The 57671-nt window shown below is 54.4% G+C and carries 52 protein-coding genes (2 of these 52 cut by a window edge); 24 read left to right on the top strand and 28 right to left on the bottom strand.

What is annotated here, in order from left to right; all coding sequences use genetic code 11:
• Together J7I43_RS06545 and J7I43_RS06540 are read left to right on the top strand one after the other, a co-directional pair.
• Window positions 1-1033: the 3' end of a glycosyltransferase family 4 protein gene (locus J7I43_RS06545; RefSeq protein WP_209144462.1), read on the top strand. The gene continues 1253 nt to the left of window position 1, outside the view; the window shows 1033 of its 2286 coding nt (coding positions 1254-2286); its start codon lies beyond the left edge, outside the window; the stop codon is at window positions 1031-1033.
• A 5-nt stretch (window positions 1034-1038) separates the two neighbouring features.
• Window positions 1039-2064 carry a glycosyltransferase family 4 protein gene (locus J7I43_RS06540; RefSeq protein ID WP_209144460.1) on the top strand — a complete coding sequence of 342 codons (1026 nt, stop codon included), beginning with the start codon at window positions 1039-1041 and terminating at the stop codon, window positions 2062-2064.
• A gap of 80 nt (window positions 2065-2144) precedes the next feature.
• On the opposite strand, the gene J7I43_RS06535 is transcribed toward J7I43_RS06540, so the two are convergent.
• The 3 genes from J7I43_RS06535 to J7I43_RS06525 are packed head-to-tail and all read right to left on the bottom strand — an operon-like array spanning window position 2145 to window position 6345.
• Window positions 2145-3608: a glycoside hydrolase family 130 protein gene (locus tag J7I43_RS06535; protein ID WP_209144458.1), complete on the bottom strand. Its 1464-nt coding sequence runs from the start codon at window positions 3606-3608 to the stop codon at window positions 2145-2147.
• Between the two features lie 28 nt (window positions 3609-3636).
• Window positions 3637-4914 carry a glucose-1-phosphate adenylyltransferase gene (locus J7I43_RS06530; protein WP_209144456.1) on the bottom strand — a complete coding sequence of 426 codons (1278 nt, stop codon included), beginning with the start codon at window positions 4912-4914 and terminating at the stop codon, window positions 3637-3639.
• Window positions 4915-4923: 9 nt separating this feature from the next.
• Window positions 4924-6345: a glycogen synthase gene (locus tag J7I43_RS06525; protein ID WP_209144454.1), complete on the bottom strand. Its 1422-nt coding sequence runs from the start codon at window positions 6343-6345 to the stop codon at window positions 4924-4926.
• 125 nt (window positions 6346-6470) lie between these two features.
• Between J7I43_RS06525 and J7I43_RS06520 the strand changes: the two genes are divergently transcribed.
• The 7 genes from J7I43_RS06520 to J7I43_RS06490 all read left to right on the top strand — a co-directional run bounded on the left by J7I43_RS06520 (window position 6471) and on the right by J7I43_RS06490 (window position 16838).
• Window positions 6471-7376 carry a DUF72 domain-containing protein gene (locus J7I43_RS06520; RefSeq protein WP_209144452.1) on the top strand — a complete coding sequence of 302 codons (906 nt, stop codon included), beginning with the start codon at window positions 6471-6473 and terminating at the stop codon, window positions 7374-7376.
• Between the two features lie 42 nt (window positions 7377-7418).
• Complete coding sequence (locus J7I43_RS06515) at window positions 7419-10340, top strand: FAD-binding and (Fe-S)-binding domain-containing protein (protein ID WP_209144451.1); 2922 nt, start codon at window positions 7419-7421, stop codon at window positions 10338-10340.
• 52 nt (window positions 10341-10392) lie between these two features.
• The gene (locus J7I43_RS06510; protein WP_209144449.1) at window positions 10393-11670 is read left to right on the top strand and encodes a PQQ-dependent sugar dehydrogenase; all 1278 of its coding nucleotides are present in this window, start codon (window positions 10393-10395) and stop codon (window positions 11668-11670) included.
• Window positions 11671-11684: 14 nt separating this feature from the next.
• The gene (locus J7I43_RS06505; protein WP_209144447.1) at window positions 11685-13094 is read left to right on the top strand and encodes a DHA2 family efflux MFS transporter permease subunit; all 1410 of its coding nucleotides are present in this window, start codon (window positions 11685-11687) and stop codon (window positions 13092-13094) included.
• Between the two features lie 25 nt (window positions 13095-13119).
• Complete coding sequence (gene murI / locus J7I43_RS06500; protein ID WP_209144445.1) at window positions 13120-13947, top strand: glutamate racemase; 828 nt, start codon at window positions 13120-13122, stop codon at window positions 13945-13947.
• 55 nt (window positions 13948-14002) lie between these two features.
• Window positions 14003-14536, top strand: coding sequence for a ferritin (locus J7I43_RS06495; protein ID WP_209144443.1), 534 nt, complete (start codon window positions 14003-14005; stop codon window positions 14534-14536).
• Window positions 14537-14729: 193 nt separating this feature from the next.
• Window positions 14730-16838: an ATP-binding protein gene (locus J7I43_RS06490; protein WP_209144441.1), complete on the top strand. Its 2109-nt coding sequence runs from the start codon at window positions 14730-14732 to the stop codon at window positions 16836-16838.
• A gap of 201 nt (window positions 16839-17039) precedes the next feature.
• On the opposite strand, the gene J7I43_RS06485 is transcribed toward J7I43_RS06490, so the two are convergent.
• From J7I43_RS06485 to J7I43_RS06450, 8 genes are all read right to left on the bottom strand, one after another.
• Window positions 17040-18266, bottom strand: coding sequence for an MFS transporter (locus J7I43_RS06485; RefSeq protein ID WP_209144438.1), 1227 nt, complete (start codon window positions 18264-18266; stop codon window positions 17040-17042).
• A gap of 15 nt (window positions 18267-18281) precedes the next feature.
• Window positions 18282-19043, bottom strand: coding sequence for a 3-ketoacyl-ACP reductase (locus tag J7I43_RS06480; protein WP_209144436.1), 762 nt, complete (start codon window positions 19041-19043; stop codon window positions 18282-18284).
• Window positions 19040-20200 carry a Gfo/Idh/MocA family protein gene (locus J7I43_RS06475; RefSeq protein WP_209144434.1) on the bottom strand — a complete coding sequence of 387 codons (1161 nt, stop codon included), beginning with the start codon at window positions 20198-20200 and terminating at the stop codon, window positions 19040-19042. The genes J7I43_RS06480 and J7I43_RS06475 overlap by 4 nt, the downstream gene beginning before the upstream one ends.
• A 14-nt stretch (window positions 20201-20214) precedes the next feature.
• Window positions 20215-21024, bottom strand: coding sequence for a sugar phosphate isomerase/epimerase family protein (locus tag J7I43_RS06470; RefSeq protein WP_209144432.1), 810 nt, complete (start codon window positions 21022-21024; stop codon window positions 20215-20217).
• A complete protein-coding gene (locus J7I43_RS06465; protein ID WP_236023297.1) occupies window positions 21021-22367 on the bottom strand; it encodes a glycoside hydrolase family 88 protein in 1347 nt (448 codons plus the stop codon). Before J7I43_RS06465 ends, J7I43_RS06470 begins: the two co-directional genes overlap by 4 nt.
• 191 nt (window positions 22368-22558) lie before the next feature.
• Window positions 22559-23431, bottom strand: a complete 873-nt coding sequence (locus J7I43_RS06460) for a chromate resistance protein ChrB domain-containing protein (protein WP_209144431.1) — start codon at window positions 23429-23431, stop codon at window positions 22559-22561.
• Between the two features lie 254 nt (window positions 23432-23685).
• Complete coding sequence (locus tag J7I43_RS06455; protein ID WP_209144429.1) at window positions 23686-24123, bottom strand: nuclear transport factor 2 family protein; 438 nt, start codon at window positions 24121-24123, stop codon at window positions 23686-23688.
• A gap of 96 nt (window positions 24124-24219) precedes the next feature.
• Window positions 24220-25740 (bottom strand): M60 family metallopeptidase, encoded by a 1521-nt coding sequence (locus tag J7I43_RS06450; protein ID WP_209144427.1) that lies wholly within the window; start codon window positions 25738-25740, stop codon window positions 24220-24222.
• Between the two features lie 100 nt (window positions 25741-25840).
• Here J7I43_RS06450 and J7I43_RS06445 point away from each other — a divergent pair, with 100 nt between their 5' ends.
• The 3 genes from J7I43_RS06445 to J7I43_RS06435 all read left to right on the top strand — a co-directional run bounded on the left by J7I43_RS06445 (window position 25841) and on the right by J7I43_RS06435 (window position 27546).
• Window positions 25841-26803, top strand: coding sequence for a nitrilase family protein (locus tag J7I43_RS06445; protein WP_209144425.1), 963 nt, complete (start codon window positions 25841-25843; stop codon window positions 26801-26803).
• Window positions 26804-26888: 85 nt separating this feature from the next.
• Window positions 26889-27116 carry a hypothetical protein gene (locus tag J7I43_RS06440; RefSeq protein WP_209144423.1) on the top strand — a complete coding sequence of 76 codons (228 nt, stop codon included), beginning with the start codon at window positions 26889-26891 and terminating at the stop codon, window positions 27114-27116.
• A 10-nt stretch (window positions 27117-27126) separates the two neighbouring features.
• On the top strand, window positions 27127-27546 hold the full coding sequence (locus tag J7I43_RS06435; RefSeq protein ID WP_209144421.1) for a hypothetical protein: 420 nt from the start codon (window positions 27127-27129) through the stop codon (window positions 27544-27546).
• Between the two features lie 99 nt (window positions 27547-27645).
• On the opposite strand, the gene J7I43_RS06430 is transcribed toward J7I43_RS06435, so the two are convergent.
• The 3 genes from J7I43_RS06430 to J7I43_RS06420 form a co-directional block, all read right to left on the bottom strand.
• A complete protein-coding gene (locus J7I43_RS06430) occupies window positions 27646-28947 on the bottom strand; it encodes an O-acetylhomoserine aminocarboxypropyltransferase/cysteine synthase family protein (RefSeq protein WP_209144419.1) in 1302 nt (433 codons plus the stop codon).
• Between the two features lie 160 nt (window positions 28948-29107).
• Window positions 29108-29974: a polysaccharide lyase gene (locus tag J7I43_RS06425; protein ID WP_209144416.1), complete on the bottom strand. Its 867-nt coding sequence runs from the start codon at window positions 29972-29974 to the stop codon at window positions 29108-29110.
• Window positions 29975-30026: 52 nt separating this feature from the next.
• Window positions 30027-31250: a family 16 glycosylhydrolase gene (locus J7I43_RS06420; RefSeq protein ID WP_209144414.1), complete on the bottom strand. Its 1224-nt coding sequence runs from the start codon at window positions 31248-31250 to the stop codon at window positions 30027-30029.
• A gap of 248 nt (window positions 31251-31498) precedes the next feature.
• Here J7I43_RS06420 and J7I43_RS06415 point away from each other — a divergent pair, with 248 nt between their 5' ends.
• From J7I43_RS06415 to J7I43_RS06400, 4 genes are all read left to right on the top strand, one after another.
• Window positions 31499-34519 carry a helix-turn-helix and ligand-binding sensor domain-containing protein gene (locus J7I43_RS06415; RefSeq protein ID WP_209144412.1) on the top strand — a complete coding sequence of 1007 codons (3021 nt, stop codon included), beginning with the start codon at window positions 31499-31501 and terminating at the stop codon, window positions 34517-34519.
• A gap of 105 nt (window positions 34520-34624) precedes the next feature.
• Entirely contained in the window at window positions 34625-35107 is a 483-nt protein-coding gene (locus J7I43_RS06410) for a hypothetical protein (protein ID WP_209144410.1), read from the top strand.
• A 120-nt stretch (window positions 35108-35227) separates the two neighbouring features.
• A complete protein-coding gene (locus J7I43_RS06405; protein ID WP_209144408.1) occupies window positions 35228-35698 on the top strand; it encodes an SRPBCC family protein in 471 nt (156 codons plus the stop codon).
• 91 nt (window positions 35699-35789) lie between these two features.
• Window positions 35790-36878: a sialidase family protein gene (locus tag J7I43_RS06400; protein WP_209144406.1), complete on the top strand. Its 1089-nt coding sequence runs from the start codon at window positions 35790-35792 to the stop codon at window positions 36876-36878.
• On the opposite strand, the gene J7I43_RS06395 is transcribed toward J7I43_RS06400, so the two are convergent.
• The 7 genes from J7I43_RS06395 to J7I43_RS06365 are packed head-to-tail and all read right to left on the bottom strand — an operon-like array spanning window position 36873 to window position 40453.
• Entirely contained in the window at window positions 36873-37379 is a 507-nt protein-coding gene (locus J7I43_RS06395) for a hypothetical protein (protein ID WP_209144405.1), read from the bottom strand. The genes J7I43_RS06400 and J7I43_RS06395 overlap by 6 nt on opposite strands.
• Before the next feature lies 1 nt (window position 37380).
• Complete coding sequence (locus J7I43_RS06390) at window positions 37381-37875, bottom strand: hypothetical protein (protein ID WP_209144403.1); 495 nt, start codon at window positions 37873-37875, stop codon at window positions 37381-37383.
• A 2-nt stretch (window positions 37876-37877) separates the two neighbouring features.
• Window positions 37878-38372 (bottom strand): hypothetical protein, encoded by a 495-nt coding sequence (locus J7I43_RS06385; protein WP_209144401.1) that lies wholly within the window; start codon window positions 38370-38372, stop codon window positions 37878-37880.
• Window positions 38373-38382: 10 nt separating this feature from the next.
• Window positions 38383-38877, bottom strand: coding sequence for a hypothetical protein (locus J7I43_RS06380; RefSeq protein WP_209144399.1), 495 nt, complete (start codon window positions 38875-38877; stop codon window positions 38383-38385).
• 55 nt (window positions 38878-38932) lie between these two features.
• Window positions 38933-39133 (bottom strand): hypothetical protein, encoded by a 201-nt coding sequence (locus J7I43_RS06375; protein ID WP_209144397.1) that lies wholly within the window; start codon window positions 39131-39133, stop codon window positions 38933-38935.
• 22 nt (window positions 39134-39155) lie between these two features.
• Window positions 39156-39626, bottom strand: a complete 471-nt coding sequence (locus J7I43_RS06370; protein ID WP_209144395.1) for a hypothetical protein — start codon at window positions 39624-39626, stop codon at window positions 39156-39158.
• Between the two features lie 56 nt (window positions 39627-39682).
• On the bottom strand, window positions 39683-40453 hold the full coding sequence (locus tag J7I43_RS06365) for a DeoR/GlpR family DNA-binding transcription regulator (RefSeq protein ID WP_209144393.1): 771 nt from the start codon (window positions 40451-40453) through the stop codon (window positions 39683-39685).
• 534 nt (window positions 40454-40987) lie between these two features.
• Between J7I43_RS06365 and J7I43_RS06360 the strand changes: the two genes are divergently transcribed.
• Window positions 40988-44044 (top strand): SusC/RagA family TonB-linked outer membrane protein, encoded by a 3057-nt coding sequence (locus J7I43_RS06360; protein WP_209144391.1) that lies wholly within the window; start codon window positions 40988-40990, stop codon window positions 44042-44044.
• Between the two features lie 19 nt (window positions 44045-44063).
• On the top strand, window positions 44064-45644 hold the full coding sequence (locus tag J7I43_RS06355; protein ID WP_209144389.1) for a RagB/SusD family nutrient uptake outer membrane protein: 1581 nt from the start codon (window positions 44064-44066) through the stop codon (window positions 45642-45644).
• 78 nt (window positions 45645-45722) lie between these two features.
• On the opposite strand, the gene J7I43_RS06350 is transcribed toward J7I43_RS06355, so the two are convergent.
• Complete coding sequence (locus tag J7I43_RS06350; RefSeq protein WP_209144387.1) at window positions 45723-46544, bottom strand: N-acetylmuramoyl-L-alanine amidase; 822 nt, start codon at window positions 46542-46544, stop codon at window positions 45723-45725.
• Between the two features lie 99 nt (window positions 46545-46643).
• Here J7I43_RS06350 and J7I43_RS06345 point away from each other — a divergent pair, with 99 nt between their 5' ends.
• Window positions 46644-47297, top strand: a complete 654-nt coding sequence (locus tag J7I43_RS06345) for a hypothetical protein (RefSeq protein ID WP_209144385.1) — start codon at window positions 46644-46646, stop codon at window positions 47295-47297.
• On the opposite strand, the gene J7I43_RS06340 is transcribed toward J7I43_RS06345, so the two are convergent.
• Entirely contained in the window at window positions 47290-48384 is a 1095-nt protein-coding gene (locus tag J7I43_RS06340) for a Gfo/Idh/MocA family protein (protein ID WP_209144384.1), read from the bottom strand. The two genes, J7I43_RS06345 and J7I43_RS06340, sit on opposite strands and share 8 nt — an antisense overlap.
• Before the next feature lie 117 nt (window positions 48385-48501).
• Here J7I43_RS06340 and J7I43_RS06335 point away from each other — a divergent pair, with 117 nt between their 5' ends.
• A complete protein-coding gene (locus J7I43_RS06335) occupies window positions 48502-50055 on the top strand; it encodes a PAS domain S-box protein (RefSeq protein WP_209144382.1) in 1554 nt (517 codons plus the stop codon).
• A 5-nt stretch (window positions 50056-50060) separates the two neighbouring features.
• On the opposite strand, the gene J7I43_RS06330 is transcribed toward J7I43_RS06335, so the two are convergent.
• From J7I43_RS06330 to J7I43_RS06315, 4 genes are all read right to left on the bottom strand, one after another.
• A complete protein-coding gene (locus J7I43_RS06330) occupies window positions 50061-50360 on the bottom strand; it encodes a hypothetical protein (RefSeq protein WP_209144380.1) in 300 nt (99 codons plus the stop codon).
• Between the two features lie 134 nt (window positions 50361-50494).
• Window positions 50495-51364 carry an AraC family transcriptional regulator gene (locus J7I43_RS06325; RefSeq protein ID WP_209144378.1) on the bottom strand — a complete coding sequence of 290 codons (870 nt, stop codon included), beginning with the start codon at window positions 51362-51364 and terminating at the stop codon, window positions 50495-50497.
• A 185-nt stretch (window positions 51365-51549) separates the two neighbouring features.
• Window positions 51550-51957, bottom strand: a complete 408-nt coding sequence (locus tag J7I43_RS06320; RefSeq protein WP_209144376.1) for a GreA/GreB family elongation factor — start codon at window positions 51955-51957, stop codon at window positions 51550-51552.
• 145 nt (window positions 51958-52102) lie between these two features.
• The gene (locus J7I43_RS06315; protein WP_209144374.1) at window positions 52103-52336 is read right to left on the bottom strand and encodes a hypothetical protein; all 234 of its coding nucleotides are present in this window, start codon (window positions 52334-52336) and stop codon (window positions 52103-52105) included.
• A 448-nt stretch (window positions 52337-52784) separates the two neighbouring features.
• Between J7I43_RS06315 and J7I43_RS06310 the strand changes: the two genes are divergently transcribed.
• From J7I43_RS06310 to J7I43_RS06295, 4 genes are read left to right on the top strand one after another with little or no spacing between them, the layout of a single operon-like run.
• On the top strand, window positions 52785-53525 hold the full coding sequence (locus J7I43_RS06310) for a hypothetical protein (RefSeq protein WP_209144373.1): 741 nt from the start codon (window positions 52785-52787) through the stop codon (window positions 53523-53525).
• Complete coding sequence (locus J7I43_RS06305; RefSeq protein WP_209144371.1) at window positions 53522-54154, top strand: DUF1361 domain-containing protein; 633 nt, start codon at window positions 53522-53524, stop codon at window positions 54152-54154. Before J7I43_RS06310 ends, J7I43_RS06305 begins: the two co-directional genes overlap by 4 nt.
• Window positions 54155-54200: 46 nt before the next feature.
• Window positions 54201-54758: a LemA family protein gene (locus tag J7I43_RS06300; RefSeq protein WP_209144368.1), complete on the top strand. Its 558-nt coding sequence runs from the start codon at window positions 54201-54203 to the stop codon at window positions 54756-54758.
• On the top strand, window positions 54755-56707 hold the full coding sequence (locus tag J7I43_RS06295) for a DUF2207 domain-containing protein (RefSeq protein WP_209144366.1): 1953 nt from the start codon (window positions 54755-54757) through the stop codon (window positions 56705-56707). The genes J7I43_RS06300 and J7I43_RS06295 overlap by 4 nt, the downstream gene beginning before the upstream one ends.
• Before the next feature lie 38 nt (window positions 56708-56745).
• Here the strand turns inward: J7I43_RS06295 and J7I43_RS06290 are convergent, their stop codons facing one another.
• A protein-coding gene (locus tag J7I43_RS06290; protein ID WP_209144365.1) for an outer membrane beta-barrel protein crosses the window boundary here: on the bottom strand, window positions 56746-57671 show its 3' portion. Its footprint extends 70 nt past the window's final position; the window shows 926 of its 996 coding nt (coding positions 71-996); its start codon lies beyond the right edge, outside the window — the gene reads right to left on this strand; it ends in the stop codon at window positions 56746-56748.

The following is a 57671-nucleotide window of genomic DNA, read 5'->3' as shown; positions in this document are numbered from 1 at the left end:
ATACGGCATTCCCAACCTGAAAGAAGGGTATTGCCTCGACGATAACTCCCGCGCGCTGATGATGATGCTGATGGCGCAGCCGCACCGGAAGAACAAGGAAAACCCGGACCTGCTGCCCATTTACCTCAGCTTTATTCACTACATGCAAACGCCGGACGGCAATTTCCGGAACTTCCTGAGCTTCAGCCGCCAGTACCTGGACGAGGTAGGCTCGGAAGATTCTTTCGGCCGCACCGTGTGGGCGCTCGGTTATCTCGTGCGTTACGCGCCCAACAACTCATACCGCGAGTTCGCCACCGAGCTGTTCCATAAATCGACCCGGCATTTCGCGGCGCTGGAGCACTTGCGCGGCCGCGCCAACGCCATCATCGGCGTATGCCATTACCTTGGCTACCATCCGTCGGACGAAGGGATGTTCGCCGTGCTGGACAACCTGCTGCAACCCATGCTGGAAGCCTGGAGAAATAACAGCAACGAAGAATGGCGCTGGTTCGAAAAAGATATGACGTACGACAATGGCATCCTGCCGCTGGCGCTGTTCCACGCCGCGGAGCTTACCGGCAACGAGGAGCTGCAAACCATCGCGCTGGAAAGTTTCACCTTCCTGGAAAACCTCACGATGCACCGCGGGTATTTTGCGCCGGTGGGCAACGAAGGCTGGTATTGTGAAGGCGGCGACTGCCCGCTGTTCGACCAGCAGGCGATCGAAACCATGGCCATGGTGCTGCTGTACCAACAGGCACACGCCGTAACGGGCAACCGCTCGTACCTGCAAAAAATGTTCACCTGTTATAACTGGTTCCACGGCGAAAACGCGCTGCGCATCCCGCTGTACGATCATGAAACGCACGGCTGCTGCGACGGCCTTTCGCCCGCGGGCGTGAACCGCAACCAGGGCGCCGAAAGCACGCTGGCTTATTTCATCTCGCACATCGCGGTGCTTAAGAGCCTCGAGATGGTGACCAGGCAGGAAAAACCCGTCAAAACCGCCATTATCACCACCACTACCGGCATGGTCAGTAAAATCAGCTGAAGGAAATGAAAATAGCGGTACTCTCCCCCGTTGCATGGCGCACGCCGCCGCTGCATTACGGCCCGTGGGAACAAATGGCTTCCAATATCGCCGAAGGGCTGGTGGCAAAAGGTTGGGACGTTACGCTTTTTGCCACCGGCAATTCGCTGACCGCCGGTAAACTCGAATCCATCTGCGAACAGGGTTATGAAGAAGATAAAAGCCAGGACGCGAAAGTGCTGGAATGCCTGCACATCAGTCACCTGATGGAACAGGCGGACCGGTTCGACATCATTCACAATCACTTCGATTTCCTCCCGCTGACTTATTCAAAGCTGGTCCGCACGCCGATGGTTACCACCATTCACGGTTTTTCTTCCCCTCGCATCGTGCCCGTGTACAAAAAGTACAACGACACGGGATATTACGTGTCCATCAGCAACGCAGACCGCAGCCCCCAGCTGCGTTACGCCGCCACCGTGTACAACGGCATCGATCCTTCGGGGTTTGATTTTGTGGATAACGCGCAGGACTACCTGTTGTTTTTCGGGCGCATCCACCCCCACAAAGGCACCCGCGACGCGATAGACATTGCGCTGCAAACCGGCCACCGGCTTATTATTGCAGGCATCGTGCAGGACGAGGCGTATTTCAGGGAAAAGGTGGAACCGCTCATCGACGGGCAGCAAGTACAGTTCGTGGGACATGCCGGGCCTGAGCAGCGCAGTCATTTACTGGGCCATGCAAAAGCCCTCCTCCACCCGATCTATTTCGACGAGCCCTTCGGGCTGAGCGTGGCGGAAGCCATGATGTGCGGCACGCCCGTGATCGCGTACAACCGCGGCTCCATGCCCGAACTGATCCGGCACGAAAAAACGGGATTCCTCGTAAAAGATATCAATGAAGCGGTAAAACGGACCGGCGACCTCGGCAAGCTGCACCGCCAGACCTGCCGCGACCATGCCATGGCGAAGTTCAGCATGCAGAAGATGGTAGACGATTATGTGAAGGTGTACGAAAAAGTATTGATGCAAACCACGATACTCCCTTAAGTCATCCGTCATAAGCATAAACATAAGGGCGCAGTTGTAATACACAGCTGCGCCCTTTCATCATTTTATGGAAGTTCCTGTCATCCTTCCCGTACTTTTTCCAGCAGCTCGTTCAGATGAACGGTGGCGAAGGAAGAAGCGTAGTCGGATAAACCGTATGGAATGATCAGTTCGTTGTTATGGATCAGCGAGCCGCAGCTGTAGAGCACGTTTGGCACATAACCTTCGCGCTCGTCCTTATTCGGTACTACCAGCGGTTCTTTCAGCCTCCCGATCTCAATTTTGGGATCGTCGAGGTCTAGCAGAGTGGCGCCGAGGCAGTAGGTGCGCATGGGGCCAACGCCGTGGGTGATCACCAGCCAGCCTTCCGGCGTTTCGATGGGCGAGCCGCAGTTGCCGATCTGCACGAATTCCCAGGGATATTTCGGCGTTTGCAGTATCTCGGGATTTTCCCAGATATTGATCTTATCCGAATACATGATGTAATTATTGAGCCCGTCGATGCGGCTCATCATCGCATATTTGCCGTTGATCTTACGCGGGAACAGCGCGAGGTTCTTGTTCTGTGCGCCTTCGCCGTACAGCGGCATGATCTTGAAATGATAGAAGTCGCGGGTCTGCAGCAATTTCGGCTGTATGGTCACCCCGTCGAAGGCGGTGTAGGTAGCGTAAAAGGTCACGCCGCTGGTATCGCCGGTGTATTTTACGAAACGCGCGTCTTCTATGCCGCGGCTTTCCGCTTCGGAATATGGGAATATCACGCGGTCGGAAATATCGGTATCGAGCGAAAAATTGATCTCGTAATAAGAATCGGCCAGCCAGAGCATGCGCTCGAGGTTGCGTTTCAGCAGGTGGTCTACCTGGTAACGCTGCTGCATATCGCGGATGAGCCTTTTCAGCGCCACGTACTCGAACGTGTCCGGCAGCGAGCTGCTGATCTCGCGGATCACGGAATCGGGCAGTTTGATGGAAACGGCGTTCTGGAAAAAGACGTTTTTATGGTAAACGGTGTTGCGGATAATGTCCGGTTCGTCTACATAATTCCCCGCCGGCACCACGGTGATCTCGTTAAAACGGTTGATAATGGCCTGCCTGAACACGATGGAACTGACGTGCCCCTCGCCTACCGCCCGGAAGCTGAGCACCACGCGTTTTTCCCCTTCTTCCAGCCCGCTCTGGTCCACATCTTCCACGATGGAGGGGTTGAAGAACGCGGCGGATTCGATGGAAAATTCATTGGTGAAAAACGAACCGATCAGCAGTTTGCGCCGCTGGCTCAGCTCGTCGTAGTCGATCTTGAGCGCGAGGAAAAGGTTCCTGAGTTTGTCTGCATGTCTCTCAAATATGCGGGTAATGTTGCGGTGGCGCCTCGAGAAATTCCGGAGCAGCGGGGTGAGTTCCTTTTCCACATCCTGTTCCGACATTTCCATCACTTTGAGGATGATGCCTTTCGCACGGGCGTCGCCGTTAAAGAAGAACCTTGCCACCACCCGTTTGAGGTCCGGGTTGATCTTGATCTGTTGCCGCTCTATAGGAATTCTCATATACCAACAATTTTAAGACATAAAACATTCATTCGAGGCACTGGAAGCCGTCTGGCAGTACCGCTCCTTTCTTCACAACAACAATGCCATCCTTCACCGTGTACTTTTCAAAATCGCCGTCTTCCAGGTGTTTGCCCCCGTTTATACGTACGTCGTTTCCGATGCAGGCGTTTTTATCGATGATCGCATTGTTGATATAACAGCGCTCGCCGATGCCGATGGGCGGCCGGCCTTTGCTGCGGGCGTTGTTGATCTCGTCCAGCGTTTGGTAGATATCGTTGCCCATCAGGTAACTGTTGCTGATAGTAGTGCCTTTCCCGATACGCGTGCGGATGCCTACCACGCAGCGTTCCAGCCGGCTGGCGTTGATGATGCAACCGTCTGCTATCACCGTTTTTTCCAGCGTGGTGCCGGATATTTTCGCCGGGGGCAGCATGCGGGCGCGGGAAAAGATCGTGGTGGCGTCGTCGAAAAGATTGAACTGCGGAATATCGTCCGTAAGGCCGAGATTGGCTTCGAAAAACGAAGAAATATTCCCGATGTCGGTCCAGTAACCTTCGTACTGGAAGCTCAGCACTTTATGTTTGTCGATGTTGTTGGGGATGATCTCCTTGCCAAAGTCCGTCGCTTCCGGGCTGTTGGCCAGCAGGTCGAACAGCAGCTGTTTGTTGAAGATGTAGATGCCCATTGAAGCCAGGTAGATACGCCCTTCCCGCTGCATTTCCGGGCTTACTTCGGAACTCCAGTCCGGCAGCAGTTCTTTTTTCGGCTTTTCGATAAAAGAGGAAATAAAACTGTCCTCGTTGGTTTTGAGAATGCCGAATTCAGTGGCCTCGCGCCCATGCACGGGAATGGTGGCAATGGAAATATCGGCGCCTTTGTCGATATGATGTTTGATCATTTCCCGGAAATCCATCTGGTACAGCTGGTCGCCCGAAAGAATGAGCGCGTACTCGAACTCGAAATTCTCGAGGTGCCGCAGCGTTTGCCTGACGGCATCCGCCGTTCCCTGGAACCAGGTGGGATTGTCCGGCGTTTGCTCCGCCGCCAGTATGTCCACGAACGCTTTGCTGAAATGGCTGAAGTGGTACGTGTTTTTGATGTGTTTGTTGAGCGAGGCGGAGTTAAACTGCGTAAGCACGAAAATACGGTGCAGGTCTGCGTTGAGGCAGTTAGATATGGGGATATCGACGAGGCGGTATTTTCCGGCCACGGGCACGGCGGGCTTGGAACGGCTGCGGGTGAGGGGATAAAGCCTTGTACCGGCTCCGCCGCCAAGAATAATGGAGATCACTGCGTTAGACATAACGTTCGTTTATTTTAGGCTGGTGTATAGATCGATGTATTGTTGTGCTGCCTGGTCCCAGGAATGGTCGCGCTGCATGGCGGTTTTCCTGACCTTTGAAAATTTTGTTTTGGTGCCGTAGAGTTCCAGCGCGCGGCTGATGGCGTGTAATACGTCTCCCGCCGAGGCATGGATGAACCGGATGCCGGTGCCGCCTTCGTCGCCGAAATCGGTCACGGTGTCTATCAGTCCGCCCGTTGCGCGCACGATGGGGATGGTTCCGTAACGCATGGCGTACATCTGGTTCAGGCCGCAGGGCTCCACCCGCGAGGGCATCAGCAGGTAATCGGCGCCGGCGTAAAGCTGGTGGCTGAGCGCTTCGTTATAACCGATATACACGTTGAAATGTTCGTCTGCGTACGCGCGGGTTTGCTGCAGCATCCATTCGGTGTGCGCGTCTCCGCTGCCCAGCACGAGGAAGTTCAGCTTGCGCGGATGTTCCGCCAGCGCCCTGCCGATGATCTCCGGCAGCAGGTCCGCCCCTTTGTCTCCCACCAGCCGGCCGATGAATACGAACAGCGGCAGCTCCGGGTCCAGCTCGAAGGTTTCGCAAAGCGCCGCTTTATTGGCCTGTTTGCCTTTCACCACGTCCCTGATCCCGTATTTCGCGGCGATCATCGGGTCTTTGGAAGGGTTCCACACTTTGTCGTCGATGCCGTTGAGGATGCCTCTCGCCTTTCCTCTCTCCGCGCTCAGCAACGATTCCAAGCCATTGGCGCTGTGAAACAGCTCTTCCATGTAGCTGGGAGACACGGTGTTGAAGTGCCAGCAGGTTTTAATGGCCGCCGCCAGCGGGTTGATGGCGCCGTTCCAGTCCAGCATGCCGCTTTTCCACAGGTCGAACGACGGGATGAGGTACAGTTTGTCCCAGCCGAACTGGCCCTGGTATTGGGCGTTGTGAATGGTGAGCACCGTGGGAATGTCTTTCAGGCGTTTGTATTTATAGCCGTACTGCGTCAGGAACGGGATCAGGCTGGTATGATGGTCGTGGCAATGGATCACATCGGGCTGATGCTGCCATTCGTTGAGCCAGTCCAGCACCGCCACCTGGAAAGCCAGGAAACGCTCCGTATCGTTCAGGTACCCGTAAACGCCCGCCGTGTCGAGCAGCCCGGGAATGTCTACCTGGTAAAGGTCGAAACCGAGCACGTTGGCGCTTTCTTTCCAGACATTAAAGTGGTACCAGTCGTGCCCTACCCACAGCCCTCCCTGGTGCACCAGCTCGAACTGATGCTGCCCGTTTTCCCTGAAAGCGGTGCGGTACGCGGGCATCACCACCTTGGCGATAGACCCGGCTTCGTACTGGTATTTGGGCAAAGCGCCCACCACATCTCCAAGGCCGCCTACCTTGGCGACCGGGTAACATTCCGCGCTAACGTGTAATATTTCCATACTGCATATAATTTAAACCGATAAAGCCACAATTCAAAGGATCGTTAATAAAATTATGAAAACAACACATTCAGCCCCAGGTACAAAGCAGGTTTTTGTTGCCCGGAAAAATAATACATTGCAGGATGCAGTTCGGACGGCAGGATCTCAGCATCCTCAACAACATCGATTTCAAATTACCCGCGGAGCCTGCTTTTAACGGCGAAGTGCTTTGCGGCAAACCCGCGGCGGCGCCCCAGGTGAGGCTCGGGGCCACCAGCTGGAACCGGAAAGACTGGCTGGGCGGGGTATTTCCCAAAGGCACGAAAGAAAAAGACTTCCTTTCCGAATATTCCAAACACTTCGACAGCGTTGAGCTGAACGCCACGCATTACAAGATCTATCCGCCCGAAACCATCCGCGGATGGGCCGAAAAGGTCAATACCCCCGGTTTTCGCTTCAGCCCCAAAGTGCCGCAAAGCATCAGTCATTATTCAAACCTGGTGAACGCCCGCGACCAGACGGACGCATTCCTGGAAGGCGCGCTCGCCTTCGGCAACAGGCTGGGGCCTGTTTTCATGCAAATGAGCGAAAGTTTCGGCCCCGCCCGCAAAGACCTGCTGTTCACCTACCTGGCCTCCCTGCCCAAAGACCTTTCCTTTTTCGTGGAATTGCGGCACCCGGACTGGTTTGCAGACCCGCATCACAGTTCCGCGCTGTACCACAACCTGCGCAACCTCGGCATCGGCCTGGTGATCACCGACACGGCCGGCCGGCGCGACGTGGTGCATATGCACCTGCCCGTGCCCCGGGCCATGATCCGGTTCGTGGGCAACAGCCTGCACCCGACAGACTACCAGCGGGCAGACGATTGGGTGAACCGGCTGGCATACTGGCTGGCCAACGGGCTCCGGGAAGCCGATATTTTCATGCATATGCACAACGATACGGCCGTTCCGGAAATGGCGGTTTATCTCGGCGAAAAGCTGGAAGCCGCTACAGGCCTGAAGATCAGGAAGCCGTACCTCCACCGGGGAAATACCCTCTTTTAGGGCCTATTTTAACAGTCTGGTGAATGTATTAATTTCGCCCCCATGATCAAGCGAGAATTGCTGGAAAAGCTCGGCCGGGAATTACAAGGCGAATTGTATTTAGACGACGTAATGCGTACCCTGTACGCCACAGACGCTTCCGCTTACCGCGAAATGCCGCTGGCGGTGGCCATCCCTGAAAACGAATCGGACATCAAGACCCTCATCCGGTTCGCCCGGGAGCATAAAACTTCGCTCATCCCGCGTACGGCGGGCACTTCGCTGGCAGGCCAGGTGGTGGGAGACGGCATTATCGTGGACGTTTCCAAAAAATTCACCCGCATCCTGGAGATCAACACCGAAGAACGCTGGGTGCGCGTACAGCCCGGCGTGATCCGCGACGAACTGAACCTTTTCCTGAAACCATACGGCTTTTATTTCGGGCCGGAGACATCCACCGCCAACCGCGCCATGATCGGCGGGATGGTGGGGAACAACTCCTGCGGCTCCAATTCCGTAGTGTATGGCAGTACCCGCGAGCATTTATTGTCCGTAAAAGCCATCCTCAGCGACGGCAGCGACGCGGCTTTCGGCACGCTTACGGCGGACGAGTTCCACGCCAAATGCGAGGCCAACGACGGGAAGCTGGAAACGGCCGTGTACCGGCAGATCCGCACGCTGCTGGGCAATGCGGACAACCAGCAGGAGATCAGGAAACAATTCCCCAAGCCGGAGATCCTGCGCCGCAACACCGGTTATGCGGTGGACATGCTGCTGGAAACGGCGCCCTTTACCGCGGGCGCGGAAGATTTTAACTTCTGCAAGCTGATCGCAGGTTCCGAAGGCACTTTGGCGTTCCTTACCGAGATCAAACTGAATATTTCCCCCGCACCGCCGAAAGAAGGCGGGCTGCTGTGTATACATTTTAATACCATCGACGAATCGCTGCGGGCCAATATTATCGCCATGCGGTACAAGCCCAGCGCAAGCGAGCTGATCGATCATTTTATCCTGGAATGCACGAAAGACAACATCGAGCAGCGGAAAAACCGCTTTTTCGTGGAAGGTGATCCCGGGGCGATACTCGTGGTGGAATTTCTCCGCGATACGCGTGAAGAAGTGACGGAAATAGCGGAAAGACTGAAGGCGGAACTGAAAGCCGCGGGGCTGGGATATCACTTCCCGCTTCTTTTCGGCGACGACACAAAAAAAATATGGACGCTTCGCAAAGCGGGACTGGGTTTGCTTTCCAACCTTCCCGGCGACGAAAAGGCAGTACCCGTGATCGAAGATACGGCGGTGGCGGTGGAAGACCTTCCCGCTTACATCGCCGAGTTCAACCAGATACTCGAAAAATACGACCTGTTCTCCGTTCACTACGCTCACGCCGGCAGCGGTGAGATACACCTTCGCCCGATCATCAACCTCAAAACGGAAGAAGGAAACCAGCTTTTCCGCACCATTGCGGAAGAGATCGCCACGCTCGTAAAAAAATACAACGGCTCGCTCAGCGGCGAACATGGAGACGGCAGATTGCGCGGCGAGTTCATCCAGCAGATGATCGGCCCGAAAAACTACCAGCTGCTGCGCCAGGTGAAATACACCTGGGACCCGCACAACATCTTCAACCCGCATAAGATCGTAGACACGCCGTCTATGAACAGCAACCTGCGTTACGAGCCCGGCAAAAAAGCGCCCGACCTGCAGACCATTTTCCACTTCCCGCACCAGACCATCCTGCAGCATGCGGAACAGTGCAACGGCTCCGGCGACTGCCGCAAAACGCACCTCAGCGGCGGCACCATGTGCCCGAGCTACATGGCCACCCGCAGCGAAAAAGACACCACCCGCGCGCGGGCCAACATCCTGCGCGAAGTGCTCACCAATTCCACCAAAGAGAATAAGTTCGATTCCAAAGAAATATACGAAGTGCTCGATCTTTGCCTCGCCTGCAAAGGCTGCAAATCCGAATGCCCTTCCAACGTAGACGTCGCGAAAATGAAAATGGAGTTCCTCCAGCATTATTACGACGCCAACGGCATCACCCTGCGCACCTGGATGATCGCCAATTTCAGAATGCTCACCAGTTTGGGCGCCATTGCGCCGGGCATTTACAACTGGCTGGTGAAAGGCGATCTGTCCGGCAGGCTGATCAAACGTTTCTCCGGTTTCGCCGCAGACCGTTCCATGCCTACTTTGGAAAAGAAAACGCTGCGCAAATGGCTGAAACAAAACCCTCAGCCCGTTACGCAGGAACGGAAAGTGTACCTGTTCTGCGACGAATTCACCAATTACAACGACACCCACGTTGGCATCAAAGCCGTGAACCTGCTGCGCAAACTGGGCTACGAAGTGATTCCCGTGGAGCACCCGGAAAGCGCCAGGGCATTGCTTTCCAAAGGTTTCCTGCGTAAGGCTAAAACGATCGCCGAAAAGAACGTGAAAATATTCAGCCGCCTGATCAGCGAGCAAACCCCGCTGGTAGGCATTGAGCCCTCCGCCATCCTGGGTTTCAGGGACGAATACCCCGACCTGGTGAGCGACGAACTGCGCGAAACGGCCAAACAGCTCGCCAAAAACGTGTACATGGTAGACGAGTTCCTTTCCATCGAAGCGGACCTCGGCCACATCCGCAGCGAGATGTTCAAACCCGCCGACAAAAAGATCAAACTGCACGGGCATTGCCAGCAAAAGGCGCTCAGCACCGTACAGCACAGCAAAAAGATATTGAGCCTGCCGGAAGGTTATTCCGTAGACGTGATCCCTTCCGGCTGCTGCGGCATGGCCGGCTCGTTCGGTTACGAGAAGGAACACTACGATGTGTCTATGAAAATCGGCGAACTGGTATTGTTCCCCGCCGTCCGCAATGCCGCGGAAGGCACGCTGATAGCGGCGCCCGGCACCAGCTGCAGGCACCAGATCAAAGACGGTACCGGCGCAAAAGCGCAGCACCCGGTGGAGATCCTTTACGACGCGCTGATATAAACGCTTTGGCAGCATAATTGCGGGACGATTGCAACACCAATCGTCCTGCATTATGAAACCCACATTCCGCATTCTATTTATTGCTGCTGTTACGACGGCCGCCTGCAATAACGCGGCTAAAAAAGTAACGACAGACAGCACCGCCATAGAACCTCCCGCGGCCGTAGCGACGGGAGACAGCCTGCCCCCACCCTACGCTACCGATACCGTTCGCAACAACAGCACCGTTGTAGGCTGGCCCGAAGGCAAAACGCCGCTGGCCCCCGCCGGTTTTACCGTGCAGAAATTCGCCAAAGACCTGAAAAATCCCCGCTGGCTGTACGTGCTTCCTAACGGCGACGTGCTGGTGTCTGAAGCCAATAAAAAACCCCGCAGCCCCAGCGCGGACCGTATTACTTTATTCCGGGACAGCAATGGCGACGGCCTTCCGGATCAGCGGAACGTATTCATGAGCGGACTTAATTCCCCCTTCGGCATGCTGCTGCTTGGCGACAGTTTTTACGTGGCCAATATGGACGGGCTGATGGTATTCCCTTACAGAAACGGCGCAACGGAGATCAAAGACAAAGGCAGGAAACTGGTGGAACTGCCCGTCGGCGGCTACAACAATCACTGGACGCGCAACATCGTGGCGTCTAAAGACGGGAAAAAGATCTACATCTCCGTCGGGTCCGGCAGCAATGTGGCGGAACATGGCATGACGAACGAGATACGCCGCGCCAACATCCTCGAAGTGAATGCAGACGGCAGCGGCGAGATCGTGTATGCGTCCGGCCTGCGTAATCCCGTGGGCATGGACTGGGCGCCTGGCACCAACACTTTGTGGACGGTAGTGAACGAACGCGATATGCTTGGCGACGACCTCGTGCCCGATTATCTTACCAGCGTGCAGCGCGGCGGTTTTTACGGATGGCCCTATTCTTATTTCGGGCAGCATGAAGACCCGCGCATTCCGGAAACAGCGAAAAAGCCCGACCTGGTAGCAAAGTCCATCGTGCCGGAACTGGGCCTGGGCGCGCATACGGCTTCGCTGGGACTGGTGTTTTACACGGGCAATACCTTCCCTGAAAAATACAAAGGCGGCGCATTCATCGGCCAGCGCGGTTCCTGGAACCGTTCCGTGTTATCGGGTTACAAAGTGGGATATGTGCCGTTCAGCAATGGCAAACCCGCAGGTAAAATGGAAGATTTTCTGACCGGTTTTATTTCCGACATGGAAAAATCGGAAGTGTATGGAAGACCGGTATGCGTGGCGGTTGCGAAAGACGGCTCGCTGCTGGTAACAGACGATGCGTCGAATACGATATGGCGGGTTGCGCCTTCGAGATAAAGCCCTTCAGCCACATGCAGCGATCTAAGGCAGGCATACTCGTCACCCTCATGCTGGGCACGCTCATGGCCAGCCTCGATTCCAGCATCGTGAACATCTCGCTGCCCGTGATGCAGGAGCAGTTCGGTGTGCGCATGGACGAAGTGCAATGGGTGGTAACCGCTTACATGATCGCATTTTCAGTGTTTATGCCGCTGACCAGCTGGCTGAAGAACCGCATCGGATTTTTTAACCTGTATGTGATCAGCCTGAGCATTTTTACGTTCGGCTCCCTGCTTTGCAGCATGTCCGAATCGCTGGAATGGCTGGTAGCCAGCCGCGTGATACAGGCCATCGGCGGCGGAGCGTTGCAACCTACCGTACTGGCGATGCTCACCTACATCTTCCCGCCTGAAATAAGAGGCAAAATGCTCGGCTGGTGGGGATTTGGCGTGGTATTAGGCCCGGCGCTCGGTCCAACGCTGGGCGGCATACTCACCCAGCATCTCGGCTGGCCGTCTATCTTCTACATCAACGTGCCCATCGGCGTGATCGCTTTTGCGATGAGCTATTATTTTCTCGGTTTTATGCGCCGCCAGGAAAAAGTGCGCCAATGGTTCGACACACCGGGCTTTTTATTGCTCACCGTTTTTCTTATTTCGCTGCAGCTGGGCATTTCGCGGCTGGAAAAAGACAGCGTGACGTTGTACGGCATCATCGCGTATTTTGCGGTATCGTTGTTTGCGCTGGTGTTTTTTATTCTTTGGGAACGCAACCGTGTGAACGGCATTTACGATATCAGGATCTTCCGCAACGTGCGTTTCGTTTCCGCCCTGATGGTCACCGCCGTGCGTTCCGCCGCATTGTTCGGCGGCGTGTTCCTGCTGCCTTTCCTTTTGCAGCGCCACATGCATTTCTCCGAAATGGACGCCGGGCTGCTGTTATTGCCCGGTTCCATATCGCTGGCCATCCTGATGCCCATCTCCGGCAGCTGGGTAGACCGTCACAGCCCGCGCGGCATTGTGGTTGCGGGTTTGCTGCTGCTGGCAGCCACCATGCTCCTATTTGGCCGTACAGACGCAGGCACGGCCGTGTGGATGATCATATTCACCATGTTCCTCCGCGGCGTAGGCCTTGGCTGCCTGAGCACGCCCATCACCGTAGCTACCGTCAATTCCGTAAAACCTTCGCTTATTACGCAGGCGTCGTCTCTCAATAATCTCGTGCTGCAGGTGGCGGGCGCTTCGGGCGTGGGTTTGTTGTCTGTCGTTCATCAGCAGGTGCGCGATTATTATCTCGGGCATCATTTCCCGGAAGACAAGGCGGAGCACATGGCCCTGCAATACGGGTTTACCGTTTCGGCCGTGCTGCTGGTGTGCGCCGTGTTGCCCGCTCTTTTTATTTCCCCGCAGAAAAAGCCCAAAGTGCAAACCGTTAGCGAGTAAGCGCGTAAATGCGTAATTTTACCGCATGGGGAAAAAGACAGGACCGATCGGCGTTTTTGATTCAGGTTATGGCGGGCTCACCGTGCTGAAAGAAATCGTAAAGGAATTGCCGCAATACGACTACATCTATCTTGGCGACAACGGGCGCGCGCCATATGGTATCCGTTCTTTCGAGACGGTTTACCAGTACACGCTCGAATGCGTGCAGCACCTGTTCGGCATGGGCTGCCACCTGGTGGTGCTGGCCTGCAACACCGCTTCTGCCAAGGCTTTGCGCACGATCCAGCAAAACGATCTGCCACGCATCGATCCCGAAAAACGCGTGCTGGGCATTATCAGGCCCACCACCGAGATCGTAGGCGATTACTCCAAAAGCAGGCAGGTAGGCATTTTCGGCACAACGGGCACCGTTAACTCACAAAGTTACCCCATCGAGATAGAAAAATTTTTCCCGGACGTAACCGTTTACCAGCAAGCCTGCCCGATGTGGGTGCCGCTGGTGGAGAACGATGAATACGACAGCGAAGGCGCGGATTTTTTCATCAACAAATACATCCGCCAGCTGATGGTGCAAAGCGAGGATATCGATACGATCGTGTTGGGGTGCACGCATTATCCCCTGCTGGCGGGCAAGATACAGGCGCATCTTCCGGCAAACGTAACCTTGCTATCGCAGGGGACCATTGCGGCGAAAAGCCTGGCCGATTATCTCAAAAGGCACCCCGAAATGGCCGCCAGGTGCAGCACGGGGGGCACGCGTTCTTTTTTCACCACCGACGACACCGAAACGTTCGACCGGCAGGCCGGTATCTTTTTTGAAGAACCGGTGCACAGCAAACATCTGCACCTTTAAGGTTTTCTTTCAAAATAATTCGTAATTTGATGCAAGACACCTAAAGAATCTATTTATGCTGAGTAAAACCATACAGGAAGCGCTGAACGCGCAAATCGGGCTGGAAGCCGCATCATCACAGGCCTATCTCGCCATGGCGTCCTGGGCAGACATACAGCCCGGCCTGCAGGGCGTGTCGGAATTTTTCTACAAACAGTCCGACGAAGAAAGGGTGCACATGCTTAAACTGATCAAGTTCGTAAACGAACGCGGCGGCTTTGGCATCGTTCCGCACCTGGGTCAGCCTATCATCACGTTCCAGTCCATCAAACGCGTGTTCGAAGAATTTCTCGCGCATGAGATCAAGGTGTCTGAAAGCATCAACGACCTGGTGCATATGGCCCTGCAGGAAAAAGATTATGCCACCCACAACTTCCTGCAGTGGTATGTATCCGAGCAGATCGAAGAAGAAAGATTGGCGCGCACGCTCAACGAAAAGCTGGAAATGATCGGCGAAGACAAGAGCGGCCTGTACCTTTTCGACCGCGACATCCTCAACTTCCGCATGCAGAGCAGCGGCGGTACCGGCGGCAGAGGCGGCAGCCATTGACATTCGATAAAAGATCTTCTGAACGCCCGGCACGCTGTTGCCGGGCGTTTCATTTTCCGCCGTTAACAAATCAATTACATTTGACACTCTGATGTTAACAAAGCAGGTTCTACATTTGCGATATCTTTGGCCACCAGCTGAAGATGGAAACCATGACACAAAAAAATGTTAACTGATGCGCTCAAACTCCCCGATGAGCAACCGAAACCACTTTCTGAGATACCTATTGATCGCCTGCCTTGTGATTACACTGGTGAGCATCGTATTGGCCGTGTATGTGCGCCAGCAGCGTTCCGCGGGGCTCGGCAACGCCATTCACCAGCTCTCTTACGCGGGCAAGCAGATGGAATGGATAGACCATGCGGTGGTAACGATGTACGCGGCCGAAAATCATTTCCGGTATTTTACCCTTACTTATGCCAACGAACATTTTAACAGCTACAGCAACGCCCTGCAGCAGGTAGCGGCCGACCTCGATTCGCTGGAAGCGCACCACCGGCGCGAAAAAGACCTCGGCGGCATGCTGAAAGACGTGGAACGGAAAAGCAACCTGTTCCTCCAGGTGAAACAAGGCATGGATTCGCTGCTGGTACACCGTGTAAGCTGGGATACCACCGCCGCGCACAACGCGTTCGCTCAAATGCCGAATTTCCGCTTTTCACAAAAGATACAGATAGACACCATCGATACCGGGGCGAAAAACGTAAAACGGAAAAAGCTGCTCGGCCGCCTCGCCGACGCCATCGCTCCCAAAAAGAACAAAACTGACACCGTAAGGTCCGTCAGGACCGTGCATACCGTCGAAAGCGCGGCCACCAGCCGCGAACAGATGGAGCAGATCCATGCGTATTATAACAACCTTTACAAAAAGATCGCGCAGGGGCAGGTGAACCTGAACAACAGCGAGCTGAACATGATCACCTCCAGCGACCGGCTGCTGAAGGCTTTGCAGGCAGACCTCGTTTTGCTCAAAGAACAGGAGCGCATCGCCACCGCGCATAAAAAAGAAATACTCGCGGCCAATATCGGGCATATGCTGGAAGGGCTGGACCGGGCCACGCTTCGCGGTGTATGGCTGATCGGCCTGCTCACCCTGCTCATTCTTTTCCTGTTGTGGTTCGATTACCGCAAAGGGCGGCAACTGCAAAAAGCCAAACAGTCCGCCGAAAGATATTCCAAGCTCAAAAGCGATTTTGTCGCCAGCATGAGCCACGAGATCAGGACACCGCTCAACTCCGTGATCGGTTTTTCCGAACAAATGGCGAAAACGAAAATGGACCGCGAACAGGAAGAGATCATGAACGCGATCAACCTTTCCGCCGGCGTGCTGCTGTCCATCGTCAACAACGTGCTCGATTTTTCCGCGCTGGAGCAGGGCAAGCTGGCGCTGGACACCGCGGTGTTCTCCCCGCGCAAAGCCATTGAAGACACGATCAAGGGCATGCAGATACAGGCTTCCCGCAAGCGGCTCGACCTTATTGCCGACATCCGTTTCACGAGGGAAGCCATGGTGGAAGGCGATGCATTCCGTTTGAAACAGGTACTGTTCAACATCATCGGCAACGCCATCAAATTCACCAACGAAGGCGGCGTAAAAGTAAGCGCAGACCTCCAGGTACTCAACGGCAAATCGATGCTGAAAATATCGGTGGCAGACACGGGCATCGGCATCGACCCGAAACACCTGCCGCACATCTTCGACGAATTCACACAGGTGCCCGGCGCCAAAGGCACCTCCGGCAGGCACGAAGGCAGCGGGCTGGGCCTTACCATCGTTCGCAAGATCGTGGAGCTGCACGGCAGCACGCTGGAGGTAGACAGCGTTCCCGGCAAAGGCACCACCTTCCGTTTCACGCTTCCCTACAAATCGGCCAGCAACACCATCATCATCCACCCGCAACAAGCCGCCAGGCCCAAGCCCCGGCAGTCGCACGTATTGGTGGTAGACGACAATAACCTCAACCGCCGCCTTCTCGAAATGATCCTCGAACGGCTGAACATCACTTTCATATCGGCCGGCAACGGCGTGGAAGCGTTGGAACTGATGGCCAAACATCATTTCGACGCGGTGCTCACCGACATACAAATGCCCGAAATGGACGGGCTCGCGCTGGCAAGGCACATTCGCGGTCTTGGCGACCCGAAAAAATCGACTTTGCCGATACTCGCCATCACGGGGAACGTAGTGAAGGAAGATCTTGAAACGTATATGTCCGCCGGCATCGACGGTTATGTGCTGAAACCTTTCAAGGAAGCCGAGATACTGGAAAAGCTCCGGGCCATTCACCCGGTGGAAAAATAAAAACCACGCGCGAAGCGTGGTTCCGGAAGTTAACCCGGCAGGTAGCAATCATTTTTGGGGCCGCCGGGTAAAAAAATTTCGCTAACAATGAGCCAGGCAGGAGGCAAGTTTGATGCCATGCCGTAACTCATTCATTTTCATATAGCCATCCCTGTTTATCATGTGCGATAATGCACAAAAACGTCCGGTTCCGGACAAATTTCATTCAACATAATCGAGGTCTTTTTCGAACGTTTCGTCCAGCCCGCGCAGGGCCAGCAAAGCGATCACGACAGTGAGCAGTCCTACCGCCGCCGCGCTGTAAAGCACGCCCCATGAGGGTTTGAGAAAGAGGAACAAAGTGGTGAGGGGAATTACCGCGCCCCGTACGAAATTGGGCACCGTGGTAGCCACCGTTGCACGGAGATTGGTGCCGAACAGTTCCGCGGCCACGGTTACGAACAAAGCCCAGTACCCGTTCGTGAAACCGAGCAATGCGCAAACAATGTAAAAGGTCGTCAGCTCCCGGAACGGCAGAAAGAGGAATACCGCCACCATGGCTGCGGACATCAGTACGAAAAGTAAGATGATCTTTTTACGGCTGCGCACCAGCTGGCTCAGCAAACCGCTGGCGATATCGCCGAACACCTGCCCGAGGAAAGCGAGCATCACCGCTTTACCTGCCACCACCGGGGCGTCGAGCTGCATGGCACGGCCAAATTCAGGGGAAAAAGTAATGAGAATGCCCACCGCGAACCAGATCGGCAGGCCGATGGCGATGCATTGCAGGTAACGCAAAGCGCGGCGGCCATTGGTGAACAATGAAAGGAAATTTCCTTTGGAGATCTGCATGGCCTTTGTTTTCGCGTAAATGCCCGATTCGAACACGCGCACGCGCAGCACGAGCAGCACAAGTCCCAAACCGCCGCCGATAAAGTACGAGATGCGCCATTGAAAAAGATCGGCCATGAAATACGCCATGATGGCCCCGATCACGCCGAGCGTGGCAACCAGCGTGGTGCCGTAGCCTCTTATTTTCCTGGGCAGCACTTCGGTAACGAGCGTAACGCCCGCGCCCAGCTCGCCAGCCAGCCCGATGCCCGCGATAAAACGGAAGATGGCGTATTGTTCCACCGTTTCCACAAAACCGTTCGCGATGTTCGCCACTGAATAAATGAGGATGGAACCGAAAAGCACGGACAGCCGGCCTTTTTTATCGCCCAGCACGCCCCAAACGACGCCGCCGATAAGCAGGCCGAACATTTGCATATTGAGCAGCAGCGCGCCCGTGTGCAAAAGGCCTTCGTCGCGGAGGCCGAGGGATTGCAGGCTGGGCACGCGCACCACGCTGAAAAGAAAAAGATCGTACATGTCTACCAGGTAACCGAACGCCGCCACCAGTACAGGCAGGCGCAGCAGTTCCCGGGCCGTGGAATTGGATTGGGTCATATGCCGGGTTTGAAATTACAATCTGGAAATGGTCAGTCCGCCGTCTACCATCACTACCTGGCCGGTGGAATAAGGCAATGCGCCGGAAGCCAGCATGGCCACGGCTTTGCCCACATCGTCCGGCAGCCCCCAACGCGGCTGCACCAGCAGCCCGTCCGCGATCAGCCTGTCATATTTCTCCTGCACGCCGGTCGTCATGTCCGTCGCGATAACGCCGGGGCGCACTTCGTACACGGGAATGCCATGCGGGCCGAGGCGTACGGCAAACAGCTGCGTCATCATGCTGAGACCCGCTTTTGCGATGCAATATTCGCCGCGGTTGATGGAAGCCACCGTAGCGGAGATGGAAGAAATGTTGATGATGCAGGCTCTAAGCCCGGGCGTGGCGATCATGCGGTTGGCGACGGACTGGGTGAGGAAAAACGCGCCTTTCAGGTTCGTGTCCAGCAGCCGGTCGTAACTTTCCTCGGTGGTCTCCAGAACGTCTTTCCTTTCTTTCGGTGCCACGCCGGCGTTGTTCACCAATACGTGCAGTTCACCGAAATGACCGTACGTTTTTTGCAGCACCTGTTCCCGTTCCGCCGCAGCGGCAATGTCGCCGCGACAGTAGATCACTTCCGCTCCCGCTTCGCGGAGCGGCTGCAAAGTTTCCTGCACGACATCTTCCGCGCGCACGCCGTTAATGGCAAGGTTGAAGCCCTGCTGCGCGAGATGTTGCGCGATGCCAAGGCCTATGCCGCGGCTGCCGCCGGTAATGAGCGCTGTTCTTTTTTTCATAACGGATCGATATTTACCCAGCAGCGTTTTGCCCAGCTTTCCAGGCCTTTTTCCGCCAGTTGTACGCCCTTGGCGCCTTCTTTCATGTTCCAGGGAAACGGTTCGTTTTTGACGATGTGGCGCAGGAATAATTCCCATTGCACTTTAAAGGCGTTATCGTAGGTTTCCTGGTCCGGCACTTTGGCCCAGCCGTCAAAAAAACGGATGGGCTGCTCCACATCCGGGTTCCACACGGGTTTGGGCGTGTGGCCGTAATGCTGTACGTAACAGTCGCGCAGGCCGGCAACGGCCGAGCCCTGCGTACCGTCTACCTGGATGGTGAGCAGATCGTCCCGCCGCACGCGGGTGGCCCACGACGAATTAAAATGCGCCACGATGCCGCCTTCCAGCTCGAAGGTGGCGTAAGCCGCATCGTCTGCCGTACATGGGTACGGCCGGCCTTTTTCGTCGATCCTTTCGGGGATGTGCGTGGCGCCGAGGCACGACACGGCTTTTACTTCACCGAAAAGATTATCCAGCACATACCGCCAATGGCACAACATGTCCAGGATAATGCCGCCTTCCTCTTCCCTGCGGTAATTCCAGCTGGGGCGCTGCGCCGCGATGGAATGGCCTTCAAACACCCAGTAGCCGAACTCTCCTTTCACGGAAAGTATACGCCCGAAGAAACCTTGTTGTATCAACCGTTTCAGCCGCAGCAAACCGGGCAGCCAGAGCTTGTCCTGCACCACGCCGTGTTTAATGCCCGCTTTTTCGCAAAGCCGGTACAGCTCCATCGCTTCTTTTGTGCCGGAGGCGATGGGTTTTTCGCAATAAATATGTTTCCCCGCCGCCACGGCTTTACGCACGCTTCCGGCGCGCATGCCGGTGGTTTGCGCGTCGAAGTACAGGCTGTAACGGTCGTCTTTCAGCACCGCGTCGAGATCGGTGGTGAAGGCCGCGATGCCGCTTCTTTCCGCCAGCGCCTGCAGCCGCGCCTCGTTGCGCCCAACCAGCACGGGCTCCGGCAAAATGTATTCCGTATCGCTGAGCTTTACGCCGCCCTGTTGAATGATCGGCACGATGGAACGCAGCAAATGCTGATTGGTGCCCATTCTACCTGTAACGCCGTTCATAATGATGCCGATGCGGTGAATCCTTTTGGTTGTTTCAGTCATGCGGATAAATTTTTTCAGGAATGATGAATATATGCTTCCCTGATACGTTCGAGGAAAACATATTGGTCGCCGGACCAGTATTCGGTGGAAAAGATCTCCACTTCGTGATACCCGTCGAAACCGGCCGCTTCCACCCATTGCCGGATCTGTTTCACCGGGATGCAGCCTTCTCCCATCAGCCCGCGGTCCAGCAGCAGGTCGCGGGTAGGCACGCGCCAGTCGCAGATGTGGAAGGCGAACAGTTTGCCGTTGCTGCCGCAGCGGTAGATCTCCTGTTGCAATGCGGGGTCCCACCAGAGATGGTATACGTCCACCGCTACGCCTACAAAACCGGAACCGATCTGCATCGCGAGATCGTTGGCCTGGGCCAGCGTGTTGATGGCAGAACGGGTGTCCGCATACATCGGGTGCAGCGGTTCTATGGCGAGTTTCACATTGGCGGCGCGGGCGTAAGGCTCTATTTCCGCAATGCCTTCGGCGATCTGCCGGCGCGAGGTTTCCAGCGGCTGGTCTGCCGCGGCCCCGCACACCAGCACGATCAACGGCGCCCCGAGCGCCGCGGCTTCGTCGATGGCGCGGAGATTGTCGGCTATGGCCAATTTTCGTTTAGCCGGTTCCGTATGCGGGAAAAAACCGCCCCTGCACAACGACACGATCTCCAGCCCGGCATCGCGCAACAAACGTCCCGAAGCGGCGATATCACGGCCTTCCAGCGCGTCGCGCCAAACGGTGACGCCGCTCACGCCTGCTTTAGGATAAGCTTCCGCGACCTGTTCCAGGCTCAGCGGTTTGGTGGTGATGGTATGTACGCATAGCCGGTTCATTTCACGCAATTAAAAAAGGTGTAATAAGGTTCGCCGGTGATCAGGCGCTGCACGGTGAGCGCCAGTTCGCGGATGTGGTAATCGCCCCACATGCAGGATTCGCCATACGGCGCATGCCCTTCTTTCGGCGTATAGTCCCAGCCGTTAGGCCGGTGGTAGATCGTGTGAAGCAGCAGGCCCTGGTGCGAAGGGCTCGTGCTCAGGTACGGCTCCTGCAACAGCGTTTGCAAAACGGTAAGCCCTGCCTGGAAGTATTGCGCGCCGTCGTTCCCCAGGTATTTACCGAGGCGGATGAGCCCCTGCGCTGCGATGGCAGCGGCGGAACTGTCTACCGGTTCGTAAGGATTAAAAGGATCGGCCGGTTTGCCGAGATAATCCCCGAGCCGGGCAAGACCGGGCGCGCCCGTGTCCCAGTACGGCACGCCGTCCGTTGGCGTATGCTGCATGTAAAAATCGCAGGTGGCGCGAGCCGCTTTTTCGATCCAGGGCAGGTGTTGCTGCGCGGAAGGAATGGTGGAAAGAAATTCCAGTTCTTCCGCGAAGCCCAGCATGGCCCAGGCGAGGCCGCGCGTCCAGGTGGTGAAGCCCGAAAAACCCTGTTGCGCGTTGGGCGAGCGGAAGTTGCCGTCGTTGGTGTTGAAGATACATTCGTGCGCAGTGCGCCCGCGTTCGTCGTAGGCGTCGCGGCCTTCGCCGTACCAGATATTGAAGTCTGCGGTGGTTTTCATGTGCTGGATGGCGCGTTCCAGGAGACTGATGCGTACATCGTTCTCGCCCTGCAGCACATGACCCAGTTGGTGGCTGATCATCAGGATGCGGCAGCTGCGGATAGTGTCTACAAAAAGGGAATGCGGGCCGTTGAAGGAATAAATGAAACCGCCGCCATTGCGGATGGGCGTGAAACGCGCGGCCTGTACCGCGCCGGATACTTTCAGGGCGAGCTCATAAAAATTGATCTCCCATTCATTGGCGGGCATACGTTCTTCGCGGATGAGGCGCAGCAGGTTGCCATAGGTGCTTACGTTGTTGAAACCGTGGTCGTGCACGCCGGTATGACTGAGATGCGGGGCCATGGCCTGCACGGTGTTGCCGCGGCCGGTGGAGAGGAACAGATCGTCGTCCGTCGCGTCGAATTGCAGGATGGCGGAGCCGTACTGGAAGCCCTGCGTCCATTCGGTCCAGCCGCGGGTGGTGTATTTGCCCTGGCGGGTGAATACGGGCGCGCCCTGCGCGGTGTCGTAATGCCGTTCGATGTCGGTGATCTTTTGGGCGGAGAGTTGCCAGAATTGCTGCAATTGCGCGGCAAGTTGTTTGGGTTGTAATGATCCGTTGATCTGTATCATGGCCGTTGCTTTGGATAACGCAGACAGGGGGCCGGCAATGCCGCTCCGTTCTCATACGTGGTGTTGGGAAAATCTACCGCTCCTTTTTACCGTGCGCGGCGCCCTTGTGGAATAAACTAACGTGAAATCTTTGGCGCACGGTAATTAATGCAAACGTTTACGCACATATCAAGATAATACAAATCCCGGAACTAATCATCTTCATATTCTTCTTCATCATCTTCTTCCCTGCCCTTTTGCGCGCGGATGGTTTTGAGGTGACCGGTGGGCGTTTTGCCGTAGTGTTTGCCGAAGATGCGGGAGAAGTGCCCCTGGTCTGAAAAGCCTGTGAGATAAGCGATTTCGGCGAGGGAGTATTGCTCTTCTTCCATCAGCTGCAGGGCCTTTTCGATGCGCTGGCGGCGCATTTCCTCGCCGAAGCGCAGCTGGTCGGGATGCGGAACGAGCGTACCGGGATTGGCGTGGAGGCGTTCTGCGAGGTCTGCCAGGCCGAGGTTGAGTTTTGTATCCACCCCGTCCTGCACGATGGCGGCAATTTCTTTTACCCAGAGGGGTTTCCGGGCGCGGTCCGCATATTTTTGGGTGATGAAGCGGTGAAAAAGCTCAAGCAATTTGGCGTCCGAATCGTCGTGCAAAGGTTTGCCAAGCCGGGAAGCCCAGCTGTAGAGGGCATCGAGCACGGGAATGAATTGCTGGAGGAAAAGCTGGTCGTTGTTCGCATGGAACATACCTGCGGCAACGGCGGCGAGGCCCGCGGCCTGCGGAGCGAGGTGAAACCGGCCGGTGACGGCGCTTCGCACGATATGCGCCACTTCGGCGAGCGGCGGATCGGCAAGCCCGTGTTTACGGATGAAAAGGTCGAACAGGCATTCTTCGGGATTATGGTGAAGCGTGTATTCGGAACCGCCGACATCGAAGGTGACGATGCCTTTTTCGGTGATGGCTTTGTTAATGTCGTCGGAGTGAACAAAGGAAATTTCGGCGGAGGGATCGATAAAACGGAGGATCAGCCAGGAAGAAGCAATGTGGTCCAGCCGGGCGTGGTGGAGGGTAATCCATTTCATAATTTTCTTATACTTATAGGATTTTAAGATCTGACATTGTTCCAAAATCCTGTTTTTTCCCCAGATTCCCTGTTAATGGCTTCTTAATCCCCTGAAATTATCCACGGCGCCCTGGCATAGGAAGGGGAACACGGTTCATGCTTCTTCCCTTCACGTTCCGGAAATAAAAAGCGGCATTCGACCCGGAGCACTTTGTACCGGCACAAAAAAAGATTGCCGCAGCGGCAATCTCGTTTTTACAGGAATACGCCTGGTTATTGCACCGGGGGGATCTTCACCGCCTGCCTGGCCACCAGCTTCCATTGCCCGCCTTCTTTCCCGAAAACAAGCATTACATAAAGATTGACCGTGCCCGGTTTGCCGCCGTCGTTGGTTTTCGCGCCCAGCGTGTGCCGCACGATGGCCGTTTGCCCGGTAACGGCGATGGTTTGCGCGGTGAGGTCCATGGTCAGGAAGTCCGACTGGCCGCTCACGATATTGCCCACGAACGTTGCCTTGTCTTCGATCCTGCCGTTGGAATGGCCGTAACTGAGCTTGGACGCCGTGATCTTTTCAAGGCCCGCCTTGTCTGCGTCTATCATTGCCTTGCGAAGCGTTTCCACCGCCGCGGCCACCGCCGTTTCTTCTTTGGACTGGGCTGAGGCGAACTGGAAAAAGGTGCTGAACACCAGTAAGGAAAAGAATTGTTTCATGTTTTCATTTTTGTGGAACAGCAACCAAAATACGAAAAAAAGCGGATGCCCCATTGCTGAAGCACCCGCACGCTATGGGACAGAAAAAAAAGATGATCAGTTTTCCGGGGGGAAGTTGTAGGGCATCCAGCCGGGCAGGTTGCTCAGCTCCTGTTTTACGCCCGCGCTGACGGGAATGCCCCATTTTTCGAAGAAAGGCGCTACGTTGCGGCCGCTCACTTTCGAAAAAGTGCGCGCCCAGAGGTCGCGTTTCTGCTCGTCCGATCTCGCGTAGGAACCGTCCGCATCTTTCGCGGCCAGCGACTGGTATTCGCGGAAGAACGTTTTGAACGTTTCCCAGCCGAACGCTTCCTGCAGCTGGCGGAACATGATGAGGCCCAGGAACGGGCTGCCTTTCCATTTTTCGTAGGAAGCGCCTTCCTGGAAATATTTCTTCATCGCATCCTGCGTTTCTTTGTTAGACACGCCGGTATGCGCATCGTCGCGGCCGCCCAGCAGCCGGTCGAACATATACAGGGAAAAGAAATTACAGCTCACTTCTGTAGTGCCGCCAAATACCCAGTCGAGGTTCTGCATATTGTGCCCGATCTCGTGGAAGAAACCCCAGTTGGCGCCTCCTTTGCTGCCGATCATGAGTTTCAGCGGATCGGCGATCACGTCTGCGCTCAGCAGCCTGCGGCTGGGCGAGTGATGGATCATGATGGGGTAACCGCTGTGCATGAAACCGCCGCCGATATGCTCGTCTATCACCATCCGCTGCGGACGGTAAAAAGGCTGCGGGATCTGCGCCAGCTCCATTTCCCCGCCAACGATCAGGTCCCAGAGCTGCATCACGTGAGCAGGATCGGTCACTTTCTGCAAAACGGAATCGGGCACGGTGAGGATCACTTTGCCGGTAGCCAGTTCGCCCCAGGGCGCTTTATTGTTTTTGAGTTGTTGTTTCCATTCTTCCGGCGTGGTTTTGCCCGCGATGTACAGCGGCGCTTCCACTGCCCGGCTGATCTTCAGCCGCCCGCTCCACGACGCGGATCTGGGCGCGGCGGTCACATAAATAAGCCCGCCGAAAGGGCTGGCGATGCGCGTGGTGGTTTTTACGAGCTTATCTGTCCGCACGATGCGCGGCATCCTTCGCCAGTCTTCCTTGCCGGCCACCCATTGGTTCAGGTTGTCTGAATGACTGCCGATCTGTATGCCGAAGCCTTTATCCAGCAGTTCCTTCGGAACGGTCACTTCGATGTATTCGCCGGGAGCTGCGTAAAGACCGGTGCTGTAGAGGTTTTCGCGCCAGGGCTGCGAATAGTTCAGCCGGCTGACCACGGGCACCAGGGCTTCGCTGATCTGCTGATGGTTGATATCCACCGTGCGGGCCACACGGGCCGCGCCTTCGCGGATGGCGCCGGGAAAAACGGCCGCCGAGGGATGCGCCTTGATCTTCGCATAATCCGTCGATTCCAGCTGGGCTTTGCTCCATTGTGCGATCTCGCGGCGGAAAGCCGTGTCTTTGGCGGATAAACGATTTTCGGGAGAAATGAGCACCGTGGCCGGGGAAAGCGCCTGGGCGCCTGCGCAGAGGTATGCCAGTGCCGCGGCACAGGTGAGAGTAGCTTGCTTTATCATACAATAAAAAGATGTTAAGAGTACGGCCAAGATAAAAACACCCCGGCATTATCCGGTACAAATTGTGATGACCGGCAGATTTTTTAATTAGATTAGCCGCATGAAACCGATAAAAATAGCGACCGCGCAATTCGAGCACCGCAGCGGTGATAAAAAATACAACCTTTCCATGATCAAAAACATCGCCGCCGCTGCAAAAGCCGATGGCGCCGATGTGATCGCCTTTCATGAATGTTCCGTGACGGGATATACTTTCGCCCGCCACCTGGACAGGCAGCAGATGCTCGACCTCGCCGAGCCTATCCCTTCCGGCGCGAGCATTACGGCTTTGCGGGAAACAGCCGCGGAGCTGGACATCGTGATATTGGCCGGGTTATTCGAAAAAGACGAAGCGGACAATCTTTTCAAAGCATACGTATGCGTCGATAAAAACGGGCTGATGGCGAAATACCGCAAGCTGCACCCTTTCATCAATCCTTATCTCAGCAAGGGCGACCGTTATGTGGTGTTTGAATTACTGGGATGGAAATGCGGCATCCTGATCTGTTACGACAACAACGTGATTGAAAACGTACGTGCGACGACGTTACTGGGAGCGGATATTATTTTTATGCCGCACGTTACGATGTGTACTCCCAGCACCAGGCCCGGCGCGGGTTTTGTGGACCCGGCGTTGTGGGAGAACCGTGATGCCGACCCTACGAGCCTGCGGCAGGAATTCGATGGATTAAAAGGCCGTGCATGGCTGATGAAATGGTTGCCCGCGCGTGCGTACGACAATGCCATCTACGCCGTGTTCAGCAACCCGATCGGGATGGACGACGACCAGTTAAAAAATGGCTGCAGCATGATACTTGATCCGTTCGGCGATATCGTGGCCGAATGCCGCAAGCTGGACAACGATTATGCGATCGCGCTGATTACGCCCGAAAAGCTGCGGCAGGCGGGCGGTTACCGTTACCGCAAAGCGAGGAACCCAGCGTTGTACAGGGATATTATCGGGCAGGAGAATGTACCGGAGCAGAAGGTGGTGTGGATGGATAAGAAAGAGGAAGAAAGATAATTATCATCATTAAAATAAATTCTTGTTGTGAAAATTTATTTCTGAAGGTTATCATTAAATTGCGGGTAATCAAAAACCGAATACCATGTCTCCCATTGTTGACAAAATTATTCTCATCCTGTGTTTGATGGGTATTGCTTACCCGTTTGTTTTGATCATTTATGATCAGCTGAAGTTCGGCTTGAAAATGCGGACAATAAACAGGCTGTTCCGAAAGAGCGACACCTCCGCCGATCCGGAGGAGCGACTGGCACACCGTTTGAAAGCGCTCGAGCTCATGAGGCAATTGATCATCGAAAACGGAATAAAATAATTTTAAAATTTTGGAAAAATCATTTGTTAACCCAACGCCCGATCAAACTAGCCCAATCATTATTTACAAACAAAGTGCTGCCGGCAATGTGATTGCTGTGAGCCTGGGAACCTGTTTGCTTTTAATAGCAAGAAATATTCCCGAACCGTCGCTGGCCAGGTTCTGGCTTACAATGGTTTCTCCTGCTGTATCAGTGTTTTCTACCTGGCTGTGGAAACTATTGACTAAACAATATTTCAGGATCGACCAATGGATGCAGCAAAGGCAGCTCGATAAAAAAATCACGCTTGAAATGGAAAGGGTCCTGGCCAACCCGGCTATTGCGGACGCCGAAAAAGAAAGACTGAAACGCGAACAGGCAAAACTGGCGCTGCAGAAAGTGGATATACTTATAGGCAAAATGCGGGCAATTCAGAAAAAGGACCTGTGATGTTTTACCCGTCTCATTTACTGAATTAACGACCCCCCGATCTGCTTATATAAAGGAAGCGGACCGGGGGGAAAATTTTTCAGAATGCAGGACGTGTTCTCAAACCTTCTCAAACGCCTGCTGCAGATCGCCTTTGATATCTTCGATATGTTCGATGCCGAGGGAAATGCGTAATAAGCCCGGCTCCACGCCTGCCGCGCGTTGTTCTTCCTCGCTCAGCTGCTGGTGCGTGGTGGTGGCGGGGTGAATGATGAGCGTTTTCGCATCGCCGACGTTCGCGAGATGATAAATAAGCTGCAGGCTGGCGACGAGTTTGTCTGCCGCTTCGCGGCCGCCTTTGATCTTGAAGCTCAGCACGCCGCCGAAACCGTTTTTCAGGTATTTTTTCGCCAGTTCGTGGTAACGGTTGCCGGGCAGGCCGGGGTAATTTACGCGTTCCACATTCGGGTGTTTTTCCAGCCATTCGGCGAGCGCCTGTGCGTTTTCGACGGTACGTTGTACACGCAGGCTGAGGGTTTCGAGGCCCTGCAGGAACAAAAAGGAGTTTTGCGGTCCCAGCGCGGGGCCCCAGCTACGCAGGCCGGCCACCCTTGCGCGGATGATGTAGGCGATATTGCCGAAGGGGCTGTGGGAACCGAACACGTCCCAGAATTGCATGCCATGGTAGGCTTCGTCCGGCGAAGTGAACTGCTCGAACTTGCCGTTGCCCCAGTTGTAATTGCCACCGTCCACGATCACGCCGCCGATGCTGTTGCCATGTCCGCCGATCCATTTGGTGGCGGCCTGCACAACAACGTTGGCGCCATGTTCGATCGGCCTGAAAAGATAGCCCGCCGCGCCGAAAGTATTGTCTACCACCAGCGGCAGATCATGTTTTTTCGCGATAGCCGCGATCTTTTCAAAATCGGGAATAGCAAAACCAGGGTTGCCGATGGTTTCAACATAAATGGCTTTGGTACGGCCGTCGATCTTTGATTCAAAGCTGGCAGGATCGTCGAGGTCGGCGAAACGCGCTTCCACCCCTATCCTTTTAAAACTGACCTTGAACTGGTTGTAAGTGCCGCCATACAGGTAACCGGAGGTTACGAAATTATCTCCCGGCAGCAGGATGTTGTGCAAAGCGATAAACTGCGCCGCCTGGCCGGAAGCCACGGCCAGCGCCGCCACGCCGCCTTCCAGCGCGGCTACCCGCTTTTCGAACACGTCGGTGGTCGGGTTCATGATGCGGGTGTAAATGTTGCCGAATTGTTTCAGCTGGAACAGGTCCGCCGCATGATCGGCGCTGTCGAAAGTGTAAGAAGTTGTTTGGTAAATGGGCACCGCCGCAGCTTTGGTAGTAGGGTCTGGCTGATAACCGGCATGCACCTGGAGCGTTTCGAACCGTAAAGGGGTGTTAGACATGATGTATGATTTTTTAAATGACAACAAATAGTCTACAATTTAACTAGACTTTCAATCAAAACAAAATAAATCATGCCTGTAAAAAACAGAACCGGGACCATTCCCGGAGGAATGCCCGGCTCTGCGCGTTGTTCAAAGCGGTGGGAGAAGTTGCGATATGTTAATTGATCTTGGTTACCACCAGGTCGTCATAATACACATATCCGACGGTGGAGCTCATCCAGTAGCTCTGGCTGCCGCCCCGGAAGGTATGGAAGCTGACGTTCCTGATGAGGCGTTTGCTGTCGTTGGTGGTCCAGCGCATGGCCCTGTCCAGCACGGTGGTGCCGTTGATGACGAGCCTGGCGCGGCCGTTGGTATTGGAGCCGGTGTTGCTTTTTGCATAGAGGGTAACGTTGTAGGTCTGCCCTTTCTGCAGGCTGCCGGAGGAAGGATAACGCACGCCGAAGTTATCGCCGTACTGGCCTGCCTGGTCGCGGTGGTACACGTAGGGATGGAAATACACCGTTCCGTTGTTGTTGTACCACATCAGCCTGAAGCTGCCGCCATTGCCGTCCCAGGCGGGGTCTCCGCCTGCATTGCCGTCGCCGATGAACAGGCCGAAACCGAGCTTGCCGCCCCGGCTCCAGTCGAACTGGCTGTGGAACCGGATGGTGAAGCTCACCTGGTATTCCGAGCCGTCGCTTACATCGATGTTGGACACTACGCCGCCGGCGCCAGATAGCGCGTTTGGCTCAAGCGTAATGCGCAGGTTGCCGTTGGAGATCATGGAACGGCCGGCATTCCAACCGGAGATGTTCCCGAAATCGGCCGCAGCCTGCGATTGTGAATACTGGGTGCCATGGGTGTAGCTGTTCCAGTTTTCGGAAAAAGAGGAATTGATCGCCTGGATCCCCGCGGTGGCGGATGTTTCGTTTTCCAGTGATACAGGTTCTTCCCGGTTCTCTGCCGCGGGCTTGGAACAGGATGTAATGAAAAGCGCGAGCGCAAGGGTTGATGCGCCTAAAGCGTGGAAGTGGAATTTCATTTTTCTCGTTTTTGTTTCTTAACGTGAATAATAGACAGAAAGCCTTTCAGGCTTAATTGGTGAACTTCTCCCATCCGCCTATTGCGGGACGGTTGCAGGTCATGGCCTGCACGCCGTTTTCGCTGGATATATAATTGCCGTTGTTGCCGCGTAATGAAAAGGTGCCGTCGCTGTTGGAGATCCAGTCGAATTTCTCCCAGTCGCCGATGGTAGCGCGGTTGCAGGTAATGGGTTGCGTACCGTTTTCGGAAGACACATATTTGCTCATGCTCCGGAGCGCCACTTTTCCGCCGCCCGCATCCACCACGGTAAACTGTTCCCAGGCCTGGACCGTGGCCCTGTTGCAGCGCATTGCCTGCGTGCCGTTTTCGCCGCTTGCGTATTGATTGTTGTTCCCCCTGAGGGAGATCACCGAGCCGATGGGGATATCGCCGGGATTGTCCACGATGTTGTACACGCGCACATAATCCACCATCATCGTAGCGGGCAATGCACTATCGTTGATCACCTGGCCGGGCAGGTTGCCGCCTACGGCGAGGTTGAGGATGATGAAAAAATTGTTGTGGAACTCTTCCGTGCCGTTGATATTGTTCAGAATGTTGGCGGAGTGGAACTGCACGCCGTCTACAAACCAGCGGATGCCCGCCGCGTCCCATTCAATGGCGTAAATGTGGTAATTGGTCGGTGAAGTGGTCGTATTGCCGCCGTAGTAACTGTAGGCGGTATTCCACCAGTGAATGGTGCCCAGCACGGTATTGCCGGTGTTCACATGTTCCATAATGTCGATCTCCCCGCAACGCGGCCAGCCCACGCCCGGTTGCCCGATGTTGGAGCCCAGCATCCAGAAGGCCGGCCAGAGGCCCTGCACAGCGGGCAATTTGATACGCGCTTCGATGCGGCCGTAACGTTTGGAGAATTTGCCGTTGGAATTGATACGGCCGGACGTGTAAGGTTTGCCGCCCACGCTTTGTTTACGCGCAGTGATCACAAGATTGCCGCCGGTAACGGCTACGTTGGGCGTCTGGTAATATTGCTGCTCGTTGTTCACGCCCAGGTCGCCGTTTTCGTAGCCCCATTTGGACAGATCGAGGCTGGAACCGTTGAACTCGTCCTGCCAAACCAGCTGGAGCGCCGCTGCCTGAACGGCCGCTTTTTTATCTTCCAGCGGAACTTTTTCATCGGCGGCGGCGTCCATTTTTTTGGTGCAGGAGGCCGAAAAGAAAAGGAAAGTTACCAGCGCAGCAGATGCCGGTAAAAATAAGGAATGCAGTTTCATAGTTTTTCTGTTAACGTGTGAATAATGCCGGGTTGAACTATAGTGCTCTCTTCCGCCCGGATATATGCGGAAGTGTTTTCTATAACGTGGCTACAAGGGTCAAATATCCTGAATTAATCGTGTGATACCCTTTCCCGTGGTACGCCAATTCTACTACAACTTTTACTAACAAATTGAAAATCAATTGCAGACAAATACGTCTGCGCTACTTCACCGGGATTTAGTATATTTTTATTTCAAACCACGTTATGAAAATGAGAAGGCTGTTGTTTGTGCTGCCCCTGTTCTGGGCAGCCGTTACCCAAGCGCGCCAGGTGATCGGCGCCCCGTCTGTTCTCCATTTCAGCAAACAGCAATATTCCGGCGGCGGCCAAACCTGGGATGCGGATATGGACGCCCAGGGTATCCTGTATTTCGCCAATAATGAAGGTTTGCTGACGTTCAACGGTCACGGCTGGAAAATGCTGCCTGTGCCCAATCACACCCGTCTCCGTTCGGTAAAGACCGACGACAGCGGCCGCATTTACGCCGGTGCGCAGGACGATTTCGGGTATTACCGCGCCGATGCAGACGGCGTGTTGCGGTATACTTCCCTTAAACCGCTCATTCCGGCGGGCGAAAGGGAATTTGCGGACATCTGGAACATCGAGCTTTACAACGGCCAGGTTTTTTTCCGGAGCAACAACAAGATCTTCGTTTATCACGGAAACCGTGTGCAGGTATATCACGCGCCCGGCGAATGGCGGCTGCTGTGCCGTTCGGAACAAGGTTTGTACGCGCAGGACGCGCGTATGGGCCTGCTTCGGTTCAACGGCAACGGATGGAAACAGCTCAGCCGCGCCGTGGCGGAAAAACAGCTGCTGCTCACCGCCGTGCTCGAACATACGGCAGACACGCTGCTGCTTTTCACTTATAAACACGGCATTTTCAGGCTGCACAACGGGCAGCTTCATCCATTCACCACTCCCGCCGCCGCAACACTGCAAAAAGCCCGGATACAATGCGCCATGGCCTGGAAAAACGATCAGCTCCTTATCGGCACTGCGGAAGCCGGCTGTTTTATCCTGAACCGGCATACCGGCGCCATCGTGCAGCAATTCGGCCTGCAGGAAGGCCTGCAGCACAACAGCGTGCGCAAGATCTTCCCCGACGGCGGGCAAAACCTTTGGCTGGCGCTGGACAACGGCATCGATATGATACGGTATAACAACGCCATCAAACAGATACACCCGGACAAACACCAGTACCTGAGCACTTACGCCGCCAGGGTCTTCAACGGCAAATTGTATATCGGCACTTCCGATGGATTGTTCGTGTCCCCGCTGGACGACCGCCAGCCAACATCGCCGTCCCGTTCCCAAAACAATAACGTTTATCACGCCTCGCTGCGGCCGCAGGAAGCGCCGGAAGGCGCCGGCAGTAAAACTTTCAGCACTAACCCACCTGAAACTTACGCAGACCTCAGCTTCCAGGAAAACCGCTTCCGGAAAGTGGAACAAACCGGCGGCCAGGTTTGGAGCCTTTCCGTAAGCGGCGGGCAGCTGCTGATGGGCCATCACGAAGGCGCTTTCAGGATCGGTGAAAAACTGGCGGAACCGCTGCTGAAAGGCACCGGCTGCTGGCTTTTTCTGCCGCAGGCCACGCGAACGCTCATCGGCTGTTACAACGGCCTGCGCACCATGCGGCAAACAGGCGGCAGCTTCAGCAAAACCCTCCAGGTGAACGTGCTGTTCGAATCGCTGCGGTTTCTCACCGCCGAGCAGGACAGTATCGTTTGGGCTTCCCATCCCTACCGCGGCGTGTACCGCATCGTGACAGACAAAGACACAACGCTTCGATTCACCCTTTTCAACAGCCGTCACGGCTTGCCTTCGGACAATAACAACTTCGTGTTCCGCATCCGCGGACGCATGGTGGTGGCCACACAGGCCGGCATTTACGAATTCGATCCCGTCAGGCAAACGTTCGCGCCTTCGCCCTGGCTTTTTCCCGTATTGGGCGCGGTGCCCGTCCAGTTTATGACGGAAGACCCCGTGGGCAACATCTGGTTCGTGTCCAACAAAACGCCCGGCGTTGTGGACTTTCATCGCAATCACGACGGCAAACCTTACCGCACCATGTTGTTCCCCGAGCTGAAAGGCATGATCGTAACGGGTTTTGAAAATATCTATCCTTTTAATGAAGAAAATATTTTTATCGGCGGCGAAAAAGGCATGTATCATATCAATTATAAAAAATACCGCCAGCCCAAAAAAGAACCGCGCGTGATGATCAGCCAGGTAAACGCCCGCGGAGACAGGGACAGCCTGCTTTTCGGCGGTTTTCTCCCCTCCCGCGAAGCGGCTTTTAAATCGCTTTCCGCCTCATTTTCCGGTTTTCATTTCGAATACGCTTCCCCCGCCTGCGGGCATGGCGGCAACATGGAGTTCAGCTACCGCCTCGAAGGTTTCGATCCCGGCTGGAGCGAATGGGCCGCACGCACGGAAAAAGATTACACCAATCTTCCCCACGGCCGCTACACCTTTGCCGTAAAGGCCCGCGACCATCTCGGCAACGTCTCTTCCGTGGCCACTTACGCCTTCCGCATCCTGCCGCCATGGCATCTCACCGCCGTCGCGAAGTCGTTGTACGTGGCCGCCGGGCTGGCGCTCGCGTGGGGCGCTTATATTTTGCAGAAACGGAAATTCGCTGCGCAGCAGCGGCGTTATCAACGCAAACAGGAACAGCTCATCCTGCATCATCAATACGAAAAGGAACAGCGCGAAAAACAGCTCATCAGCCTGCAGCACGACAAACTCGCTACCGACATCCAATTCAAAAATAAAGAGCTGGCCACCGCCACCATGCACCTGCTGCAGCGCGGCAAGCTGCTTTTTGCGATCCGGGAAGAATTGCTGGCAGCCATCAAAAAGATCGAGCCGCTGCCGCATTATCCTTTCAAAAAAGTAATGCGCCTGTTCGACGAAGCGGAGCAGGACACCGAAGACTGGGAACAGTTTTCCCGTCATTTCGACGAAGTGCACAACAACTTTTTATCGGTCCTCAAAAAACGTTACCCTGACCTGAGCACCACCGATATGAAACTCTGCGCTTACCTGCGCATCCATCTCACCACGAAAGAGATCGCGCAGTCGCTGGGCATTTCCGTGAGAGGCGTGGAAACCAGCCGGTACCGGTTGCGCAAAAAGCTGGAAGTGCCGGGCGATACGCCGCTGTACGACTTCCTGCTGGCAGTGGCAAACTCCGGCCCAATGGAGCACAGCGGCTAACGCGGCATTACGTCAAGCAAACCGCGCCGGACGTCAAAGCGATTACCCCGGGCGGAAGCGATTGCGTTGTTTTGTACTGTCAACGTTCACCAAAAACCACAGTATATGCAACGCACATCCTTTTTCAAAAAAACAGCCGCCTTCCTCTCCTTCTGCCTTTTCGCCATCGCAACGCAGGCCTGGGCCGGCGCAGACCATCTCAAGGTATATCTCAACAACAAGCTCATCCACGAACAATACGTGGGCCAGGAGATAAAATTGTCCAGCCTGAAGCTGGACAAAGCGAACATTAACGACCAGCTCACCTTCCATTACAGCCATTGCGGCAAGATCGGCACCGGCCGCAAACTGAGCGTGAGAGACGATAAAGGCGGCATCATCCGCGAATGGAAATTCGCCGACGCCAGCGGCAAACAGTCCGGCATGGTGATCGCCGTAAAAGAATTATTGCAGATGAAACAGGAAAACCTCCGGTTTTTCTATACCGCCAACGAATTGCCCAAAGGTCAGCTGATGGCCGCTTTTCAGGTAACTGAGAAAACCACTTCCTGGGTTCCGGGAAATAGTGTTTTGCAGTTTTTGTGTTAGCAATGCCCTGTCATTGCCGGATTCTTCCGGAAAATGCACCGCCCGCCCGAAAGGTTCGCCGTTCTCAGCAACGGGCCTGAAGGCGGGCGTTCTTTTGTGATTATTTGGTAGATTTATGGCATGTCGCGCACCTACCGCATTCATGCCAAACAAATCTTACCGGTTACGATCGGCCAGGCCTGGGATTATTTCAGCAGGGCCGAAAACCTGCCGTTCATCACGCCCGCGTCGCTCGCCCTGCGCGTGACCAGCGCACCGCAGGAAGGGCCCGTGTACGCCGGGCAGCTCATTGAATACACCATCCGGCCGTTGCTGGGCATCCCGCTTTACTGGATGACGGAAATCACGCATGTGGAGCATCAGCGTTTTTTTGCGGACGAACAACGATTCGGCCCGTACAGTTTCTGGCATCACCAGCATCATTTCCGGGAAGTGAGCGACGGCGTTGAAATGACGGACATGGTGCATTACCGCATTCCGCTGGGCTGGCTGGGCGACCTTGCCAATTCGCTGTTCGTGGCGCGGCAACTGAAAGAATTGTTCAGCTACCGGAGCGGCATCATCCCTTCCGTTTTAAAGGAATTGCATTAACTCCGCGGCAAAAATTTTATTATCTTCATCAGCAACCTTGTGCGGGGCGTCCTTCACAAGGTTGCTTTTTTAATCCGTTACATGTTCACTTATGAGCCGCAGCCTGTTTTTCCTGAGTTTGATCTGTTTTGCACGGCCCGCCTTCGCGCAGGCGCAGCAGCCGGTTGTTCCGCAGCTGGACAAAAGAGTGCTGATCATGGATAAGCCGGTTACCGCCAATTGTCATGCTTCCACGATCGTGGCGCTTGGCAGGGAAAAATACATGGCCGCGTGGTTTGGCGGCACAAAAGAAGGCAACAAAGACGTGAGCGTGTACATTTCCCTCAACGAAAACGGCAAATGGAGCCCTGCGACGGAAATCGCCAACGGCGTGATCAACGACACGCTGCGTTACCCCTGCTGGAACCCGGTGCTGTTTAAAACCAAAGCGGGCAAGCTTTTCCTGTTCTATAAAGTCGGGCCAAACCCGCGTGAGTGGTGGGGCATGATGATGAGCTCAGCCAACAACGGCAAAACCTGGACGGCGCCGCAAAAACTGCCCGACGGCATGCTGGGGCCTATCAAAAACAAACCGCTGCAGCTGGCCAACGGCGACATCCTCTACCCTTCCAGTACGGAAAGCGCAGATAATAAAAACTGGCACATCCACCTCGAAAAATCCGACCGCAACGGCCGCAACTGGTCGCGCATCGCGATCGACAACGATACCTTCGGCGTGATACAGCCGAGCATTGTGCGGTACCCGCATGATTCGCTGCAATTGCTTTGCCGCAGCCGCAATAACGTAGTAATGCAGGCCTGGTCTAAAGACAACGGCAATACCTGGGGGCCGCTGAGCGCCACGGAATTGCCCAATCCCAATGCGGGAACGGACGCGGTTACGTTGGCCAACGGGCTGAAGGTGATCGTGTACAACCCGCTGCTGGCGGGCAAACAATGGTGGGAAGGCAGAAGCCGGTTATATGTTGCCGTATCCGAAGACGGTATTAAATGGCAGAATGCGTTTGCGCTGGAAAATGAAAAATCGGGCGAATACAGTTATCCCGCCGTGATACAATCACCGGGCGACGGCGCGGTGCATATCACTTATACGGCGGACCGGAAGAATATCCGTCATGTGGTGCTGCGCATCAACCGGCCGCCGGAGCCTGAAAAGCCGAAAGAAAAAGAGGAACTATAAAATTTTCCGTGACGGTGAAGCCAGCGGCCATTGCGTTTTTACTTTCCGCAATTGCCAGATCAGGATGATATAAACTGCCAGCTCGATCAATTCGGAAACAGCAAAATAGATCAGCGAACTAACCAGGAGATCGTAACGGTAATATGTCATGAATTGCCCGATAACGCCCAAAATCTCCGCCACCAGCTGGATGTACAGCATGCTAATCGCCGATGCCACCGCTTTTTCCTTTTCCATGAACATGCCTATACAGGCTTTTATCAGCAATATCTTGACAATGATGAACACCGCTACGGGCACCATAGCGAATAACCCCAGTCCGCTGCCGGACAGCAGCGTAAACTGCCGGAATAAGAGCCAGCAATTATTAAAGAGCCCGTACATAAGATAAAGGGTCGCGATGGCAAGTAAAATGCGTACCCATTTTGGCAACAGGTCTTTCCGGATTGCCACCGATTCTTCCCAATCGAGCAGATCTGTTTCTTTTATATTTTTCCCCATATCAGCGGCCGGTTATTTTTGAAACGCGAAACTTCCATTCCTTGCGGTTCCTGAACAGCTTGATGAAATATATTACCAGTATCCCCAGCAGCACTGCAAGAAAAAGCACTTCTTCCAGGAGCGTTTCTTCTCTGAACCAGCTGTAAATTTCCTGTCCCAACCCCAAACAAACCAACGGGATAAGTACTCCTGTTACGACCAGCGAAAACGAGACGGCGTGCTCTTTTTCCCGAAACAGGGCCCAGCCGGCGGGCAACAGCAACACCGTGCCTACAAACGCCAAAAGACCCAGCCATGGCTCCCATCCGTTCTTCAGTTTTTCAATCGTTTCGCCTGCGGTGCCGGAGGCCATGTTCGCCAGGAATACCAGAAATGCGAGAACGGCAACCAGCATGAAAATGACCGTAAATACCTTGGCCCATACGGGAAAAAGTTTGCGCCGGTATTGCGTAAAAAGTTCTGCTGAAAGCAGCTCGTCTGATGTAACGTTTGTCATAACTATTTTTTAGGTTTTGCTTCGCAGGTTTTCCATTGCTGCCGGATACCGGCCAACTTCAGCACAAATACGAGGAAAAGCGCTAAGATAGCAGACAGGACGATGTTCTCCGCTACCTTCGGGGAATGCCCGTTTAAAATACCGTATAGCCTGATACCGGCTATATAGGTGAGATACGCGAAAAACAATACGCAAGTCCAGAAACTCAGTTCTACCGCCCATCTTTTTTCGGCAATTAAACCGATCGTGCCCGTTATGAGAAAAACCGACAGGAGCAAAACACACGGAAAAACGATAGATAGCAGCAATTTCTGCTTCGGGTCTTCTATCAGCGGGTAAATGGAAACCATACCCACTATCATTCCGGCAATGAACACGAAACCGGTTATCATGACCAATACGGTAATCGCCCTGAACCAGCGGGGCATAAGCGCTCCCCTGTAAGGGCCGGAACTGAAACCGGGATCGTCGAGGATATCTTCTTCTATCATGGGCATAAGTATAAATTTATTTCCCCGGCACGCCGTTTTCCCAGGCGCGGCGGATTCTGAAAAGCCGGATGAGTATAAGGATAAGAAGGCCGGACGACACGAGCGTGACCACCACTTCGAGCAGCAAAGCGCCAGGCATGCTGAACCTGATCTTATTGTAGGATACGAGAAAACTCGCGAAGTAACCCAGCACCGTGAGCACGGAAACGCTTAGTACCACTATTCCCGTTGCGGCGGCGGGTTTCCACTGCCCCAGCAAGCCGAGGTACACCAGCATTTCCAAAAGGTCGAGCGTAAGGAAAGCCACCCATCGCCCCATATGATCCACCGCTTCCGGCGTATTCGAAACGGCGAGATAATACGTGATGCTCCGCGCGATGGAGTACGCCTTGTAAGCTACCAGCACCCAAAAGAGCTTTTTCATCCATTCGGGGATGAGATCTTTGCGGACGGCGGGCTCTTCGAGGCCGGGGCCGTTCAGCAGGTCTTCGGTATGGGAAGTGTCGGTCATATGCGATGGTTTGGATCAGCCCCTGCGCCCGGAGGAAACGTAAGCGCGCCATTTTTTAAAAATAAGTATAAGTTTTGCAAAACAGGAACAACGAGTTGAACAGCGACCACAGGTATGCGATTACAATTAAACCCGATAAAAAAACACTCATGCCGGTGCCGGCTTTGACCCAACCGGTCAGCAGTTTGGCGCGGAAGCGGGTTTCCACAAATTCGTTTTCCGGGAAGATATTTTCGTGCACAGGTTCGGTAAGCATAGATATAGGATCTGTTAGTTATTTAACGCGGAGAGGGATGATAAGCCCTCCATTTTTTGAACATAAAAATAAGCCTTACGAGGAAAACAAGCTCTATGGCCGTCAGGCTCCACAAAATCACCAACATGATCTTTCCTTCGGCGGCGGCATCTGAGGCAGACAGCATTGCGCTCAGCACGAGCAGGTTCGTTAGCGTGGCAAATACGGCGCCGATAATCGCCCATTTTTTTTCCTGCAGCAAGAAGATACGGGCCGCAAGGCCCGCGATCAGAACGGCTCCGATGGAGTGGAACAGTACGGGCGCCGGCATTGCGGGGTCAGACCGGTCCGGTGCAAACGGCACATAGATGCAAACCGCTGCGAAAACAAACGCCACAAAAGCCGTGAACCACGTCAGCACCTTCACCCAAACCGGCAGCAGCCTGCTGCGGAAGCGGGTTTCCACAAATTCGTTTTCCCGGAAAATATCTTCCTGCAAGGGTTCAGTCAGCATGGTACAGGGATTTATATTTGTTTACGTAGAGGCCTGTATTCGTTCCCTACCGCCGGCTACACGATCACCACTTCGATGCCCATGTCTTCCAGCAGTTTGACCATATGTTCGGAAATGCCTTTGTCGGTGATGATCTGGTCTACTTCCTCGAGTTTGCAGATCCTGCCGAAACCGCGTTTCCCGAATTTGGAGGAATCCGCCAAAACGATGGTTTTCTGCGCGGCGGCGATCATCTGCTGGTTGAGATGGGCTTCGGCGATACTGGTGGTGGTGAGACCGAATTCCACGTCGATGCCGTCTACCCCGAGGAAAAGTTTGCTGCAGGAGAAATCTTCCAGGATCTTTTCGGCATAAGGACCGGCTACGGAGGAGGAATTGTTGCGGATCACGCCGCCCAGCTGCACGACCTCTATTTCATGAAAGCGGTTCAATTCCAGCGCAACGTTGAGGGCGGACGTGATGATCATCAGCGGGCCGCGTGGCTGGATGTGTTTGGCGAGGGCCAGCACGGTGGTGCCGGAGGCTATGATAATGGCGTCGCCGGGAATGATGAGAGAAGCGGCGGTTTTGCCGATGTTGTTCTTCTCTTCGCGGCGGATCTTTTCCTTTTCGTTAACGGGTTTATCGTTCGTATAGGGGTTCTGTACAGTCGCGCCGCCATGGGAGCGGTAAAGCAGCGATTTATCTTCCAGCAGCTTCAGGTCCTTACGGATTGTTACGCCGGAAACGTCGAGCTCTTTGCAAAGTTCCACGACGTTTACATAACCTTTCTCATATAACCTGCTAAGGATAAACTTATGCCGCTCCGCGATATTGATCATTGACATGGGTTGTGATATTATAACAAATTAACGTAGAAATTCTGTTATGCATATTGAAAATCACCCTTTTATATTTTCCGGGGATTACAATTCACTGTAAAATACGGATGATTTTCCTAAAAATAGGCAATTCCCTGGTTCGGGCGACATAGCTTAAAAATAGTTTAACATCGATAACACGGTCGTTTTCAGGCCTGTCCTGCCCTTTCTCCCGTTTTTAAGCCTTTTACACCTGTTTCCGGGAGGAATTACGGATTATTTTAGGTTTTGGTTTCAATTTATTTACTTTTGTTTTCAATTTTCATATTTTTGATCCGAAACGAAAGAACATAAAAGCCGGAATCGATATATAAAATAATACTGATACAAAACGCAGAAAAAAGGGGCCACGTTAACAGCAACCCGGTACCGCTCCGGGCAAAAACTGATATAAATGCTACTCACTGGAACCATCGCAGCCGCTCAGCTTTATTTGCCATCGTTTCAGGGCCCTTATGCCGATTCAACCAAGCAATTCAAACAACGCAAAATTCAATGATTATGGAGCTTTTCAAGCGATCACTCCTCTTCCGCTTCCTGGCGGTCTGCTTCGGGGTTATTTGCCTTTCTTCCCCCAGCCTGCGGGCGCAGGACCTGCCCATCACCGGGAAGGTGACCTCCGCTGCCGACGGCAGCCCTCTTATGGGCGTCAGCATCCAGGTGGAAGGCACTTTCAAAGGCGTAGCCACCGACGTTAACGGGGTTTTTAAGATCAGCGCACCCAACGGCGCCGTTCTCAAACTTTCCTTTATCGGCTTCCTCGCCCAGGAAATCAAAGTTACCAAAGCCGCCAACCTCGACATCAAAATGCAGGAAGACGTGCAGAAACTGAACGAAACCGTGGTGATCGGTTACGGCACCCGCAAAAAAGCCACCCTCACCGGCGCCGTTGCCACCATCGACATGTCCGAAAAAGAAGGCCAGCCCATCACCAACGTCAGCAACGCGCTGCATGGCACGCCCGGCCTCTTCGTGAACCTGAGCAACAGCCAGCCCGGCATCGACCGCTCTACCATCCGCATCCGCGGCGTGGGAACGCTCAATAACAACAACCCGCTCGTGCTCGTGGACGGTATCGAATATTCCATGGACGAGCTGAACCCGAACGATATCGAAAGCATTTCCGTGCTGAAAGACGCCGCTGCGGCCATTTACGGTTCCCGCGGCGCCAACGGCGTTATTCTCGTGACCACCAAAAAAGGTAAAGGCGCGGCTAAAGTGAGCTACGGCTACTACCGCGGTTTCCATAAAGCCACTTACCTGCCGGACGCCATCAACGACCCGATCGTGTACATGCGCACCAAAAACCAGGCGCTCAAAAACGAAAACAAAGCCGCTGAATACGCGGAAGACGATATCGCGGAATACGAACAGGGTATGCTGACCGACAATATCGTGTACCCGAAAAGCGACTGGTACAAGATTGCGGTAGACAATGGCTCTATCCAGAAACACGACCTGAGCGTAGCCGCCAGCACCGATCAATATCAATACCGCCTTTCACTCGGCTTCCTCGACCGCGACGGTATCCAGTTCGGCCCCACCAACCATGCGAAAAACTATTCGCTGGGCCTGAACGCCTCCATGAACGTGAACAAACGCCTGAAAGTAGGCATCACGCTGGACGGCTATTACCGCAACTACACCCAGCCCACTTACAACACCTTCTGGCAGGCCATGAGCCGCACGCTGCCCATCCTCACCGATACGCTGGCAGACGGCCGCTACGGCAACTCCTGGCTCAAAACAGCCGGCCGCAACAACTGGGAACATCCGCGCCTGCATGCTTTCGGCGCCGTTACCACCAAACTGGTACAGCGTTTCCTGTCTACCGTGAATGCGGAATACAAACTGCCTTTCGACATCACGTACAATATCAAGTTCGGAGTGGATAAATACGACGGCCTGCTGTCTACCAACACGCCGCGCCTGCAAACGTTCAACCCGAAAACCGGAGCCCCCATCAACTGGAACAGCCCGGCTACCGCGCCGCGTTTTGCGAAAACGGACGAGAACGATATTTCTCTCCACTTCTACAATACGCTCGACTGGAAAAAGACCTTCAAGACCAAACATAACGTTTCGGCGATGATCGGTGCCAGCTACGATAACTTCGACAAAGACCAGTTCAATGCCACCATGACTGGCTACCTGGACAATGGCGAAGCAACGCTGACCGCGCTCGACGCCGGCCTTACCTTCAACGCCATCGGCGGTAACACGACAAGAGACGTGATCATGTCTTACTTCGGCCGTGCCAACTACGATTACGACGATAAATATCTTTTTGAATTTACTTTCCGTGCAGACGGTTCCAGCCGTTTTGCGAAAGACAAACGCTGGGGTTATTTCCCCGCCGCTTCCGCCGGATGGCGCATCGACCGGGAAAAATTCTGGAACGTGAATTTCATCGATCAGCTGAAATTACGCGCCTCCATCGGCCAGCTCGGCAACCAGGCAGTAGACCTCTACAGCTATGCGCCGACCGTGGCTACCGGCCAGGACTATAGTTTTGGCGGCCTGCTGCAACTGGGCAACGCAAAAACGCAGGATACCGATCCCGGTATTCACTGGGAAACGACTACTACTTACAACGGCGGTCTTGACGTGAACATGTGGAAAAACAGGATTGCCCTTACCGTGGATGTTTATAAAAAACGTACCGACGGCATCCTTCGCCCCGTGAACCTTCCTGCCCAGGTGGGCAATCTCACCGGCCCGCAGCGCAACATCGGCACGGTAGACAATACCGGCTATGAGATAACGCTGCAATACCGCAACAACATCCGCTCCGTGAACTATGGCGTTTGGGGCAACGTTGCGTACAACAAAAATAAAGTGGTAGACCTCGATGGCGAGATCATCTATAGCGGCGCCACCATCACCAAAGAAGGTTACCCGCTCAACTCCTATTTCATCTACCAGGCAGACGGGTATTACCAGAACGCCGACGAAGTGACGAAAGGCCCCAAACAGGGCACCGATACGCGTCCTGGCTTTATCCGGTATAAAGATGTAAAGCAGGACGGCATCATCAATGGCGACGACCGCGTGATCATGAACGCGTCTTCCATTATGCCGAAATATACCTTCGGTTTCGGTTTCAACATCGACTGGAAAGGCATTGCGCTCACCACGGCATGGCAGGGCGTAGCCGGCGTAAAAGTTTATCCGCGCGCCAACCTCGCCTATCCTTTCGTGAACGGCGCCAACGCCACCTGGGAATGGACACGCGACACCTGGACGCCCGAGAACCCGAACGCACGCCTGCCGCTGCTCACCACCGGCGGCACCGGCAACTTCACCAACCTGTCCGACTTCTGGCTCAGGAACGGCGATTACCTGCGTTTGAAAAATATCCAGCTTGCATATGCATTGCCTGCTTCGCTGCTGGAAAAGGTAAAGATCAGCCGCGTATCCGTGTACGTAAATGCGGAAAACCTGCTGACCATTTCCAAATTCAAAGATCTCGACCCGGAATCATTGCTTAACAGGAACGACCTATATACCTACCCGATGCTGAAAACATTCACCGGCGGTATCAACGTTACTTTTTAATTCTACTTAACTCATGCATATGCAAAAGATATTATTAGCGGCGGGAAGCGCATTGTTGCTGATGACGGCAAGCTGCAACAAAAGCCTGCTCGAAACAAGCCCTAACGACCGCTACCAGGAATCTACTTACTGGAACTCACCTGATGCGGCCGCGGCCGGGCTGGTAGGCTGTTACTCCGTGCTGCGCAACGACGGCCTTTATGGCGGTAAAGGCTCCAACAACGCAACTGCTTTGTGGGACGAAACACTTTCGCCCAACGCCTGGAACTACAGCAATTCCTACAGCTTTAACTCCATAGCCATGGGCGAGCACAACGCCTCTACCGGCGGCGTTGTTACCGGCCGCTGGGGAGACAGCTACGGCGGCATCGGCCGTTGCAATACGCTCCTTGCCAAGATCGACGAAGTGCCCGGCATGGACCCTGCGGATACAAAAAGGATGAAGGGGGAAGCCTATTTCCTTCGCGCGTTATATTACTTTACACTGGCGACTTATTACGGCGGCGCACCGCTCATCCTCACCCCGCCCGACGAGAAAGCCGATTCAGACGTTCCCCGCTCTACCCGCGAAGAAGTGATCGCGCAGGTATTGGCTGACCTTGAAAGTGCCATCACCAGCCTGCCGAACAAAGCCACCGAACCGGGACGGGCCTCCAAAGGCGCGGCCATGGCCCTGAAAGCGCGGGTACTGCTGTATGAGGCCAGCCCGCTGATGACCGGCGGTACGAACAGCCAGGCCAAATGGCAGGCGGCGGCAGATGCAGCCAAAGCAGTGATCACCAGCGCCAATTCTTTTGGTTACAAGCTCGACACGAATTACCGCAAAATGTTCCTCCCGCAGTTCGAGAACAATGCCGAAGTGATCTTCGATGTACAATACATTTTCCCGCTGCAGGGCAACTCCTTCGACCTCATTTGCCGTCAATACAACACCAATGCGCCTTTGCAGGACCTGGTAGACGCCTACCTGATGAAGAACGGCCTGCCCCGCACCGCGCCCGGCTCCGGTTACAGCGAAGCCAATATGTGGAAAGACCGCGACCCCCGCATGTATGCTACTTTAACTTTCCCCGGCGACAAATACATGGGCAAAGTGGTGGCCAATAACCGTTTTTCATTTACCGGTTATGGCATGAAAAAATTCAGCATCTACGACACCGCGGCGGCGCCTAAAGACAAGGAATCCCTCGTTGGCGGCCAGTCCGAAACCAACTTCATCGTGCTGCGGTATGCAGACGTGCTGCTGATGTACGCCGAAGCGCAAAATGAAGCCACCGGCCCGGACAATACCGTTTACGCCGCGCTGGATTCCATCCGCAGCCGCGTTAAAATGCCCTTCATTACCCCCGGTCTTTCACAGGCGCAAATGCGCGACGTGATCCGCCTCGAAAGAAGGATCGAGCTCGCGGGCGAAGGGCTGTATTACAACGACATCCGCCGCTGGAAGACAGCTGAAACGGTGATGAACACCGACATATATAATTACAAGAGGGAACGGCAGGCAACCCGCTCGTTCGACGCCACACGCGACTACTGGTGGCCGATTCCCACGGGAGAGAGAGATCTCAATCCTAATCTTGAACAAAATCCGTTCTATTAATTTAGAATTGAGTAACGTGGAAAAATGAAAGCGGAAAGTTCTCTTTCCGCTTATTTTTTTTTTGCAATATCGTTTCCCCTACTGCGCCTGCTCCATCACCCCGATCAGGATCTTTTTGGCCGCATCGTTCATTTCACCGGGCGCCGTCATCGAATCGCCGGGAATGAAGTGGCGTTTGAACGCCTGGATCGCCGCGGTCGTGTCTTTCATATCATACCCCACCAGCCGGAGCCCCTGCAGCGTATTAAAATGCTCCGGCACGCTGATGGCCGTTGTATCGCCGTACCACAGGCCGAAACCCCGCGCCGCCAGCCTGTCCCAGGGAAACAGCACGCTGGGGTCCACCTTTCTTTTCGGCGCAATGTCTCCATGCCCGATAAAATTCGCGGCGGGAATATTGTACCGACGTTTCAGCGTGTCCAGCACTACCATCAGGCTGTTGATCTGCGCGGAATCGAACGGCTCGCTGCCGTTGTTGTCCAGCTCGATGCCGATGGACGAGGAATTGATGTCCGTCATGCTGCCCCATTTGGCCACCCCGCCGTGCCAGGCCCGCAGGTAATCGTTGAGCATGTGATGCACCGTGCCGTTGCGGCAGATCACGTAATGCGCGCTCACCTGCGTGCGTTCCAGCGTGAAGGTCTTCAGCGTTTGTTCGCAGGAATTTTGCGCCGTATGGTGAATGATGACGTAATTGGGCTTGCGGAGATTAAAATTGGTGGTGCCCACCCATTCGGGCGATGTTACCGCCGCTACGGGCACGTTGCCCGGCTGCTCTCTTAAAACGCCCGCCCAGTGTCTGCTCTGGTGGCGGTAAACCTTATTGGTGGCTTTGTACGGGTTCGGCGCGCAGGCGGCGAGCGAAACAACCGTAGCCAGGAGGGTCAGTCTTTTCAGCATCCCTAAATCTACAAAAAAGCCGGTGTGGAAACAACCGTAGGAAATTACTGCGTTTCAGGTATTGGAAAGACGGTTTATTCTTTATTTATTTGATGCATCATGAAATTATTCCTGTACACTTTGAAGGTTTGGCTTACGACTGTCATCAGCGCTTTGCCGGCCGTTATCTATACCGCATTGATGGAATACTGGTTTTCACCGGGCGACGTTTCGGCTTCGATGGCCATCATACTGCTAAACACGCTCCCTTTTGCCATTGGTTTTTGGCTGATCGCGCGTTTCCAATACAAAAGAAACAGCCCGGTACTCCGCAAAAAACTTTGGCTGGGCTGCTGGGGAATAATTTCCATCTTTTTTTTCGGCATGAACTTCATTTCTCCCCGGACCTTTGAGTGGTGGGGATTCCTGTTATTGTGGCTGGGATTTATCATTTCCCTGATCGTATACAAACTTCCCTACCGCAAACCTATTGCTGTTACCGATTATCTCAAAGGCCGCCATGTTCTCCTGCGCGTGCAGGAAAACAACCTTCAATTGCATGGCATCATCGTATCCGAGCTCAATATCTGGCCCATCAAAGTCAAACTGCACGACAACCAGCCAAACTCCCTGCTGGAACTGCGTTCCCTTCAGCCGGACGAACTGTTCACCTCACTCAATTACCAAACTGCCGTAAAAGTAAAAGCCTTCACCGCCGACCGCGGCGAGTTCCTCTTTAACGCCGTTCTCGAACTGGACCACACCCTTAACTGATCTGGATCTTTTTACCGCCCGCCGCAATGGAAGCGTAGATCGCTTCGATCACTTTCATATCGCGCAGCCCTTCTTCTCCCGGTACGATGTTGGGCGTATTGTTGATAATGGATAACGCCACGCCGTCCATATGTGCGGCCTGCTGGTTGATGTGCTGTATTTCCATCGGGCCTTTGCTGGTGCGCCCTACCTGTCCGCTATAACCGAATGCATTGTTCACTTCGTACCAGCCTTTTTCGGCGGCGGCATACAGGCGGTTTACGCCCGCGGCATACGTGGAAAAGGAATGCGCAATGGCGCCGCTGGGAAAATACAGCTGCCAGGAAAGCGATTCTTCCACGTCTTTAAACTTCTCCGGCATCGTTTTCGGGAACTCCTGCGCGGTAACCGCCAGTGGTTCTTCCCCTACCGTGTATCTGGCGCCCTGGATAGCATAAATACCTACGTCCATCAGCGGGCCGCCGCCGGATAGCGCGTGTTTCAGCCTCCACTGGTTCGGGTCGCCCGCCCGGAAACCGTCGCTGGCTTCCACCAGTTTTACCGCCCCGAACGTTTTTTCGCGGGTGAGGCGCATCATTTCGAGATGGAACGGGTCGTAATGCAGCCGGTACCCGATCGCGAGCTGTTTACCGGCCTGTTTGCACGCGTCTATCATCGCCTGCCCTTCTTTCACGCTCACGGCCATGGGTTTTTCGCAGATCACGTGTTTGCCCGCCTTTGCCGCGCGGATGGTGTATTCCGCATGCATGGAATTGGGCAGCACCACGTACACCACGTCGATGTCCTTATTGTCCGCGATACGGTCGAACGTTTCGTAGTTATAGACGTTTTTATCCTGGATCTTGTATTTCTCTTTCCAGACGGGAATTTTGGACGGCGTGCCGGTCACGATGCCACGCAGCTCGATGTTGCGGGTCAGCATCAGCGCGGGCGCCAGCTGGTTGGTGGCGTAACCGCCCAGGCCCACGAGCGCCACGCCCAGTTTTTTACCGTCAGAAGGCATGGCCAGCCCGGCCAGCGGCGAGGAGAATGCTGATGCGCCCAGCAAGGCGGAATATTGCAGGAAACTGCGGCGGGTATGTGTCATAAAAAGGGTTTTAGGAAGAAAATAAAAGATACGATTCTCCGCCGGGAAATGCAATGCCCTCCCGAAATTTCGTTATATTGGAGGTACCGGCACCTGTCACTGAAATTAAGTTAACTTATGATCAACCTACTGTCTCCTGCGAGGACGGTTTTTATTTTTTTACTGTTCGGCGTTACCTGGGTCTTAACCACCGATTCGCTCCTCCGGTGGCTCTCCGAGAACACGCCCAGCCTGCTCTGGAAAGGGAATTACACCAAAGGCGTTCTTTTTGTGCTGATCTCTTCCGGCCTGCTGTACCTGCTGCTGAAAAAATACAAACGTTCGTTGCTTTCGTCCGAAACCGCCTACATCCGCATCTTCCGTCAAAGCCCGCAACCCATGTGGGTCTACGACCGGGAAACCCTGCGTTTTGTGGATGTGAACGACGCGGCGCTGGACCTTTACGGCTATTCGCTGGAAGAATTCCTGAAAATGACCATCCTGCAGATACGCCCGCCGGAAGAAGTAAGCCGTTTGCTCGAATCCCACAAAACCGTTCACCCCGGTTTCCACGATTACGGTACCTGGAAACATCTTAAAAAAAACGGCGCGCTGATGTATGTAGACGTGAACACTTTCTGCACCGTTTACAAAGGCCGCGATGTCGAGATCGTAAGCGTGTGGGACGTTACCGAAAAACACGAAGCCTACGAAGCCCTTTCCCGCAACGAAGTGCTGCTGAATTCCATGATCAACAGTACGGGGGACCTCATATGGGCGGTAGACGAAGAGCTGCGTTTCACCGCGTTCAACAAAGCCTACCAGGACACCATTCTCCATTTTACCGGCATAAACATTTCCCTCGGCTCGAAACCCATATTGTCTGATGACGAAGGCGAATTAAAAAGATGGGAAGGGTATTACCGGAAAAGCCTTGGCGGCGAAAAACAAACCATCGAGGAAGCCCGCGAAATGGCCAACATCGGGCTTTCCACGGCAGAGATCACCTTCAACCCCATCGTGAACGACGACGGGAAGATCGTTGGCGTGGCCTGTTTCGCCCGCGACATCTCCGAAAGAAAAAACCAGGAACTGCACCTGCAACGCGCGCTGGAACGGTACAATATCGTGAACCTCGCCACGCATAACGTTATCTGGGACTGGGACCTCCGTACCGACAACGTGCTCTGGAACGAAAATATGAACACGCTCTTCGGCCATCCCGCGGGCAGCACAGAAGCCGGATGGTGGCGGCAACACGTGCATCCTGACGATGAAGAGGCCGCCGTAAAGAGCCTCGAAGAAACGATCTCGCGGCACGGCAAAAAATGGGCGGTGGAATACCGCTTCCGCTGCGCGGACGGGGAATACCGGTATGTGTACGACCGCGGGTACGTGCTTTACAACCAGGAAGGCAAACCCTACCGCATGATCGGCGCGATAGAAGACATTGACGATAAAAAGACGTACGTGGAAGAGCTGAAAAAAGTGGCGCACATGGGCTCCCACAGCCTGCGCCGGCCCGTAGCGTCCATGCTCGGCGTGGTAGCGGCGCTGGACAAGGAAAACCTCGGTCATCAGGACAACCTGCCGCTGCTGGCTTACATAGAAAAGATCGCGAAGGAAATGGACGAGATCATACACGATGTGGCGGACAAATGCAACCACATTTTCAAGGAAGTGGAACAATAAACCAGTTACGCTTCCAACAGTTTCCGGGCGCGCCAATTTTTATCGTAATACACGAAAAAGGCAAGCCAGATGCTTCGCGAAAGCCGCATCAGCAAAGGTTGTATCATTACAAGCACAAACCCGTTCACACCCAGCCACCAGAAAACGCTGTTGTCTTCCAAAGAAAAACCCAGCAATACCCACCACGCCACGAACGTAGCCACGCTGGCGGCTATCGCGAGGGCATAACTTACATACCCCGTACCGAAATAAAAACCCGTTTCAGGCTCGGTAAGCTGGCCGCATTCCGGGCAGCGTCTGTTCATACGCATAAAGCGGGAAAGATGGTAGGGATGGGCGGTTTCGAACAACCGGCCTTTTCTGCAACGGGGGCATTTGTTACCCAATACGCTCAGCAAAAGGTTCGGTTTGTGTTCTGTTCTTTCGGCACACATGGTATTCAGATTAAACTGTTTCTAAATTCTTCAGGGCTTGTTCCTTCATATTTTTTAAAGAAGCGCGAGAAGTAGGAATTGTCTTCGAAGTTAAGGTCGGAAGCGATCTGCGTCACGCTGAGGTCTTCGTTGGTGAGCATGCGTTTTGCTTCCAGCAGCACGCGTTCCCGGATAAGCTCGCCGGCGGTTTTGCCCAGGAGGTCCTGGCAGAGCGCGTTCAGGTGATTGGGCGTGATGTACAGCAGTTCCGCATATTCCTTCGGCAGGCGGATGCGGCGGTAATGTTTGTTGATCAGCTGCCTGAAATTGCGCAGCACGAGCTGTTTTTGCTGCGGTACGGCTTTCGGCGGACTTTTCACCGTCATGCGGTTCACCAGCAGGAACAATTGCAGCAGCAGCACGCGTACCATATCCGGTTCGTTGGGGCCGGCGGCTTCATCGAGTATCTGCTCGAAAACATTTCTTATTTCTTCCCGCCCGTTCGCCGGGAGGTTGAGTACCTGCTCTTTGCTGTTGCCGCTGAAGAAGGGGAAATGTTCGAGATATTGGTGCTGCATGAGGAAAGTATGGAAAAACGAAGCGGAAAAGTGGATCACATAACCGTCCGTTCCTTCCCCGAAATGCCAGCTGTGCACCTGCCCGGGCATCATGAAATAGATCTGCCAGGGATGCACGGCGAATCTGGTGAAATCCAGCGTATGGGCGCCGTTGCCTTTGGTGAAAAGCACCAGGTGGTAAAAGTCGTGCCCATGCTGCTGATGCACCCGCTGGTAGTTTTTCCGGAGGTAACCGGCCAGCCGTTCCGCCAGCAGGTCCTGGTGCTGATGGCCCGCGCTGATGGTGCAAATATCATATACCGGGATGGTCTGTTTCATGACAATGTAAAGGTACGCCGGAAGCGCGGCGCCGCCAATGACTGTTCAGGGGTTTTGTGGTACTTTTTACCGAATCAGGGTAAAAAAGGCGTATTCATTTTTACCGGTCGGCAGTAAAAAAGACCGGCGCCAGTAAAAGCGCCGGTTGTTCGTATTCCAAAATATGAGCTATTAACGGTAATATATTATTCGTTGTCGTTGATCACTTCCTTGATGCGGAACTTTTTATTGCCGCCGTGCACGGGCCACATCACTTCCTGCCCCTGCCGGAAACCGATCAGGGCTACGCCAACGGGCGCCATGACGGAAATTTTGCGTTGTTTGATATCCGCTTCTTCGGGCATTACGATGGTGATTTCCATCTCTTTGTCCCTGTTGGCTTCCTGCACGACCACACGGGAGTTGAGCCGCACCACGTCGGAGGGGAATTCTTCTTTGCTGACGAGTTTTCCCTTGCGGAAATCCGCCAGTAAAGATTCCACTACGTCCGGCGTAAAAGTGCTCACCCGCTCGTCTTCCTGCAGGCAGGCCTGTAATATTTCAAAGTCGTCTTTTCTGAATACGGGTTGCATGTTTGTCTTTGTCTTTTGCATCGGTCATAATTTTATACATGAATGAAAATTCCGGCCCGGCCTGTAAAGGCGGCGCCGAAAATGAATATGAATGGAGGAGATCCGGGCTTCCCGCCACGGAGAAAATGATTGTTCCGGTGTGTGCAAACATCGTGCCTCCGGCGGCTTACCAGACTTTCAGCAGCCAGCGAAGCTGCCCGCCCAGGTTGCCGCGCACGGTGTCGGGCTGTTTTTTACATGCGTTCCGGGAAACGATCAGCAGCAGTGGAACAGTGAGGCATAAGGCCCAGTACCAGCCGGTACTTTTCGTAAGCCCCGCGCGCAATACGACCGCGTTGAGAATAACGAGAAGCACCAGTACCATACCGCTGACCGGAACGTTTTCCTTGTTCTCGGTCATAACGATTTCGTTCTAATAAAAACTAAAAAACAATAAAATAGGAAGCCCCTGAACCCTGGCGTGATCAATGATGGTTCAGGGCAAGCGTATTGAAGTCCTTAAAATTTGAGAAGTAATACAACTTCTTGCAGAATGTGCGGAATGGCTTACTGATGCAGGTATACAGCGGCGCCGCATCCCTGTTGGGACGGACTGCGCGGTGGCGCATTTGCTGGTATAACGATCTGCATGTCATTATGCGAATATAAACATTTTTTGCCTAAAAACCCGTTTTAACGCTTCTTTAGCATTTATGGCGGCACTCAGATTTGGAAATTTCTCATTTGTTTATTTACTTTGTAATTCAAAGTACTTTTCAAATATACTATTCCTGATCGCAACAGGCTGTTCCATCAGCCTTATTTTTCACTCTTTCACTTTGTGATACAAAGCGAATAAAAATAACCTTATGCATTCAACGCAAGAATGGGTCCTGTTTTTCCGCCATAACGCCACGCATCACCGCATCAACTGGGACCTTTCCCCTTCCCTCACCCCTTCGCAAATAAAAACCATCCTGCCCCACCTGCAGGCATGGCAGCTCGGCGAAACGTCGGACGGACGGCATTTGCTGCGCGCGGCTTTCCTGCATGCGCGTAAAACCGGCGACGGACATTTCTCAGAAGCCATCCAGCTTTTTATCAAAGAAGAACAAAAACACGGCGAAAACCTCGGTCAATACCTCGACCGCATCGCCCGGCCAAGGATCAAACACAACTGGGGCGATACGCTTTTCCGCAGGGCCCGTCATTTTAACACCAGCATGGAAGCCTGGACGCTCGCGGTGCTCACCGTAGAAAGCGGCGCGCAGGTGTTTTACCAGGCGCTGAAAGACGCTACGCACTGCATTCTCCTCAAACAGATCTGCCGCGACATCCTGATCGACGAAGCTTATCACATCGAATTTCAGCGGGAAAGGCTTGAACAGATATTCACCGGCAAAACGCCTTTCGCCAGGCTGTGGCGCAGAGCCGTTTACCGTGTATTTTATTTTTCCACCGTGCACGTGATGTGGTTCGCCCATCGCGAGCTTTTTAAAGCCGGTGGCAATACCTACGCCACATTCGTGCGCAAAATGCGGTATAAATACTACAAGAACATTCACCGCATCATTTCCCCCGATACCAAACTTCAATTCGCATTCATATGAAACCCTACGGAAAAATGCTGCTGCCCGGTGTTGCATTCATGTGCCTGCTGCTGGCCGGTCGCATGTATTTTACGCAAACCCCGGCTTACGTATTTCTTGCCTGGAATACTTTCCTCGCCTTTGTTCCGCTGATGTTCAGCTCGCGGCTGCAACCCGCCGGCAAACCGGGCATCCGCAACATGCTGCTGCTTGCGGGCTGGCTGCTGTTTTTCCCCAACGCTCCTTACGTGCTTACCGACCTGTTCCACTTTCACGCCAAACCGCCCGCGCCCAAATGGTTCGACCTGATCCTGCTGTCTACCGCCGCGTGGAATGGCCTGTGGACAGGTATGATCTCGCTCATGCAGGTAGAGCGTTTCCTGGAAGGAATGTTGCCGCGCCGCGCGGTGTATGGTTGTCTTGCCACGGCTTCCCTTCTTTGCGGTTACGGTATTTACATTGGCAGGTTCCTGCGGTTCAACAGCTGGGATATATTTACCGCGCCGCAGGCGCTGCTGGGCAGCATTGCCTTGCATTTTATCCATCCTTTCCGGCATGCGGAGGTGTGGGGGTTCACGGTCCTGTTCGCGGCCATGTTTGCGTTGTTTTACGCCATGCTGAAAAAACTGCGTTCGCCCGCATTATGCTGATCCGTTTTTTATAGTTAATTTCCTGTTTCATAAAACCTGTGAAATTATGGGAATTACCATCGGCATCATCGCGGTGGCCGCCATCCTGCTGATCTGGGCCGTTTCAGGCTACAACGGGCTGGTGAGCAAACGGAACCTTATGAAAGAAGGCTGGAGCGGGATAGATGTCAGCCTCAAAAAACGTTACGACCTCATCCCCAATCTCGTGGAAACCGTAAAAGGGTACGCCGCGCATGAAAAACAAACGCTGGAACAGGTGACCCGTTACCGCGCCGCTTCCATGAACGCCGCTTCGCCGCACGACAAAATGCAGGCGGAAGCCGGTCTTACCCGCGCCCTCGGCTCTCTTTTCGCCGTCGCGGAAAATTACCCGGACCTGAAGGCCAGCGCTAATTTCACAGCCCTGCAGGCTGAACTGGCAGACATCGAAAGCAACCTGGAATCGGCCCGCCGGTACTACAACGGTACCGTACGCGAAAACAATAACCTCGTAGAAAAATTCCCGACCAACATTATCGCCGGCATGTTCGGATTCCGCTCCGGCGAGTTCTTCGAGATCGATAACCCCGCGCACCGCGAAACACCCAATGTGAGCTTTTCATGAAACATCTTTTTTTGGCCCTTTGCCTGCTGCTTTGCTGCGCTCAGCTGCCCGCGCAGGAAACGGACAGTACCCTGCATATTCAGGAAGAGCCCGCCCATCCCCTGTACTCCGACGGCATCATCCGTTTTCATTCGGACATACGGCTGGACACCACCGGCGAAGCGCTGATCACGGAGCACATCAAAGTGTTCACCGCCGGCACTTACATCAAAAGGGGCATCTTCCGCAACATCCCGCTTTACCGGAAAAACAAATACGGCAATAAAAAACGTGTAGACATACACGTTATCGAGGTGCTGAAAGACGGTGCGCCTGAACCATACAACGAATCGGAAAAAGACGGCGACCTCGTGATCCGCATCGGCAGCGCCGATGTGGAACTGGAAACCGGTGTGTACGAATACGCCATTACTTACAGCACCACCGGTCATGTCGGCTTCTTCGACAGCTTCGACGAATTTTACTGGAACGTGACGGGCGCGGGCTGGCAGTTTCCCATCGTACAAGCCAGCGCCACCGTGATGCTGCCGTACGGCGCCAAAATGGTGCAGGCGGCCTGTTATACGGGGGAAGACGGCTCTACCGCCAGCAATTGCACTATTTCGTATAGTCCTGAAGGTGCCCCGACCTTTTCCACCACGCAAATGCTGGAACCGGGAAACGGTTTCACGATCGCGCCGGCGTTTACCGCCGGCATCGTAATGCGGCCGCCCCCGCCGGGCTTTGGGGACCGCCTGCGGGAATTGTATGAGAACTTCCGTTCCATCGCGCTCGCGCTCTTCGGCGGTTTGGGCCTGTTCCTGTATTTTTATTTCAGCTGGAAAAAACACGGCGTCGATCCCGGGCAGCCGGTAACGGTGCCCGCTTTCCAGCCGCCGGACGGGCTTTCGCCGGCCGCGTTGCGGTACCTTTACAAACGCAGCACAGACAGCAAAGGCAATACCGCCGCGCTGGTAAGCCTGGCAGTGAAAAAAGCGATCCGCATCAAAGAAACGTCGCGGAAAGAATACACCATCGAAAAACTGGAAAGCGCGCCGAAAAACCTTCCAAAAGAAGAACAGCAGCTGTTTTCAGGCCTGCTCAGCTCCCGCGAATCCATCAAGCTGGATAATAAACAATACAGGATATTCGAAAGCGCCGGCAATGCGTTTAACACTTCGTTAAAGGAACAATACCGCATTAGGGATTATTTCCTGCCCAATACCAAACAGATCCTGATTGGCGGCGTGCTTACGGGCGTTACGCTGTTCCTCTACATGCTGCTCACGAAGGCCGGCTCGTTTTTCATCCTGTTATTCCTCACGCCGTTTCTCGGGGTGGGCGTAGGCATGCTCATGGCCGGTTACAAACACCGGCATGAAGGTTGTTCGGCCGCGGTGTACCTGGTTTTCGGGCTTCCGTTTACGATCGTGCCGCTGGTGTTTGTTTTTTTGGTGATGGAAGAGATCCCCTTTGCCGCGCTGGCGTTTATGATCGCGGCGGTGGTGGGGTACGTGGTTTACATCCGGCTGATCAAAGCGCCCACGCCGTTGGGCGCCAATATGGCCGCAAAGATCGACGGGTTCAGGATGTATCTTGAAACAGCCGAAGAGCACCGGCTGGATATGCTGACGCCACCCGAACGCACGCCCCAGCTGTTTGAAAAACTCCTGCCTTACGCCATTGCGCTGGACCTGGAGAACGAATGGGCGGAAAAGTTCAACACCGTGCTGGAGCAGGCGAACTACGACCCGGCCTGGTACGACGGCGAACGCATGAACTACACGCGTTTTTCATCTTCTTTCTCCAACGGCTTCACTTCCTCTTTTATGACTGCCCGCATCGATCCCACACCTCCACGCAGCAGCTCGGGCAGCAGTTCCAGCGGCAGTTCCAGCTGGAGCAGCGGCAGCAGCAGCGGCGGTTCTTCCGGCGGCGGCGGCGGAGGAGGAGGCGGGGGCGGTTGGTGAAGTATTCCTTCCGCCTTTGTTTTTCATGTAAAAATGTATCAGAACCGGAACCGTACGCCCGCATTCAGGCCCAGGCCGCCGATGTTGATGTAGGATTTCAGATCGTTGGCCGGTGCATCGTTATTTTTGTATTGCGTGGTGGTGCCGGTAGTGCCGGTGGGCGTGTTGGAATTCTGGTCCAGCACGGTAACGTATTCCGTTTCACGTTCCGCCGTGCTCAGGTCGTTGAGATTGCGGGTTTGCCGGCCTACTTCCGCGCCGGTGGCGGTGTTGACGATGCGTGTTACTTCGTCGTATTCGGTCACTTCTTTGCTTTTGCTCCGTACGGGCACGTTGCGGTATTCGGCTTCGGCAAAAATGTCCAGCCGCCTTGCCACCGCGTAATTAAAGCCCAGCGCGCCCTGGAAACCGAAGGTCGGGTTCGGTTTGATCTCTTCTTTCCGGTGGATGGCGGTTTGCGCCACTACTGCCGCGGGCTGCCCGGGCACAGCGCTGGTGCGGGTTGCATCCGTTTCGATGTACAGCTTGCCCCACAGCGGCACTACAAACCCGAAACGCACATAAGGATTGAATTTTTCATATCCCGGGCTTACCACCAGGCTCGGCGCGAAATCGATGGCGTTCACATGCCCGTGCGATTCGATGCTGCCTACCACCGTATTGGTGCCTTGAACGGTGGTTACGTTTTTCGTCATCAGGTTCTTTTTACTGTGGAAATAATTGAACGTTCCTTCGATGGCGAAATATTTATTGAGCGTGTACCCAAACGAAAGCCCGCCGCGCACGCCTTCGCCGTAAGAACCTGTGAGCACCCGCTCTGAAATCGTTGTGGTGGCGCCGGTGGCCGGGTTAACGGCCACGTGTTCGTCTCTCGGGGGGTAAGGCCCCACATCGGGGAACTGACCGGGAGAAACACTGAAAAAATATCCGCCGGCTACTTTCATATAAAATTTTCCTGGGGTGG

Source organism: Chitinophaga chungangae (assembly GCF_017742215.1).
Classification (GTDB): Bacteria; Bacteroidota; Bacteroidia; order Chitinophagales; family Chitinophagaceae; genus Chitinophaga; species Chitinophaga chungangae.
This window is presented reverse-complemented; position numbering and strand designations above follow the sequence as displayed.

Bases quoted from the DNA above. Each gene is read 5' to 3' on its own strand.
- J7I43_RS06540 (WP_209144460.1), top strand. From the start codon at position 1,039: ATGAAAATAGCGGTACTCTCCCCCGTTGCATGGCGCACGCCGCCGCTG.
- J7I43_RS06535 (WP_209144458.1), bottom strand. From the start codon at position 3,608: ATGAGAATTCCTATAGAGCGGCAACAGATCAAGATCAACCCGGACCTC.
- J7I43_RS06530 (WP_209144456.1), bottom strand. From the start codon at position 4,914: ATGTCTAACGCAGTGATCTCCATTATTCTTGGCGGCGGAGCCGGTACA.
- J7I43_RS06525 (WP_209144454.1), bottom strand. From the start codon at position 6,345: ATGGAAATATTACACGTTAGCGCGGAATGTTACCCGGTCGCCAAGGTA.
- J7I43_RS06520 (WP_209144452.1), top strand. From the start codon at position 6,471: ATGCAGTTCGGACGGCAGGATCTCAGCATCCTCAACAACATCGATTTC.
- J7I43_RS06515 (WP_209144451.1), top strand. From the start codon at position 7,419: ATGATCAAGCGAGAATTGCTGGAAAAGCTCGGCCGGGAATTACAAGGC.
- J7I43_RS06510 (WP_209144449.1), top strand. From the start codon at position 10,393: ATGAAACCCACATTCCGCATTCTATTTATTGCTGCTGTTACGACGGCC.
- J7I43_RS06505 (WP_209144447.1), top strand. From the start codon at position 11,685: ATGCAGCGATCTAAGGCAGGCATACTCGTCACCCTCATGCTGGGCACG.
- murI (WP_209144445.1), top strand. From the start codon at position 13,120: ATGGGGAAAAAGACAGGACCGATCGGCGTTTTTGATTCAGGTTATGGC.
- J7I43_RS06495 (WP_209144443.1), top strand. From the start codon at position 14,003: ATGCTGAGTAAAACCATACAGGAAGCGCTGAACGCGCAAATCGGGCTG.
- J7I43_RS06490 (WP_209144441.1), top strand. From the start codon at position 14,730: ATGAGCAACCGAAACCACTTTCTGAGATACCTATTGATCGCCTGCCTT.
- J7I43_RS06485 (WP_209144438.1), bottom strand. From the start codon at position 18,266: ATGACCCAATCCAATTCCACGGCCCGGGAACTGCTGCGCCTGCCTGTA.
- J7I43_RS06480 (WP_209144436.1), bottom strand. From the start codon at position 19,043: ATGAAAAAAAGAACAGCGCTCATTACCGGCGGCAGCCGCGGCATAGGC.
- J7I43_RS06475 (WP_209144434.1), bottom strand. From the start codon at position 20,200: ATGACTGAAACAACCAAAAGGATTCACCGCATCGGCATCATTATGAAC.
- J7I43_RS06470 (WP_209144432.1), bottom strand. From the start codon at position 21,024: ATGAACCGGCTATGCGTACATACCATCACCACCAAACCGCTGAGCCTG.
- J7I43_RS06465 (WP_236023297.1), bottom strand. From the start codon at position 22,367: ATGATACAGATCAACGGATCATTACAACCCAAACAACTTGCCGCGCAA.
- J7I43_RS06460 (WP_209144431.1), bottom strand. From the start codon at position 23,431: ATGAAATGGATTACCCTCCACCACGCCCGGCTGGACCACATTGCTTCT.
- J7I43_RS06455 (WP_209144429.1), bottom strand. From the start codon at position 24,123: ATGAAACAATTCTTTTCCTTACTGGTGTTCAGCACCTTTTTCCAGTTC.
- J7I43_RS06450 (WP_209144427.1), bottom strand. From the start codon at position 25,740: ATGATAAAGCAAGCTACTCTCACCTGTGCCGCGGCACTGGCATACCTC.
- J7I43_RS06445 (WP_209144425.1), top strand. From the start codon at position 25,841: ATGAAACCGATAAAAATAGCGACCGCGCAATTCGAGCACCGCAGCGGT.
- J7I43_RS06440 (WP_209144423.1), top strand. From the start codon at position 26,889: ATGTCTCCCATTGTTGACAAAATTATTCTCATCCTGTGTTTGATGGGT.
- J7I43_RS06430 (WP_209144419.1), bottom strand. From the start codon at position 28,947: ATGTCTAACACCCCTTTACGGTTCGAAACGCTCCAGGTGCATGCCGGT.
- J7I43_RS06425 (WP_209144416.1), bottom strand. From the start codon at position 29,974: ATGAAATTCCACTTCCACGCTTTAGGCGCATCAACCCTTGCGCTCGCG.
- J7I43_RS06420 (WP_209144414.1), bottom strand. From the start codon at position 31,250: ATGAAACTGCATTCCTTATTTTTACCGGCATCTGCTGCGCTGGTAACT.
- J7I43_RS06415 (WP_209144412.1), top strand. From the start codon at position 31,499: ATGAAAATGAGAAGGCTGTTGTTTGTGCTGCCCCTGTTCTGGGCAGCC.
- J7I43_RS06410 (WP_209144410.1), top strand. From the start codon at position 34,625: ATGCAACGCACATCCTTTTTCAAAAAAACAGCCGCCTTCCTCTCCTTC.
- J7I43_RS06405 (WP_209144408.1), top strand. From the start codon at position 35,228: ATGTCGCGCACCTACCGCATTCATGCCAAACAAATCTTACCGGTTACG.
- J7I43_RS06400 (WP_209144406.1), top strand. From the start codon at position 35,790: ATGAGCCGCAGCCTGTTTTTCCTGAGTTTGATCTGTTTTGCACGGCCC.
- J7I43_RS06395 (WP_209144405.1), bottom strand. From the start codon at position 37,379: ATGGGGAAAAATATAAAAGAAACAGATCTGCTCGATTGGGAAGAATCG.
- J7I43_RS06390 (WP_209144403.1), bottom strand. From the start codon at position 37,875: ATGACAAACGTTACATCAGACGAGCTGCTTTCAGCAGAACTTTTTACG.
- J7I43_RS06385 (WP_209144401.1), bottom strand. From the start codon at position 38,372: ATGCCCATGATAGAAGAAGATATCCTCGACGATCCCGGTTTCAGTTCC.
- J7I43_RS06380 (WP_209144399.1), bottom strand. From the start codon at position 38,877: ATGACCGACACTTCCCATACCGAAGACCTGCTGAACGGCCCCGGCCTC.
- J7I43_RS06375 (WP_209144397.1), bottom strand. From the start codon at position 39,133: ATGCTTACCGAACCTGTGCACGAAAATATCTTCCCGGAAAACGAATTT.
- J7I43_RS06370 (WP_209144395.1), bottom strand. From the start codon at position 39,626: ATGCTGACTGAACCCTTGCAGGAAGATATTTTCCGGGAAAACGAATTT.
- J7I43_RS06365 (WP_209144393.1), bottom strand. From the start codon at position 40,453: ATGTCAATGATCAATATCGCGGAGCGGCATAAGTTTATCCTTAGCAGG.
- J7I43_RS06360 (WP_209144391.1), top strand. From the start codon at position 40,988: ATGGAGCTTTTCAAGCGATCACTCCTCTTCCGCTTCCTGGCGGTCTGC.
- J7I43_RS06355 (WP_209144389.1), top strand. From the start codon at position 44,064: ATGCAAAAGATATTATTAGCGGCGGGAAGCGCATTGTTGCTGATGACG.
- J7I43_RS06350 (WP_209144387.1), bottom strand. From the start codon at position 46,544: ATGCTGAAAAGACTGACCCTCCTGGCTACGGTTGTTTCGCTCGCCGCC.
- J7I43_RS06345 (WP_209144385.1), top strand. From the start codon at position 46,644: ATGAAATTATTCCTGTACACTTTGAAGGTTTGGCTTACGACTGTCATC.
- J7I43_RS06340 (WP_209144384.1), bottom strand. From the start codon at position 48,384: ATGACACATACCCGCCGCAGTTTCCTGCAATATTCCGCCTTGCTGGGC.
- J7I43_RS06335 (WP_209144382.1), top strand. From the start codon at position 48,502: ATGATCAACCTACTGTCTCCTGCGAGGACGGTTTTTATTTTTTTACTG.
- J7I43_RS06330 (WP_209144380.1), bottom strand. From the start codon at position 50,360: ATGAACAGACGCTGCCCGGAATGCGGCCAGCTTACCGAGCCTGAAACG.
- J7I43_RS06325 (WP_209144378.1), bottom strand. From the start codon at position 51,364: ATGAAACAGACCATCCCGGTATATGATATTTGCACCATCAGCGCGGGC.
- J7I43_RS06320 (WP_209144376.1), bottom strand. From the start codon at position 51,957: ATGCAAAAGACAAAGACAAACATGCAACCCGTATTCAGAAAAGACGAC.
- J7I43_RS06315 (WP_209144374.1), bottom strand. From the start codon at position 52,336: ATGACCGAGAACAAGGAAAACGTTCCGGTCAGCGGTATGGTACTGGTG.
- J7I43_RS06310 (WP_209144373.1), top strand. From the start codon at position 52,785: ATGCATTCAACGCAAGAATGGGTCCTGTTTTTCCGCCATAACGCCACG.
- J7I43_RS06305 (WP_209144371.1), top strand. From the start codon at position 53,522: ATGAAACCCTACGGAAAAATGCTGCTGCCCGGTGTTGCATTCATGTGC.
- J7I43_RS06300 (WP_209144368.1), top strand. From the start codon at position 54,201: ATGGGAATTACCATCGGCATCATCGCGGTGGCCGCCATCCTGCTGATC.
- J7I43_RS06295 (WP_209144366.1), top strand. From the start codon at position 54,755: ATGAAACATCTTTTTTTGGCCCTTTGCCTGCTGCTTTGCTGCGCTCAG.